Annotated in this window: 41 protein-coding genes and 1 pseudogene (1 of these 42 cut by a window edge); 8 read left to right on the forward strand and 34 right to left on the reverse strand. The window is 59.6% G+C overall.

Going from position 1 to position 57,671, the window contains the following annotated elements; translation table 11 throughout:
- Positions 1-421: 421 nt before the first annotated feature.
- The 3 genes from AOA62_RS20595 to AOA62_RS20605 form a co-directional block, all read right to left on the reverse strand.
- Positions 422-1,009: a hypothetical protein gene (locus AOA62_RS20595; protein WP_099549562.1), complete on the reverse strand. Its 588-nt coding sequence runs from the start codon at positions 1,007-1,009 to the stop codon at positions 422-424.
- Entirely contained in the window at positions 1,006-1,578 is a 573-nt protein-coding gene (locus AOA62_RS20600; RefSeq protein WP_017136679.1) for an RNA polymerase sigma factor, read from the reverse strand. Before AOA62_RS20600 ends, AOA62_RS20595 begins: the two co-directional genes overlap by 4 nt.
- Before the next feature lie 92 nt (positions 1,579-1,670).
- Positions 1,671-3,293 (reverse strand): VWA domain-containing protein, encoded by a 1,623-nt coding sequence (locus AOA62_RS20605; RefSeq protein ID WP_099549563.1) that lies wholly within the window; start codon positions 3,291-3,293, stop codon positions 1,671-1,673.
- A 516-nt stretch (positions 3,294-3,809) separates the two neighbouring features.
- Here AOA62_RS20605 and AOA62_RS20610 point away from each other — a divergent pair.
- From AOA62_RS20610 to AOA62_RS32595, 3 genes are all read left to right on the forward strand, one after another.
- Positions 3,810-5,726, forward strand: a complete 1,917-nt coding sequence (locus tag AOA62_RS20610) for a M10 family metallopeptidase C-terminal domain-containing protein (RefSeq protein WP_256592447.1) — start codon at positions 3,810-3,812, stop codon at positions 5,724-5,726.
- Between the two features lie 101 nt (positions 5,727-5,827).
- Positions 5,828-7,213: a M10 family metallopeptidase C-terminal domain-containing protein gene (locus tag AOA62_RS20615; RefSeq protein ID WP_256592448.1), complete on the forward strand. Its 1,386-nt coding sequence runs from the start codon at positions 5,828-5,830 to the stop codon at positions 7,211-7,213.
- A 506-nt stretch (positions 7,214-7,719) separates the two neighbouring features.
- Entirely contained in the window at positions 7,720-8,868 is a 1,149-nt protein-coding gene (locus AOA62_RS32595) for a M10 family metallopeptidase C-terminal domain-containing protein (protein WP_099549564.1), read from the forward strand.
- A gap of 80 nt (positions 8,869-8,948) precedes the next feature.
- On the opposite strand, the gene AOA62_RS20625 is transcribed toward AOA62_RS32595, so the two are convergent.
- The 3 genes from AOA62_RS20625 to AOA62_RS20635 are packed head-to-tail and all read right to left on the reverse strand — an operon-like array spanning position 8,949 to position 10,668.
- A complete protein-coding gene (locus AOA62_RS20625) occupies positions 8,949-9,599 on the reverse strand; it encodes a DUF799 domain-containing protein (RefSeq protein WP_017136674.1) in 651 nt (216 codons plus the stop codon).
- Positions 9,596-9,958: a DUF4810 domain-containing protein gene (locus AOA62_RS20630; RefSeq protein ID WP_017136673.1), complete on the reverse strand. Its 363-nt coding sequence runs from the start codon at positions 9,956-9,958 to the stop codon at positions 9,596-9,598. Before AOA62_RS20630 ends, AOA62_RS20625 begins: the two co-directional genes overlap by 4 nt.
- A 29-nt stretch (positions 9,959-9,987) precedes the next feature.
- Positions 9,988-10,668 (reverse strand): CsgG/HfaB family protein, encoded by a 681-nt coding sequence (locus AOA62_RS20635; protein WP_099549565.1) that lies wholly within the window; start codon positions 10,666-10,668, stop codon positions 9,988-9,990.
- A 429-nt stretch (positions 10,669-11,097) separates the two neighbouring features.
- On the opposite strand from AOA62_RS20635, the gene AOA62_RS20640 reads away from it, so the two are divergent.
- Both AOA62_RS20640 and AOA62_RS20645 read left to right on the forward strand, forming a co-directional pair.
- Positions 11,098-11,709, forward strand: a complete 612-nt coding sequence (locus AOA62_RS20640) for a hypothetical protein (RefSeq protein WP_017136670.1) — start codon at positions 11,098-11,100, stop codon at positions 11,707-11,709.
- A 16-nt stretch (positions 11,710-11,725) separates the two neighbouring features.
- Positions 11,726-12,313: a hypothetical protein gene (locus AOA62_RS20645; protein ID WP_099549566.1), complete on the forward strand. Its 588-nt coding sequence runs from the start codon at positions 11,726-11,728 to the stop codon at positions 12,311-12,313.
- A gap of 249 nt (positions 12,314-12,562) precedes the next feature.
- Here AOA62_RS20645 and AOA62_RS20655 read toward each other — a convergent pair whose 3' ends face one another.
- Entirely contained in the window at positions 12,563-15,127 is a 2,565-nt protein-coding gene (locus AOA62_RS20655; RefSeq protein ID WP_099549567.1) for an autotransporter outer membrane beta-barrel domain-containing protein, read from the reverse strand.
- A 682-nt stretch (positions 15,128-15,809) separates the two neighbouring features.
- On the opposite strand from AOA62_RS20655, the gene AOA62_RS20660 reads away from it, so the two are divergent.
- The gene (locus AOA62_RS20660) at positions 15,810-16,064 is read left to right on the forward strand and encodes a hypothetical protein (RefSeq protein ID WP_017136667.1); all 255 of its coding nucleotides are present in this window, start codon (positions 15,810-15,812) and stop codon (positions 16,062-16,064) included.
- 127 nt (positions 16,065-16,191) lie between these two features.
- On the opposite strand, the gene AOA62_RS20665 is transcribed toward AOA62_RS20660, so the two are convergent.
- The 24 genes and pseudogenes from AOA62_RS20665 to AOA62_RS20785 all read right to left on the reverse strand — a co-directional run bounded on the left by AOA62_RS20665 (position 16,192) and on the right by AOA62_RS20785 (position 51,214).
- Positions 16,192-16,590: a hypothetical protein gene (locus AOA62_RS20665; RefSeq protein ID WP_143521891.1), complete on the reverse strand. Its 399-nt coding sequence runs from the start codon at positions 16,588-16,590 to the stop codon at positions 16,192-16,194.
- Between the two features lie 220 nt (positions 16,591-16,810).
- Entirely contained in the window at positions 16,811-17,260 is a 450-nt protein-coding gene (locus AOA62_RS20670) for a hypothetical protein (protein ID WP_017136663.1), read from the reverse strand.
- 413 nt (positions 17,261-17,673) lie between these two features.
- The gene (locus AOA62_RS20675) at positions 17,674-17,958 is read right to left on the reverse strand and encodes a hypothetical protein (RefSeq protein WP_099549568.1); all 285 of its coding nucleotides are present in this window, start codon (positions 17,956-17,958) and stop codon (positions 17,674-17,676) included.
- 299 nt (positions 17,959-18,257) lie between these two features.
- Positions 18,258-18,482 (reverse strand): annotated as a pseudogene (locus AOA62_RS20680) (IS4 family transposase); the annotation flags it as partial.
- 197 nt (positions 18,483-18,679) lie between these two features.
- On the reverse strand, positions 18,680-18,964 hold the full coding sequence (locus AOA62_RS20685) for a hypothetical protein (RefSeq protein WP_099549569.1): 285 nt from the start codon (positions 18,962-18,964) through the stop codon (positions 18,680-18,682).
- 419 nt (positions 18,965-19,383) lie between these two features.
- Positions 19,384-19,842: an SMI1/KNR4 family protein gene (locus AOA62_RS20690; protein ID WP_057405972.1), complete on the reverse strand. Its 459-nt coding sequence runs from the start codon at positions 19,840-19,842 to the stop codon at positions 19,384-19,386.
- Positions 19,843-19,848: 6 nt separating this feature from the next.
- Positions 19,849-30,951: a hemagglutinin repeat-containing protein gene (locus tag AOA62_RS20695; protein WP_099549570.1), complete on the reverse strand. Its 11,103-nt coding sequence runs from the start codon at positions 30,949-30,951 to the stop codon at positions 19,849-19,851.
- Between the two features lie 31 nt (positions 30,952-30,982).
- The gene (locus AOA62_RS20700; protein WP_099549571.1) at positions 30,983-32,707 is read right to left on the reverse strand and encodes a ShlB/FhaC/HecB family hemolysin secretion/activation protein; all 1,725 of its coding nucleotides are present in this window, start codon (positions 32,705-32,707) and stop codon (positions 30,983-30,985) included.
- Positions 32,708-33,156: 449 nt separating this feature from the next.
- Positions 33,157-33,639, reverse strand: coding sequence for a poly-beta-1,6-N-acetyl-D-glucosamine biosynthesis protein PgaD (pgaD, locus tag AOA62_RS20705; RefSeq protein WP_099549572.1), 483 nt, complete (start codon positions 33,637-33,639; stop codon positions 33,157-33,159).
- A gap of 2 nt (positions 33,640-33,641) precedes the next feature.
- The gene (gene pgaC / locus AOA62_RS20710) at positions 33,642-34,982 is read right to left on the reverse strand and encodes a poly-beta-1,6-N-acetyl-D-glucosamine synthase (RefSeq protein ID WP_017136591.1); all 1,341 of its coding nucleotides are present in this window, start codon (positions 34,980-34,982) and stop codon (positions 33,642-33,644) included.
- A gap of 2 nt (positions 34,983-34,984) precedes the next feature.
- Positions 34,985-36,982, reverse strand: coding sequence for a poly-beta-1,6-N-acetyl-D-glucosamine N-deacetylase PgaB (gene pgaB / locus AOA62_RS20715; RefSeq protein ID WP_099549573.1), 1,998 nt, complete (start codon positions 36,980-36,982; stop codon positions 34,985-34,987).
- Positions 36,983-36,994: 12 nt separating this feature from the next.
- Complete coding sequence (pgaA, locus tag AOA62_RS20720) at positions 36,995-39,475, reverse strand: poly-beta-1,6 N-acetyl-D-glucosamine export porin PgaA (RefSeq protein WP_099549574.1); 2,481 nt, start codon at positions 39,473-39,475, stop codon at positions 36,995-36,997.
- Positions 39,476-39,772: 297 nt separating this feature from the next.
- Positions 39,773-41,269 carry a YdgA family protein gene (locus AOA62_RS20725; RefSeq protein ID WP_017136594.1) on the reverse strand — a complete coding sequence of 499 codons (1,497 nt, stop codon included), beginning with the start codon at positions 41,267-41,269 and terminating at the stop codon, positions 39,773-39,775.
- A gap of 147 nt (positions 41,270-41,416) precedes the next feature.
- On the reverse strand, positions 41,417-42,049 hold the full coding sequence (locus AOA62_RS20730) for a hypothetical protein (protein WP_026013660.1): 633 nt from the start codon (positions 42,047-42,049) through the stop codon (positions 41,417-41,419).
- A gap of 80 nt (positions 42,050-42,129) precedes the next feature.
- Complete coding sequence (locus AOA62_RS20735) at positions 42,130-43,572, reverse strand: efflux transporter outer membrane subunit (RefSeq protein ID WP_099549575.1); 1,443 nt, start codon at positions 43,570-43,572, stop codon at positions 42,130-42,132.
- The gene (locus tag AOA62_RS20740) at positions 43,569-44,459 is read right to left on the reverse strand and encodes an efflux RND transporter periplasmic adaptor subunit (protein ID WP_017136597.1); all 891 of its coding nucleotides are present in this window, start codon (positions 44,457-44,459) and stop codon (positions 43,569-43,571) included. The genes AOA62_RS20735 and AOA62_RS20740 overlap by 4 nt, the downstream gene beginning before the upstream one ends.
- Entirely contained in the window at positions 44,456-44,665 is a 210-nt protein-coding gene (locus AOA62_RS20745; protein WP_016969155.1) for a DUF1656 domain-containing protein, read from the reverse strand. Before AOA62_RS20745 ends, AOA62_RS20740 begins: the two co-directional genes overlap by 4 nt.
- Entirely contained in the window at positions 44,662-46,740 is a 2,079-nt protein-coding gene (locus AOA62_RS20750) for an FUSC family protein (RefSeq protein ID WP_099549576.1), read from the reverse strand. The genes AOA62_RS20745 and AOA62_RS20750 overlap by 4 nt, the downstream gene beginning before the upstream one ends.
- Entirely contained in the window at positions 46,737-47,153 is a 417-nt protein-coding gene (locus AOA62_RS20755; RefSeq protein ID WP_017136599.1) for a MarR family winged helix-turn-helix transcriptional regulator, read from the reverse strand. Before AOA62_RS20755 ends, AOA62_RS20750 begins: the two co-directional genes overlap by 4 nt.
- Before the next feature lie 292 nt (positions 47,154-47,445).
- The gene (locus AOA62_RS31515; RefSeq protein ID WP_143521893.1) at positions 47,446-47,859 is read right to left on the reverse strand and encodes a hypothetical protein; all 414 of its coding nucleotides are present in this window, start codon (positions 47,857-47,859) and stop codon (positions 47,446-47,448) included.
- 138 nt (positions 47,860-47,997) lie between these two features.
- Positions 47,998-48,435, reverse strand: coding sequence for a hypothetical protein (locus AOA62_RS20770; protein ID WP_099549579.1), 438 nt, complete (start codon positions 48,433-48,435; stop codon positions 47,998-48,000).
- Positions 48,432-49,085: a hypothetical protein gene (locus tag AOA62_RS20775; RefSeq protein WP_099549580.1), complete on the reverse strand. Its 654-nt coding sequence runs from the start codon at positions 49,083-49,085 to the stop codon at positions 48,432-48,434. Before AOA62_RS20775 ends, AOA62_RS20770 begins: the two co-directional genes overlap by 4 nt.
- 239 nt (positions 49,086-49,324) lie before the next feature.
- Positions 49,325-49,570, reverse strand: a complete 246-nt coding sequence (locus AOA62_RS20780) for a DUF2789 domain-containing protein (protein ID WP_099549581.1) — start codon at positions 49,568-49,570, stop codon at positions 49,325-49,327.
- 33 nt (positions 49,571-49,603) lie between these two features.
- Positions 49,604-51,214, reverse strand: a complete 1,611-nt coding sequence (locus AOA62_RS20785) for a glycosyltransferase family 39 protein (protein ID WP_099549582.1) — start codon at positions 51,212-51,214, stop codon at positions 49,604-49,606.
- A 194-nt stretch (positions 51,215-51,408) separates the two neighbouring features.
- Between AOA62_RS20785 and AOA62_RS20790 the strand changes: the two genes are divergently transcribed.
- A complete protein-coding gene (locus tag AOA62_RS20790) occupies positions 51,409-53,565 on the forward strand; it encodes an outer membrane assembly lipoprotein YfiO (RefSeq protein WP_099549583.1) in 2,157 nt (718 codons plus the stop codon).
- On the forward strand, positions 53,562-54,266 hold the full coding sequence (locus AOA62_RS20795; protein ID WP_099549584.1) for a DUF3142 domain-containing protein: 705 nt from the start codon (positions 53,562-53,564) through the stop codon (positions 54,264-54,266). The genes AOA62_RS20790 and AOA62_RS20795 overlap by 4 nt, the downstream gene beginning before the upstream one ends.
- A 116-nt stretch (positions 54,267-54,382) precedes the next feature.
- On the opposite strand, the gene AOA62_RS20800 is transcribed toward AOA62_RS20795, so the two are convergent.
- The 3 genes in view from AOA62_RS20800 to AOA62_RS20810 are tightly spaced (at most 14 nt apart) and all read right to left on the reverse strand, a layout consistent with a single transcriptional unit that may run on beyond the window.
- Complete coding sequence (locus AOA62_RS20800; RefSeq protein WP_099549585.1) at positions 54,383-55,834, reverse strand: efflux transporter outer membrane subunit; 1,452 nt, start codon at positions 55,832-55,834, stop codon at positions 54,383-54,385.
- On the reverse strand, positions 55,831-56,889 hold the full coding sequence (locus tag AOA62_RS20805) for an HlyD family secretion protein (protein ID WP_099549586.1): 1,059 nt from the start codon (positions 56,887-56,889) through the stop codon (positions 55,831-55,833). Before AOA62_RS20805 ends, AOA62_RS20800 begins: the two co-directional genes overlap by 4 nt.
- A 14-nt stretch (positions 56,890-56,903) precedes the next feature.
- Positions 56,904-57,671: the final stretch of an MFS transporter gene (locus AOA62_RS20810; protein WP_017136614.1), read on the reverse strand. Its footprint extends 768 nt past the window's final position; 768 of the gene's 1,536 nt are visible here — the last part of the coding sequence; its start codon lies beyond the right edge, outside the window; its stop codon occupies positions 56,904-56,906.

Here is a 57,671-nt window from a genome sequence, read left to right on the forward strand (position 1 = left end):
CTGGTGTATCCCTTGGAAAGCCGAAGAAGACCAAGCCCTTTGAAAACGGGAACATTATCTCCAGGTTCAAACGGCGCCGGGCACCAGATACACACAAAAAAGCCACAGGTCGAAAGACCTAGGACTTTTTTATAGGCAATTTTTTGCATGCCTCGCGTTTCAAGTATCCACAACCTCCAAATAATTGACCTGCGGTGTAAATAAATCTCTGCCCATTTCCCCCAGCGCCTTTCCAGGCAAACGATGCTCAAAATGTAGGAGCGGGCTTGCTCGCAAAGACGGGGTGTCAGCCAATACATGTATGACTGATACACCGCCTTCGCGAGCAAGCCCGCTCCCACATTTTTGGCCAAGTTGCTTTCAAGATTCCATTAAAAAGCCCACCACCGAGTAGTCGGTGGCGGGCTTTCTTTGAAGGCATTTATCGCTTCTGCAAGGCCTCCAACCGCGCCGGCAAGTCTTCCTCGGGGAAGCGCTCATGCAGCGTCAACAGCTTTTCATCCGCCGCTTTGGCTTGCCCCGCCATGCGCAGGTTCACAATCTCCTGCAGCCCTTCCTCCAACGAAGGCAACGCCAGCGGCGCGCGCTTACTGAGTTTTTCTGCCGGCTGATCGGCAAACGCACCGAGGGCTTCAGCCTGAACCAGCGCATGCTCAACTTTCGGCGCTGCTGCCATCCGCGCCATGGGCGCAGGCGCAGGTGCGGCATACATATGTGGGGCTGGCGCCGCGGAAAATGTCGCGGGGGATATCTCCGGTTGCGACATGGGCACGCGCATCACTACGCCGATCATCAGTGCTACACCGGCGACGGTGGCGAATGCCATTTGCCAGCGCGGTTGGCGGCAGGCTTGCAGCCAGCGTTGCCACAGGCTGGGTTGCGGCGCCGGGGCTTCGCGGCGGGCGGTGGCGAGGATGAAGGCGTCGAGGGACGCTGGCGGTTCGCCGGTGCTGTGTTGACGAAAATGCTGGATCAGCTCGTCGTCAGGTGTGTGTGGGGAGTGGTTCATACGAGTATCTCCTCGGCCAGCAGGCGGCGCAGTTTCTGCTGGGCGTAACGCAGGCGGCTTTTTACGGTTTCCAGCGGGGCGCCGGTGAGGGCGGCGATTTGCGGCACTTCGAGGTCGCCGTGCAGGCGTAGCAGGAAGACTTCGCGCTGGTCTTCGGGCAGGTCTTGCAAAGCGGCGTCGAGGCGCGCCTGGTCGCGGCTCAGGCTCAGTTGCTGCTCAGGGCCGGCGCTGTCGTCGGCCTGGGCGTGCAGTTGTTCGTCGTAGCTGTCGTGCAGCGGGTTGTGGATGCCGTGCTTGCGCCAGTGGTCGATCAGGCGGTTGCGGGCAATCTGGAACAGCCATGTACGAAAACTCGCCCGGCCCTGTGGCTGGGTGGTGCTGCGGATCAGGCTGAGCCAGGTTTCCTGGTACACCTCTTCGGCCAGTTCGGCCTTGTTGCTCAGTGACACCAAAAACCGGTAAAGGCCTTGGCGGTGCCGCGCGTACAACACTTCGAACGCGGCAGCGTCGCCGGTTCGGTAGCGGGCCAGCAGCGATTCGTCGCTGGGTGAGTCATCGGGAACGGCCATGTAGGTAGCGAACTCCTTTTTATGGATCGATGCACATTGACTGTGGGAGCTGGCTTGCCAGCTCCCACTGTTGGTTGTTGCCATGTTCGGGATCAGTGTTTGAGGCTCTGCGCCATTTCCACCAGTTGCACGAACTCGTTGCGCAACCCGAACGGGTCATCGCCGCGAGCCGAGCGGGCCAGTGCGGCGGTGTCTTTTAAGCTCATGCTGCCAGTGTAGCGGCCATCGCCCTTGAGCTGTTGGGCGAAGGCGGCCACCGCTGCCGCGAAGCGCAGGTCGGCGCTGGCTGGGGTGGTTTCGTTGCGGATGGGCCGTTCAATCAGTTGGCTGGCACCGCCCGCCGCCGGTTTGTAGCGTACGCGCAGCATGGCCAACTCAGCGGATGTGCTCTGAGCCACAGGTGCAGTGGCGTAACGCAACGGCTCCAACCAGCCCTTCTCGCCTTTGGGCACAATTTCGTACAGCGCGGTCACGGTGTGCCCGGCGCCAATTTCACCGGCGTCGACCTTGTCGTTGTTGAAATCCTCACGTTTGAGTGCACGGTTTTCATAACCCAACAAGCGGTATTCGCTGACCTGGGCGGGGTTGAATTCCACCTGCAACTTTACATCCCGCGCCACCACCGCCAGGGTCGAGCTGAGCTGGTCTACCAGCACTTTGCGGGCTTCGCGCAGGTTGTCGATGTAGGCGTAGTTGCCGTCGCCGGCGTCGGCAAGCTGCTCCATCAGGTGCTCGTTGTAGTTGTCCACACCGAAACCCAGGGTGGTCAAGGACACGCCGCTTTTGCGCTGGTCGACGGCCATCTGCTTGAGGCTGTCGAAGTCGCTGATGCCCACATTGAAGTCACCGTCGGTGGCCAGCAGGATGCGGTTGATGCCCTTCTCTATAAAGCCGGCACGGGCCATCTGGTAAGCCAGCTCGATGCCGGAGGCGCCTGCCGTTGAGCCGCCGGCGGTGAGTTGGTCGATGGCGTTGCGGATCCTGGTTTTGTCGCGCCCGCTGGTGGGTTCAAGCACCACACGCGACTCACCGGCGTAGACCACCAGCGACACACGGTCTTGATCACGCAACTGGTCCACCAGCAATTTCAGCGTGCTTTTCACCAGCGGCAAGCCTTCACGGCGGTCCATGGAGCCCGACACATCCACCAGAAACACCAGGTTGGCCGGCGCAAGGTCTGCCACCGCACGGTCGGACGCTTTGATGCCGATGCGCAGCAATCGCGTGTGCGGGTTCCACGGTGTGGCGGCGACTTCGGTGGTCACGCCAAAGGGCGAGCCATCAGTGGGCAGCGCGTAGCCATAGGGGAAATAATTGAGCATTTCCTCCAGTCGAACGGCGCCGTCAGGTGGCAGCCGCCCTTGGTTGAGGAAACGTCTCACGTTGGCGTAACTGCCGGTGTCGACGTCGGCGCTGAAGGTCGAGACCGGGGTTTGTGCAACGCTGTAGACCGGGTTGTCGGGCAGGTTCTGGTAGCGTTCGTGAGGCTCGGCCCGATAGGCCAAGGCCGCGGCGTCGCGCATGGCCATTGGCGCGGCCATCAGCACAGGCATCGCTGCCTGCTTGCTCAAGGCACCCTCAGCCTGAGGCTCGGCGGGCGCGGGAGGCTTGGCCACCTCTCTGGACGATGAAAGCCCACAGCCGGCCAGCGAAGCCAGTACGGCAACCGCAACGCTGCAGACAAGGGGACGCAGCACTAAACGAGCATGTGACATGGCGCAGAACCTCAACAGTAAATAATCCGTTCATAGGCTCAGACGCAAAACACTTCGGGTTCGGGTTAAATCCCGGAATTTACGCATACAACACGCTTACCCTACAGAGTACCAAGCCATCGGGCGTCAGCTGGAAGCATCGAGCCCTGTAGGTCACTCAACGATGCCGAGCCCGAAACAACTTACGATTACAGAGAAACTCCAGAATGCTCTTAACGAAAATACTCACACTGTAAGCAATTCTATATTTCCAAAAAAAACACGTTAAACACAAACGACATATCAGCTTTCAACAAGACGCGTAATGCTTGGGGAACCCGACTCTTTGACACGAAATTTAAAAACCGAATAAACATAAGAGCCGTTGCAAACCATGTCATACCGGCCTGTTGACACACACTAGAAATAAATACTCTATTGGAAATTAACTTATAGGGTGCGAAGGTATTTCCAGCACACGGACATGCACTTCCCTACACAAGGAATAGGCCAACAACAAGAACATGGATTACTCTTATGAGAATCGACTTGCGCCCGTCTGTTTTCCAGCAACCCAACTACAGCCAACATTTTCTGCGCCCGCTTATTCAGCCTTTTGCCCAACCCTATCTCAACCACCCGGTCTTCAGACCTTTCGTGCAGCCATTTCTCAAACACCCCTTCGTGCGTAAGTTCGTACAGCCCTTTACTCAGCCACCCACTCGGCGGCCATTTAATCCAACCACAACAACCAACCCGACGACATTCGACACCGCCACCAAACGCTACTGGGACGGCAAAGATCCAACTCTGCGCGCCAACGACCCCTACGCGGCTAACCTCAATGTGCGCTCTTTCGATGAGCGCCAGGCAACCAACAATCTCACTCGGGAAAACCTTAAGTGGCATGACAAAAATGCCGACGGCAAGGTCTCTGTTTCCTACTCGTTCAACAGCGCCGCCTGGCAATTCGATGGTCGCCAGAGAGAAATGGCACGACGTGCCATGCAGTCATGGAGCGATGTGTCCAATCTCTCCTTTGAAGAGAATGGGCCACGCACAGAGGGCAAAATGTCATTTGGCATATCGAACGCCGTCGGCACCGCCGTAGGCTATTACCCAAGCAACCATTACCAAGGAGGCAACACCCTGTATAACCCCACCAGGGTCACGCGCCACGACTTGATTCATGAAACGGGTCACGCCCTGGGGTTGTCGCATACCGGCAACTACGATGGCGGCTATGACGAGAACCGAAGGAGTCACGTACAGGATTCCCAGGCTCATAGCGTCATGAGCTATTTCGGGGCGGCACTCAGCGGCAAAAGCCATGGCGGCGCCCAACCAGCGTCAGCCATGATGGATGATATTTCCGCCATCCAGGCGCTCTATGGCGTCAACCGCCAGATCCGTCAGGACAACACCACCTACGGGTTCAACTCCAATAGCCAGCGCGACTACTACACCCTCAATTCCAACCGGGACACTGCCGTGTTCTGCATATGGGACGGCGGTGGCAACGATACCCTGGACGTTTCCGGCTACCGTTCCAACCAGACCATTAATCTCAAGGCCGGCTCGTACTCCGATGTCGGCGGGCTCAGGGGCAATGTTTCCATCGCTCGCGGTGTGGTCATGGAAAACGCCATCGGCGGCTCAGGCGATGACGCGCTGATCGGCAACGATGCCGATAACCGGCTCACCGGCGGCGCGGGTGGCGACCGGCTGCGCGGAGGCGGCGGCGCGGATACGTTTGACTACAACAGTGCCAGTGACTCCACGCCCGACAACCCCGATACAATTATGGATTTTGTCAGCGGCACCGACAAAATCAATGTAGCCGTGGCCATGAAAAACGCCAATGTCGCCGCCCTGGCCTTCGTCAGCGAGATGACAGGCAAGGCAGGTGAGACGGTGCTCACCTACGATGAACAAAGCGGCAAGGGCAACGTGGCGATTGACCTGACGGGCGACGGCAAAGCCGACTTGCTGATCCGCACCTATGGACGCGTCACAGCAGAAGACATTGTCGCCTCAAAAAACACCCCATCCCACCATCAACCGCCTGACGCCCCAACCACTCGATCCGCAATCACGCCACCCCGCCAATCCCATCGTTCAGTCACACACACTTACGAAAAGGCCAGTGATTCGAGCTATCACAACGCCGACTTAATCGAAGACTTTGTCAGCGGCAAAGACAAGATCAACCTCACCGACCTGGTAAAGAACACCGGCACACCGCTGCGGCTTGTCGATGCCTATACAGGCCGCATTGGCGATACCGTGGTTAAGCTCAACTCCCGCAGTGGCCGATATTTTGTGGGCGTGGACTTTACGGGTAATCGCCAGACCGACTTTCTGGTCAAAAGCACTCAACTAATAAAACCCGAGGACATTATGGGTTTGACTGCAAACTTCCAAAGCCAAGCCAGGGTATTTTCTCGCAGGTAGTCACCTCGAAGGTTTAACCCTATCAACCCCTGACACCATCGTGTTTTCCCATGAGCGTTAACGTTCACACCTCCGCTCGCCTATTAAAAGGATTCAAGTAGATGCTCTCTGTTGATAACAAGCCTTATACGGCGCTTGCATTATTTGAGCCTGCCCATCAACAACCGGGTGCTGTAAAGGACCAGCCATTGGCCTCCTACACCACCGACCGCGCCGCCAGGCACCTGCTGCGCACCAGCCGGGAAATGGGATTGAAGTGGCAAGACCATAACCGCGACGGCGTCATTGATATTGCCTACGAGTTCTTCACGCCGGATGAGCCACACCGGGTCAGTCATGTACCCAAGGGTGCCAATGAATTAAATGAACAACAAAAGAAACGGGCGCTTATATCGATGCAAGCCTGGGCGGATGTCACCCGTATAAAGTTCTCACATAAAGGCGCGAGTACCGAGGGGCGACTGACCCTGGGTCTTTACGAGGGTAACGAGGAATCCTATGCGACCCTGCCCTTTCCCAAGAGCTTCAAAAAAGGAGGCGAGGCATGGCTGGACTCAGGGCATGCACAACCCAGGACTGACCGTTACGACCAACATGTCATGGCTCACGAAATTGGGCATACCCTGGGCCTTGACCATACCGGTGACTATACCCAGCAACCCGCCACGCGCGACTACTTGGAGGACACTCAAGCCTACAGCGTGATGAGTTACAACCCCGAGATCAGAAGTGGTCAGAACTTCTCAAAAAACGCACAGTGGACCCATTACTCGGTGGCGCCCCTGATGCATGACATTGCAGCTATACAGGCCGCCTACGGCGCCAACTACCAGACCCGTCGCGGCGATACCGTTTACGGTTTCAACTCCAATACCGAGCGTGATTATTTCAGCCTGAAGTCCGCGCGGGACGCACCGGTTTTTTGCATATGGGATGGTGGTGGCAACGATACGTTGGACTGTTCCGGTTTCAATCAGAAACAAACCATCAACTTGAACGCCGAAGCCTTCTCTGATGTGGGCGGTATGAAAGGCAACGTTTCCATTGCCAAGGGCGTGACCGTGGAAAATGCCATTGGCGGCAGCCATGACGATACGTTGATCGGCAACAACGCCAACAACCGCCTCAAGGGCGGGGGCGGCGCAGACACGTTGAGGGGCGGCGGCGGCGCGGATGTTTTTGTCTACGACAAGGCCAGCGATTCAACCGCTGCGGGTGCTGACCTGATCACCGATTTTGTCAGCGGCCGAGACAGGATCGACCTTACCGGGCTGAGCCAGAGCACCCGCACTCAGCTGCGACTGGTCCACACCTACTCCGGCCGCGCGGGCGACACGATGGTGAGGTTCAACGCCTACAGTAATCGGTACTTTGTCGCCATTGACCTGACCGGAAACGGCCAGACGGACTTCCTGCTGAAAAGCACGCGGTTGATAAGGCCCCAGGATATCAGTGGGCTGATGACCTCACGGCCTATCTTCGGATAAACGCACTGTCGCACCAGGGTTCAAAGTCGTCCCTGAACACGTGTGAAAAACGGTCATTCGCGGTGGCCGTTTTTTCTGATGCAGGGCGAAAATTCAGCCCTGGACTGGGCATTGGCTTAACCCTGTGTAGGAACACTTTACCTGCAAGAAAAACGACTTACTCGGACACACATCGGGCTTTGGAAAGTGACGCCAACACTGGCAACTTCACACTTAGCAAAAGGGAACCTGCCTGCCTCACCAAGAAGGAAAAGTGCCAATACCCCGTGAGAATAACGACCTTGAGAATTAATCCTGTAACGCCGATGTACAAGCCTTATTCGAGCAGCGCTCAGTCAGCCCAAAGCCCTGCACACCGCCGCTGGGACGCCCCGGTAGCCCGTTCTCTCAGCGGCCATGGGGGCAACTATGACCCGACTCAACGCTCGGATGATCCCTACACAAGTAGAGCTGACAGGCCGTCATTTAATCAGCGTCAGGCCGTTGAGCAACTGACGGGGGGCAGGTTGAAATGGCAGGACCGAAACCAAAACAACAGGACCGAGATTTCCTACAACTTCACTTATGAACAGGGTCTTGGATTCAACGACTACGAGAAACAAGAAGCACGGCGCGCCATCCAGTCCTGGGGCGATGTGGCGAACCTGACGTTCACTGAAAACGGCGGCCCGGCAGAAGGACGGCTGGCCTTCCGTATTTCCAGTAATGTGATAGTTGCCGACGGCTACTACCCCTATAGCAACGACAAAAACGGCATCGCTGGCGATACCCGCTATCAACCGGGCTTTGTGACACGCCCCACCGTAACCCACGAAATCGGTCACACGCTCGGCCTGAATCACCCCGGTACTTACAACGGCCAAAAAGACGACGCCAAACGGTTTTATGCCCAAGACTCTAAAGCCCATACCGTCATGAGCTATTACCCTGCCCAAAGCAGTGGCAAACACTTCGAGGGCAGGCCGCTGGCTCCCATGATGGATGACATCAGCGCTATCCAGCACCAGTACGGCGCCAACTATCAAACCCGCCGAGAAAACAACATCTACGGTTTCAACTCCAACACCGGCAGGGACCACTACTCCCTGAAAAGCCATCAGGACGCCGCTATTTTTTGCGTATGGGATGGCGCCGGCAATGACACGCTGGACTTCTCGGGTTACGGCAATAACCAAACGATCAATCTGAGAGATGGCTCGTTTTCCGACGTAGGTGGTTATCAGGGCAACGTCTCTATCGCCCGCAACTGCCTCATCGAAAACGCTATCGGTGGCTCAGGCCACGATGTGCTGATCGGCAACGCCGCCGATAACCGGCTCACCGGTGGGGCGGGTGCGGACCGCATGCGCGGCGGCGGCGGCGCCGACAGTTTCGTCTATAACCACGCCAGCGACTCCACGCCTGCAAACCCCGATGTCATCATGGATTTCACCAGCGGCACCGACAAGATTGACCTGCGCGGGCTGGAGCGAAGGTCCAACACGCGATTCAAGCCCGTCCAGGCGTTCAGCGGGCGTATCGGCGACGCGATCGTGGGCTTCAACCCGCAGACCCAGCGCCACTTCATCGCCATCGACTTGACCGGCAACCGCACAGCAGACTTCGTGGTGACCAGTACGCAAGTGATCAGGCCACCGGATGTGCTTGTAAACTGACGACAACGCGTGACACCCAACCCGCGAAGCCTTTGCAGACCCGAGCGGTCAGCAAAGGCTGTTCACGGTTGAACAGGCACTTAGTCGGTGCCGTATTTCGGGTTACGCGGGCCATACAAAATGCCGGTGCGCTGCCCGGCCGACAGCAGGCGGACACTGGCAATACCGGCAATCGGGTGCGCCGCATCGGTGGAGCTGTTGATCACCTGCTTGACCGCTGCCGAGACCAGCATGCCCACCAGGCCGCCGCCATTGTTGTTGCCTTCCTCGCTGGAAGCGCGTGCCGAGCCGGTCCACAACGTGGTGCCGGTGCGCAGGTCCACCAGCTTGGCCGAGGCCGTCACGGAGGTGTCGCTGGAGATCAGCATGTACTTGGTGCCGTAGTCGCTGATGGTGATGTACAGCGCCGCGTCCGCACCAAAAATGTCATGCAGCTTGCCCGGCGCCACGCCCTGGATATCGTTGGCGGTGGTCAGGCCGTTCTGGCGGAAAGTTTCGTCCACCAGGGCAATCGGCAACACGTAGTAACCGGCTTCGGCCAACGGGTAGGTGACCTGCGAAACCAGGCTGTAGGAGGCCTGCACTTCCGGCGACTCATTGATGGGTGGCAGTACCAGGATCGACTTCGGCCGAGCCTGTTTGAACGCTGTGTAATCAATGGTCTTGGGCGCCGCGCAGCCGCCGAGCAATGCCAGGGCCAGCAAGGCGCCGGTGAGTTTTAACAGGTTCATTTAGTGGCAACTCCAGCCTTGGCGTTTTTCAGCAAAAAGTCCATGTACGCAGCGGACTCAGGGAACAATGCCTTCTCGGTGCGGAACTCCTGCACCATCTGGTCATCCTTGCCCATGCTCAGGTACAGCATGCCCAGGTGCGCGTGGTAACCCGGCGGGGCCTTGCGGCCGCTGGCGTTGATCTTTTGCAGATCGCGTTCCAGGGCTTCCACCTGCGCTTCCTTGGGCTCGCCCTTGAAGTACTCGTAAACCTGCGGCTGGTAGCTTTCCCATTGATACAGGGGTTGGGGCGCCGTGTGGCACCCGGCGACCGTCGCGATTGCTGTCAGCATCAGCGCCAACTTAACTGCCTTGCTCATCCGTGTAGTGCTCCTTGGCGTTGTTGTGATTAGTTGCGCGGGTTCCAGGCGCCGGCGTTGATGCCGTCTACCAGGCGGTTGATCGCTTCGCGCATGGCCAGGTCCAGAACCTTGCCATTGAGCGTGGAGTCGTAGCTGGCAGTGCCGCCAAAACCGATGACTTCACGGTTGGAGAGCGCGTACTCACCAGCGCCCTGGGTGGAATACACCACTTCGGAGGTGCTGATGTTGACGATATTCAGCGCAACTTTGGCGTAAGCCACTTGGGTTTTGCCACGGCCGAGAATGCCGAACAACTGGCGGTCGCCGGTCTCTTTGCGGCCGAACTCGGTCACGTCGCCCGTCACCACGTAGTCAGCACCTTTAAGCTTTTGCACGGTGCCTTTGATCGCGGCTTCCTGGGAGATTTCGCCCATGTTGTCGCGGTCCAGCACACTGAAGCGGTTGGTCTGCTGCAGGTGGGTGATCAGGATGGTCTTGGCCTGGCCGCCAAGGCGGTCAACGCCATCGGAGAAGATCCCGCGCATGTAGCTGGAGCGGTTATCGAACTTGCCTACGGCAATCGGTACACGTACGCCGGAATAGGCCACGCTGGCGCTGGCAACTTGCACCACCGGCATCGCTCGGTTGCTCTCGGTGGCGCAACCGGCCACGCTCAGCAGCGCTGCGGCGGTGAGGCCCGACAGCAGGATTTTGGACAGTGTTTTCACAGAGTGCTCCTAGAGGTGAAACCAGCGCAAAGGGCTGTTATGTAAGTTATCAACGAAGTCGCGGCAATCAGATTTTGCTGAAAACGCGCGCGCGTTTGCACGCAGCCTCAACATGGAAAGTGTCGAGCCCGCCAATAGCGGTATCAGGAAGGGTGACTGCCTCGCAGCAGTGCGGTTGAAACGTGCGGCCCGCGGTGAGGCGGGTGGCAGGGAGAAAAGCAGAGAGGCGCATTGCTTGATTCATCCTTGAAAAATGCCTTGTATCCAGTGCGCGGCATTTTACGGGGTTGCCCTGTGTACTCAAGCGGTTTCGCTGCTGCGGGGGCGTTCGCCGCTCAACGGCATTCTGTTACGCTGCGCGCCCGCCTCAAGTTACACAGCCATCGGTCGAGACATTGGCTTGGCTTGTTCATTAAATAGGGATATTGCGTGTTGAAAACCCTCCTTGGGGCTGCGGCCCTGCTCGCGACGCTGTCGATGACCGGCTGCGTCTCTTACACCGTCACCGGCCCCATCGGCGCCCCGCTCCACCCGGCACCCGTCAGCAGCCCGCGCAGTGCGCAAGTCGCTGATGTGACAGTGAGCGCCGCCGACGTCAACGACGCCAATAAAACTGCGATCAGCCGTTCGCTCACGGCCCAACTCAACCAGTACGTGCGCACGGCGGGTTACTTCAAGCAGGTCACTGAGTACCCGGTGCGCCTTGGCGAAAACGATGTCGCGCTGAAATTCAATATGACCTCCCTCAAAGGCCACCGTGGCGTTCACCCCGCCTACGTGCCTGGCGCGCTGTTGACGCTGACGATCTGGATCTGGGTCAACGGCCCGATTTTCGTCGACACCTTCGACGTGGCCGGCGACCTGGTGATTGTCGACCGCGACGGCAAGGAACTGGCGAGCGCCAAGCAAGAGGTCAAGTTTGAACGCAACGTGGGCCTCTACGGCCGCGAATACTGGGCCCCGACCATGGGCGCCAAACAGTTGAACGAACTGGTCGCGCAACTGCTCGATACCGCCACTGCCAAACTGGCCAAACCGTAATTTCAGGGAGCAACACATGAAAGGGTTGATCAAACACAGCCTGGTCCTCGCCGCCGTCTTGTTGACCGGTTGCGTGTCCTACTCGCAACACGAATTGCCGGCCGTGCAAACCTGGCCGCCGACCGCCAGCACACCGGCACAGAAACCCACCGCCTACGTGCGCACCACGGCGCTGAGCCAAGTCAACGGCGGCCCCGGCAATACCACGGCCGGCGCACCGGCGGCGCTGTGGGAAAAAACCGTGGCCGATGGGTTCCGCCAGTCCAACCGCTTTGCACGGGTGAGCACCGACAAGGTCGACTCGGACATCTACGCCGACGCCACGCTGTACAACAACGAACAGTTCAGCATGGCCTCGGCGATCATCACTGGCGTTACGTTCTTCATCATCCCGTCCACCGCGAAGAACACCTTCACCCTGGAAACCGTGTTCAAGGACAAGGACGGCAAAGAGTTGGGCCGGGTCAAGAAAAGCGAATCGGTGCGCACGTGGATGCACCTGGTGCTGATCGTAGGCATCCCGTTCCAGGCCAATACTGGAGAAGTGGTTGAAGCACTGACCCGCAGCACGCTGGATGAAGCTGTGCAGCGCAAGTTGTTCTGACAAACACAACACCAAATGTGGGAGCGGGCTTGCCCGCGATAGCAGTGTGTCAGTCACTGGATTTATTCACTGACCCACCGCCATCGCGGGCAAGCCCGCTCCCACAGGGGTTTGGTGGTGTTACCGATCGTTCCCACGCTCCGCGTGGGAATGCATCCGGTGACGCTCTGCGTCACGGCCTCAAAAGCAGACGCAGAGCGTCCAGGGCGGCATTCCCACGCAGAGCGTGGGAACGATCAGCGCTGGGGCTTAGAACGCGTAACGCGCTTTGAGTATCACGCCATCGGCGTCGAAGCCACTGCGCGCTTGGCGGGTGTAGCTGGCGCCCACGGTGAAGTCCGACACCTGGTAATTCACGCCCACACTCGCCTCGTAGCTGTCACGCGCCACCGACGCGCCGGTGGTGGTGAACGCCGCACCACCCGCCACAAAGTTGGAGGTTTGCGCGACGCGATCACCCATCAGGTCGTGATACGCCATCAAGGTCGCTTCCGGTTGCAGGCTGCCTGCGCCCATCGGCAAGTTGCCGGCCAAACGCACACCGGCACCCAACTCACCCACTTCATAACGCTGCGAACGCGTGCTCAGCGCCGCCGAAGAACCCTTCTCGTCGTAGCCGTCCATGCGCACGTTGGCATAACGCGCCGCCACACGCGGTTCGATCACCACCGCCTGCGATGGCTTGAAGCTGTAGCCGCCGATTACGCTGGCTGCCAACACGTTGCTGTCGTAACTGCCCTTGGCCGTGGTGCCCGCCACATGGCGCTTGCTGTCGTTGTCGTTATGACCGTAGCTGAGGCTGCCATCCACAAACCAGTTTTGCAGCGCCCAGTTGCCATACAGCGACAGCGCGTGGCCCTCCACATCGGTCTTGTTGCCCAGGTCCGAATGGATGTTGGAATTAAGGTAGCTGTAAGCCACGCCCAGGGTGGTGGTGTCGTTCAAACGCCCGTCCACACCCACGGCCATGCCGCTGCTGTTGGCCGAGTAACCGTTGTTACCGCCGCGCCCATCCTGGTCCATGTTGCTGCTCAAACCCTGCACCCACACGCCGCCGGTTTGATGGCCTTCGCGCTGGTCGGTAAGGCGGTTGAAGATTGCGCCATTGATAACAGTCTGCCCCGACAACGCCACATCCAGCGCGCCACGGTTGACGTCCGGCTTGAGCTGCTCGCTCACTTGAGCAAGCTGTTGCGCAGTCCCGGCGTTGGCGAGGGACTGGAACACTGGGTCGTTCTGGTTGAGCCCGCCGAGCACATCGTTCTTGAACGTATTCACCGCCGTGGCCGCTGCGGCGCTGGCACCTGCACCGGCAAGTTCCTGCTGCACTTGCTGGTTGTCTTTAACCGCGACGACAGCCTTGACCGTTTGCGCATCCGCCGAGTAGCTCAGCACGTTGAGCAGCGATGACGAACTGGCAACCGACAGGCCGTTGTTCTGCACACTGGTGGCCTGCAACAGGGTGTATTGAGTGCCGTTATTGGTGCGCGCAAAGTCGCCTGGCTGCGCACTCACCGTGAGCTTCGACGCCTGGGCGAAATTAGCCGTACCGTTGACCGACAGATACGGCGTGGTCGGCACCACGCTGTCGGCCAGGTGCATATCAATGCCCGCACCGCTGGCGACGTTAAGGTTGCCGCTGATCGTGGTACCGGGCGCGGCCAGGTTCAACGAGCCGGAATTAATCGAGACCGGCGCGATGATGTGCTGGCCGCCGAAATCTGCTTGGCCGGCGACATTAACCGCACTCAGGTTGAGCAAGTCACCGGTGATTTTGCCGCCCGTCCAGTTCAGCGTGGCAAGGTTGGCAGCGTCGATGGCCGTGCCGGATTTGCTACGGATCTCGCCTGCTTGCTGGTTGATCTCGAAGGGCGAAGTCTGGTCGCGGGCATTGACCAGGATCGCGGTGCTGTCGGCACTGATCAGGCCACGGTTGATAACGCCGCGCGCGCCCGACTGCGGGTTCTGGGTAAAGGTCGCCCCAGTCAGATGCACAGCCACCGCATTGGCGCCGTTGGCTTCAATCGTGCCGGTGTTGAGCAAGTAATCGAAGGTGCCGGAGTTGAACTGTACGGCCCTGGCCATACCACCGTTGACCGTCACCACACCGCTGTTTTCTATACGCAGGTCACTGGTGTCGGTTTCAACTTCAATGCCCAACGCCTCTTCACCCGTGACGCGGATGGTGCCGGAGTTGAGGATTTTGCCGCCGACGGTCACCGGCATGTTGTTATGGGTGTCCAGGATCAGGCCGTAGCCGTAGATGGAAGTGACATCAATCAGGCCGGAGTTGATCACGTCACCACCGACGGTCGTGCCATTGAGGTACATGCCCTCGCCGTCACTGTCCGACCCCGGCACGTCAACGGTGACGATAGTTCCGGAGTTGACCACGCTGCCGCCGATGTTCGCGGCGCCCACCTCAAAACCTTCGGCCCAGGTCTGGTTGGTGAGCCTGATCGTACCGGCCTGGATGACATCACCGGTGATCGTGCCGCCACGGGCACGCAGATCAGAGTCCAGTGCGCCATCCACCACAAAACCACGGATGTTGAGGCCACTGCCATCGATGTTGTAGTCGGCGCGGTTGATCAGCGAACCCTGAACATTGGTCTCGGCAACACTGGCCCCATCGACATTACGCTGGGTGGCCACCACATTGCGCGACCCGACCAAGGTGACAGGCTCGTTGAACACCTGGCCTTTCCACTTGTTCTGGCCGCTGCTCACGTCGAATTCCACCGCAGCAACATGCGCGGCGCCTGCGCTGACCATCAGGGCCAGCAGGGTTTTCTGGAACGGCTTGCGCTTCATTTCAAACTCCATGAACTACAGTCAAAGCCGCCAATACGCCCGGCGGCTGTAGGTGTGCTGAGCGAGGGATCAGATGATCCGAATGTATTCCCCCAAGGCGCCCTGCTGAACCCCAGGCGCGAGCAATCGCACCGCAGCCGGTGGTGGCAGACAAGGGATTGGGGAGGCGAAGTTCACATTAATCCTTAATGTCGTTTTAAAAACGCTGCAGTCCATGCAGCCCGACCGGTTGCGGGTGGGCGGGGTAAAGACCCGGACTTGAGGGAAATGGTTCCTTTTGCGGTAGGACGCTTCCCCAAACTACCGAGGATTTGCCTGATATCCGTGAGCGGACGGCGGAATGCGTTGGGGGTGGTGGGGTTGGGGATAGACAAAAGAGGGTTGAGTCAGGGCGTTGGTGCCTTGCGTGGGTTTGGGTGGGGGGCTTATAGTCCGGCCCGTCGCCCATATGGCGATCAGGTTTGGCGACCTGACAACAGAGTGCAAAAGCAACCCGCTTCTATGCAGGTGTTTTTGCACCCGCAAAGCTGTGCATGTTATGGCGGCTGTGCGCGGGAGACCCTCGGGTCTGCCGGTTACTCTGTTCCGGTTCGCCAACCTGCGTACAGCTGCCACCCATTCGTTTGGCGACGAATGCGTGGTGGCTTAATCCACCAACAGAGTACTGAAAATGAACCAATACATGCCCCTAACGGGCCACGACTGCACCGTCCCCGCTCTGCTTATCGACACCAGCGCACCCCTCGACGTACTCCACGACGCCGCCGCGTACCGGATTCGCGCCGTCACGCAACTGTTGGAAAACCTGGCCTTCCGCGAACAGCTCAGCAGCGATGCTGTGGTGCTTCAAGACTTCGCCCAACTACTGGCTATACCGCTGCGGGATGGGTGTGATTTGCTGGATGTCATTATTCGCAGGCTTAACAGCGTCAACTGACCGCGACAGGGCGGCTGACGAGTTGCCCTGTTAACGGTGAGGCAGTGAGTAGGGGCAAACTACACTTGAATATTAAAGGTGGCTTGTCACTACTCCTTTACACCATCAAACAGAAAATGGCCTGCCCCTATTTCACGCTCGATCTTATATACCTGTCACAGATTTCAGAGTACTTAATGGTCACAGAATTAACATCATCAACAACACAATTCCATTTTTTACCAAACTCGTACGCCAACCATAAATACATCTCTATCGACCCTTTTGAGTGTCCCAACTGTATTTCAATCATTGTCCTCGGCGTGGCACCCAACCAAGATTCCCAATCGAGAATATCTTGCGCATCATAAAAACCTATGAGCTTTTCGGAGGTAAGTAATGACACATACAAAGTGGCCTCATCCCAGCTCAATACTCCACGACTACGTTTACCCGCGCTGACGATTCCACCTACAGCGTGGAGAAAATCAGCGAAAGTGTCTTCGTCAATTGCCACATCCGATATAATTGATGCTGAGTTGCTCACAACCATAACCCCGCTTTTTTGGTTCCATACTCGAATAACTCTTCGACGCGAATGAAAAGGGCGGAAAAGTGGACAGATTTATTTAAGTAAAAAAGCACTCGAAAAATTAAATAAATCTGTCCCCTTTTTCCCTTAGTACCAGATCCGCCCCCTCAACCCTGAAGTAAGCGACAGCTTCTGAAGGACCGCCTTTTGTACCTCTTAAACCGCTAAATAAACATTAGCGTTCCGCACGTCGCTCAACCATAGATTTTATATATTTAAGCTGCTCTAAGATAAAGTCAGAAAAGTTTGATGCTAACACCTCGAACCCATCCAGCTCCGAACTAACCGCTACGACCTGCCAATTATTCTTTGCGTCAAAACCATATAGCACATCACTCGAATTCCCGCCAATTATGTAAATCCCTTCATAACCTTCAATTTGCCGACCGCATATAGTTGAATATTTTTCCGGACCATCATCAACATAAAATGCAGCGTCTAGCTCACCGAATCCAAAATCCGCAAGAAATTCAAGATAATCCGCAGGCACACTGTTTCGATCCGATTCTTCAACACCACTTAATATGGCATCAACATTAGAAATACAGTCACCATAATCCCCCTCAAAAAGCTCAGCGGATGTTATTTCGTCTATAAACTTTCGAATTTCTACTGAATTTTTCATAGTCACTTACCATTGAAAAGGGGACAGATTTATTTCCTTAACAACGGACTCGGAAAATCAAATAAATCTGCCCCCTTATTCCGGCCGTTATTTTATAATCAACTGCTCAACCACCTCAACAGCAGTCCGCTTGTTCCCATTATCAAACAGATGCCCGCCTGCAATATCCCTGATCATTGATCCAGCCTTATTATAAAAACCATCATAATTGGCAGCATTTGCAATGGCCGTATCGACTTCTCTGAATGAAACTGAACCGCCAAACTGTGAATTTATAGCAGTAATGTCGTCTACACTTAAGCCGACCTTGAAACCACCAAGACCTGTTCCACTTGGAAGGTTTGGCGCTGAACTTAAGCCACCAGTCGCTAGATCATCTACTTTTCCGACAGCGCCACCAGTTGTTTTTGCACCTAATCAGTATTTATGGCTACTTTAAATTTACACCACATTGGAAACTCGCCAGAAAACACAAAAAAATCATCAACGTATTGCAAGCCTACCGCCTCTAAGCGCCGAGTAAGTTCATCCGTCGCCTCTCCTCCAAAACAGGGCCCAAAGGAAACCAAATCAGCACTCATATCAAGTGGCGCATCAAACTCAAGCACCGCTGACAGCCTATCAATATCTATAAATTTAGATAACAACGCTTGCCGACGAATAACGATCCCATATTCAACAATATTAATAAAATTCATGGTGTCACCCCTGGAGTTTTTATGCCATCAGGCACATTAATCTTAACGTTATAAATAGGTGAACTCTGATTTGGCTGAAAAATTTGCCCCCACTCCGGCTTCCCACCCTGACTGATAGCCTTTTCTGGAACGGCAAAGTCTATGCGAATAGGACCTGTCCCGCCTGGCTTAGCCGCACCCGGAGTTGTTACGTAAACACGTCCACCAGCTCCAACGCCATTGGGAATCATTGAAAAGGGGACAGATTTATTTCCTTAACAACGGACTCGGAAAATCAAATAAATCTGTCCCCTTATTCCGGCCTTCTGACAAGAACGGTCGGCATTCATGGCCTGAGCCAGAAACATCGACAGTGTTTCAGTCGGCGGGAACAAGCGTTGACGATGCTTGGGAATCACTGACTCGGCACGCTGTAGCAGCGCCGGATCGGCTAACAGCTTAAAGAATGCATGGGCGTTGCTGTTTTTGGCGTGCTGCTGAATGCGCTGCTGTTGATGCCTGATGATTTGACGTCTACGATTCACGCGGGCTGTCCTTGTCTGAGTGGTGTGTGTTCGCAACTATCACCGTAGACCAAGGACGGCCTTTTTTCATTTTTCTGTAGTCATATCAGCTGGTTAGCCGTTAAGGAAGTGCCATTCGGGTCTGACCCCTATTCCCTCTTTCCTGCTGCCTCTTTTCTTTTCCTTTTCTGACACCACCACTCTTCGTAAATGTCACGTTATGGATATATGCCGCCCCGCTCAAGTTCAGCGAAAAAATACTCCATACCTTCCCGAATGCTGTCTGTGTCTTTTCTTATTACGACATTGTTACCTGTGGACATGTTTAAAATAAAAGTATAAATGTTACGTTCTCTTTCACCATCAACCTTAAAGATGAAAAAACCCTTATTCTTCATCGCCACCAACTCTAGTATTTGAACAAACTCCTCTAGCCCGACGCTATTCATACCTGACGAACCAAAACGAGCCGCATACTTTTCAGAAAGCTCATTGAAAGACATTAATCCAACCCTCTTAAAGCAAAAAGGGGACAGATTTATTTAAGTAAAAAAGCACTCGAAAAATTAAATAAATCTGTCCCCTTTTTCCAATAACCGCAAACAGCCCGCCCCTCAACTTTGAGAGTCATAGCCGCCCCTTGGGTTTTTCCAGTATTATAAGCTTGCTGTATAACTCCAACTTCAGCATGTGCAGTTGCCATATTTGCATTTGGCAAAGGTTTACCAGATGACTCTATTTTTGTATTTACACGATCAGCTATGAGTGTCGGCTGATCAGCTTTTGCTTGAGAGCCGGGCCTCGCCGTCTGGTTAACATCAGTGAACGCCTGACCACCAATCTTACCTTCCGCCGTTACTTTCGGAGCAGTAGCTTTTGGACCTAGCCTTTCTCAACCTTTATTTAAACGCAGAATCATTATTCAACTGAAAGAAATTATTCTTTTTTCTAAGAAATCGATAAAGTTCTTCGCATACAAACTAGAAGTTTTATCAGAAAGTTCAAGCCTATAAACAGGATACTCCCCATCATTAAGACCATCGTCCGTGGCAAAATAAAATGATTCCCCTGCACCCGGCGGTTCGCAGATAAATAGCCTCTCCTTCCCACACAACCCATTTCGACCGTTAACGATTGACATATAAACGATATCCCCCCCCCTTACACTATCAAAATCCATTTCGTAGATACTATAAATCTCCTCCCCAGATATTTCCCCGCCAGAATAACACTTCAGCCACCATTTATAGCTATCAGGCAACTTCAACCCAAGACGAGCTTCAGCTTTATAAATCCACTCATCAGCAATCCCGTCACCATATTCAGCAAACTCAACGAAATCCGACTCTTTAATAAGATTAATGATTCTCGAATAATCCACGCCTAATTACTCCCCGCTCCGAGCCCGCAACTTCCAATATTCCGACTGATAAGAATTAAACTCTTTAGCCTGCTTTGTCAATGTTTTTGCATTCAAATCCGTAGGAACTGAAACATAATCAGTCGTAGGGTTTCTGTATTCTGCAGAGTCTTTGTAACGAGTATACCTAAAGCTTTGAGCGGCATTGGATGGGACATGAAGAACACTGCTATTCTGGCTATGGAAAACAGAACCAACTTCTGCAAGTGAACCACGAGTACCAGCGAATCCATTAATTTCAGTTTGCGAGAGATGATGTAACTCAACTGATTTCCCATCATACCCAATTGGTGCTCGACCCGAGGCCATCCTCTCAAGGTTTGAGCCTTCAACAGTTTTACCTCGTACTCTCCAGGTCGATAGGGCCTCTGGGTCAAAGAGGTCGTTACGTTGATAAACAGTCCTATCTAGAACTGTTGTTTTATTCCAAAAAATATCAGCTTTAGGCGTTGTACTTGCAACACTACTACCCGCCATCGTGCCCGTACCAGCAGAACCTGGCCCTTTTGCACCGCCAGACAGTAACCCCGCCGCAGCTCCTCCCCCCGCCGCAATCTCCCCTACTTTGGCCACCGCACCCGCTCGGCCCGCAGGAATCATCGCCAACGCGAACTCAGTAGCACTCTTGGCTGCCAGCCGGACACTGGCAATTTCGTTCCCTTGCAAAAAGTACAGAAAACTCTGCGCTTGTTGCTCGGTATCTGGCTCCTGCCCACGCCCTGATAGCAGCGCAACCACTCCATTCGCCATCTGCGAGCTTACACCTGGGAAATCGGTGGCCAAGCCTTTGCCGAGTGCCCAGATACCCTGGCCAGTACTGACAGCCCCGTCAGCCAATCCCAGGGGAATTCCCGTCCCTACGCCTTCTATCGTCTCTCCCAGCGACGCACCATAATAGAGGTTGTTCCGGTAGAAATCGTGTTGACTCCCAACAGGATCCAATTTCCCGATCAGGTACTCCTCGTTGATGCTCCGATTGTTGTATTCGCTAGGAAGATTGAGTCGATAGTCCTGAAGCAAGCGAATAGTTTCGTCGGGTGTATAAGTCCTTCCGGCGTCAGCAATAACCGGTATATCGCCCATCTCAGCGCGACGGGTGTAGTTGTCCCCCAAAGGTGCTAGCGCAATACCCAGGTATTTAAGTGTCAGTGCATCCGGCTGGTCCTGATGCGCACCTACCAACTTGTTCCAGTCAGCATCAACGTAGTAAACGAGCCCCCTGGCCAGACGCTTCTCGGCCTCGGCCGTGGTGATCTTGGCCTCGGCCGCCAATGCGCTGACTTGCTGTTTCAGCGCCATGACTTCCGCAGGGTGCATCTGACGGTTGAACATATCGACGTTCGCCGCACTTTTCCCACCGGCCACAGCTCCGGCCACGCCGGTAGCGGAGCCAACACCCGCGCCCACGCCTGTTGCGATCAGCGCGGAGATGGCGTCCAGATTGTGGGGGTCGTTAACGCTGTTTTTCAGTGCATTCTCGACGATAGGCATCAAGGCGGCAGAAGCGCCCGCGCCAAGCGCAGAACTCTGCACGCTACCACTCGACAGCCCTATAGCAGCGCCTGCCAGGGTGTGAAGCAAGACTCGCGCAGCGCCCCCCTCGGCCCAGGCCGCCTTTTCCGAAGGGCTAGTGGCTGCAACCTCTCTTTGGTTGGCGTAATCACCAATCTTGTAGAACGTATCGCTGGCCGTCGTATTCGCAACAATGCCGACGGTGGTGCCTGCACCCGCACCGCCCAAGCCAGCTGCGATCAAGCCTGTAGCGATGTCCGCCATGATCCGTTTATCGCCACCCACACGCCAACTGGCTGCATCGTCCAAGGCCAGGTTGGCGGCGGCTACCTGCTCAGGGGTACCACCTTCAGCTTTCTTCGCTTGAGCCTTGGCCGCGTCAGACTTCGCTTTGGCGACCGTGTTGATCACGCTGCTGGCCAATTGCGCCGAGCTTTGGATCAGGTCGATCCGCTCCTGCATGGCCTTTTCATCCGGACGGTCCAGATGCTGGTTGGCGTTTGCGGTATCACGATTGAGCCCGACGACGTCATAGGCCCCTGCGGCATCGCGAACGATGATGGTGCCAGGGCTGACCGCACTTCGGGTTTTGCTGCTGTCGGACTCTTTGAGCAGCAGCGGTATCGCCCCGCCGGTGTCGGTGTGTGCCCACTTGCGCTCCTCGGGTGGCGTGACCGGGCTACCCGGCTTGTCCCCTTTGGTGCTGGTGTAGGACAAGCTCAGGCTGGCGGCCTGGCTCTTGATATCACTTTTGTTTTTGATATCGCTGACCAGCAGCCGCTCAGTGCTGAGGATGTTTTTATCCGCACTGGCTTCGCTGGCAATTACGGCACCTTGCAGTGTGGTGTTTTTGCCGACATAGATGTCGTAGCCACCGCTGCCGGCAAACAGCCCGGTCTGATCAGTCACAGCGTTGTAATCGCTGTTCATCTTGCTGCCGCCGATCGTGCCGGAGGCGGTTACCATCGAGCCCCAGCAGAAGGGCGGTACGCAAATACTGGCGCCCACACCGGCGCTGGTCTGCTTGTTTTTCTGGCTTGCCTCGTCCTGTCGAGAGGCGATATTCAGGTTGCCACCGATGTTGGCATTGATGACATCGGCCCGTACCTGGGCGCCGGCCAGCGTAGTGTCCTGCCCGCTTTTGAGCACCAACGAACCGGTGTCGAGCGTCGTGTTGACCTGGGTCAACTCATGCCCGGTACCCATGCCCTTGGCCATTTTTGCGCCAAGGTCGAGGGTGAAACCGTTCTGGTCACCAATGTTGAAACTGGCGCCGATGCTGGTTTTGTTATTGCTGTTCTTGTTATCCCAGTTTTTTCGGTCCTGCGCGCTCTCCAGCGTGATGTTGTTTTTCGCCAACAACAGCGTGTCGCCAGCTTTGATACTGCTGCCAATGACATGGAGGTTGCCTTCAGTATTAGCCGCGTCCCCTGTAGCAATGATCGACAAGCCGCCGCCGCTGTTAAGCGTGGATTGCTTGGCAGTTTCAGCATGGTATTCACTGGTGCTTTTCTTGCGAGTCGAGGCTAACTCGGTGCCGATTTTGATGACCGAACCCGAGCTATTCGCGGGTTTGCCGTCTGACTCGTTGGCAGCGCTGTCATCGCCACCCATGGCGTTATAAGCCGACAGCAACGCTTGAGCGCCTTTGACCGCTTTCAACCGGCTGTCATCGGCATTTTTTGCAGCCCGGACATCGTCGCGAATGCTGTTGACCGTATCGACCAGCGTGCCACCGATCACACGGCCAACCGCCAGGCTTTTGGAGCTGTCCTTGCTGGTCTGGTTCGACGTTTCCATGCCGGAGGTGATAGTGACGTTGGCCCCCGTGAGCGCCATGCTCTTGGTACTCACCAAATCACTCGCCACCACCGTCAACTCTCGGCCAGCCGTCAGTGACACATTGCCCGCACTCGAACCCACCGTGCTGCCGGTCAAGGTCATCTCATCGGCAGTACCGTTGTGTTTCTGGCTGCCAATGGAAAGGTGTTGGTTGCCGGTGATGTCATCGAGCCCCAGCTTGTTGCCGGTGAGCACGCCGGTGAGGTCGCGGCTCTTTTCCTTGTGCATATCGACACGGGAAAAGGTGTTCTTCGCCGCATCAATGGTCAAGTCGCGCCCGGCCTCTACGGCAAGGTTGCCAGTGCTTACCAGGGACGACCCCGTAACTGTGGCGTCACGCTTGGCAGCGACGGTGACCGTATCGCCGGACACCATACTGCCCACGGCGGTAGTGCGTTTCTCGTCGACTTTGTCTTCAACCTTGCTCGACTTGAACCCGCCCCAACTGCTTTTGCTTTCTTTGCGTTCGTGACGGGCGCTGTCGGAGTTAGTGACCGCAAGAATGCTGACGTCCTGGCCTGCGACCAGTTGCGCAGCGCCTTTGTCGGCAGTGACGGCGCTGCCGGCCAGCAACAGGTTTGCACCCGCCACGACGGTGCTGTTGGTGCCCGCGCTGACCAGGCTGCCGACATTGTTGATGGCGGATGTCTCATCCAGACGGAATTTCTTCCCGGACGAGGTCTTCTTGGTTTTGCTGTAGAAGCTGTAGTCCTGATTTTCGGCCGCCTTGAGGGCAAGGTCGTTACCCGCAACCAGGTACGCTTCTTTGCCCGCATCCACTTGGCTGGCCACCAGTTGCAGGTTCTGCCCGGCGCTCAGGGTGGCGTCACCGCCAGCCTTGAGCACGGTCGATACCTGCTGAACATGGTCTTCAACACTGGTGACCTTCTTGGAATTAAACGCCGAATGCTGTTCATTCGCCGCCGACGCCAGGTTCACATTGCCCTTGGCCACCAGCGCCAGATCACGCGTGGCATTCAACTGGCTGCCGATGGCGCTGATGTCCCGCGCAGCCACCACCTGGAAGTCGCGACCGGCCTCGATCACGGTGCCGTACTGGTTTGCGCTGCTGCTGCGCATGTAGGTGCTGACGGCATTGGCGTTGCGTTGTTCGGCGGTGGCCAGGTTTACATCGCGCCCGGCTTGAACGCCCAGGTCGGCGCCGCTTTTGAAGGCGCCGCCGGTGCTGTTGACGTCGCGCCCGGCTTGCAGGGTGAGGGTGTTGGCGGCTTCGATGCGGGCGGCGTTGTCGACGAAGTCGGTGCGTTCGGTGCGGTAGCCGCTGCTGCTTTGGTGGCTGGTGACGGTGCGTTCGTTGAGCACATCGCCATTTACTGCGCTCACGCTGACGTCGCGCCCGGCGATGATGCCGCCGGCGCGGTTGGTGAGGGTGTTGCCGGCGAGCAGGTCGAGGCGGTTGCCCGCTTGCACGAGGCCGCTGTTGACCATGTTGCGCCCGGCGCTGGCGGCGAGGTTGTTGGTGGCGCGCAGGGTGCCGACGTTGTTGAGGTCGGTGCCGCTGACCAGGTTCAGGTCGCTGCCGGTGATGAGTGCGCCGTTGGGCGCCAGGCGGTTGTTGGCCTGGGCCAGGTAGAGCACGGGCACCAGCACTTGCTGGCCGGCGACGGTGGCGTTTTCCATCCACACGATGTCGTGGGTCAGGGCCGCGACTTGCTCGGCGGTGAGGCTCACGCCTACGGCCAGGTTTAGCGCCTGTTTGGTGCCGATGGCGTTGTCCATCAGGTACTTGAACATCGCTGTGTCGCTGGTCTGGCCATCGATGAAGCGCTGGCCGGTACGGGCGATCACGGCTTGCTGGATCAGGCGCTGTTCATACAGGCCATCACCCAGGCGCTTTTGTGCCTGGTCCGGGTCGTAGCCCAGTTTGGACAGCATGTAATCGGAGCTTAAGAACTGGCTGAGGTTGGTCAGCAGCGGGTTGGTTTCGATCAGGTATTTCTGTGGGTTGGAGACGAACTGGCTGTCTGGCAGGCCTTGCACGCGGTTAATCACCACGCCGTCGGCCGAGGTGCCGCTGCCGGGCACGACCGGGCCGGTAACCGGCGTGCGGTCGACGCTGCCGCCGCCCAAGGTCCAGCCTTGCGGGCCGGTGCTGGCAGGCGCGCTGGCGCTCTGGCCACTGAGGCGGAACAGCCCGCCCTGGCCGGTGGGCAAGGTGAAGCCGGGCAGGCTCAGCGGGTTGATCTGCTGTTGGGCCAGGTCCGGCGGCAGTTGCTGGTTGAGGGTCACGCGGGTGGAGTAACCGGCTGCGCCACTGGCACCGGTGGCGTCGGTGGTGGTTTTGGCACCTGCGCCGATGTAGCTATAGCCCAGGCGTACCACGCTGTTGTCGATGCCGGCTTGCGCTTTGACGTCTACCGCGCCGCCTGCCTGAATCACGGCGGCGTAACGTTGGTCATCGCTGGCAATTTTGGTGACTTTGCCGAACTGGGTGCGCTCGATCTCCATCATGCCGATGAAGTTGGCCACGGTAGCTTCAAGGCCGCCGAGGTCATTGGGATTGTAACCGGCGCTTTTGTACCAGTATTTGTTGGTGAGTGCGGCGGCGGCACTGAACCAGCCTTCAGGGTGCTTGGTGCGCTTTGACGTGAAAAGACGATAGGTCTCGGTCTCGCCGGTTTCGATGCCGGTGTTGACCAGGTTGTTCAGGCGCGCGGTGAAGTTACCGCCGGCCGCGATCGAGCTGCTGCTGTTGAGCAGGTCGCCGCCCGCCAGGGTCATGTTACCGCCCGAGGTGATGCTCGAACCGGCACTGGCGGCGGTCACTTCCAGTTTGTCGCGTGTCACCAGTTCCCACACGTAGTTGCGCGGTGTGCCACCGGCGTGGCAGTCACCGGCGTTGACGTACTCGATGCACGTGCCTTGGGTGGCCGAGGCTGTGTAGACACCCGCATCGTTGACGTCGAGTACCGCCCGTTCGTTTTTGATCGAGTTGGCGGACAAGCTGAGGTTGCCGTCACTCTGGATCGTGGATGAGCTGTTGAGGATGCTGCTTGCCAGGCCGCCCTTGCCGTCGCGGTCGACGCTGAGGTTGCCCAGGCTGTAGACGTCGGCGTAGCTGTTGTTCAACGCGTCCACACGCAGGCTCATGTCGCCGCCGCTGAAGATCAGGCCGTGGTCATTGAGCAAGGCGCCGGTGGTGGCGACCAGTCGCTGGCCGCTGCCCAGGGTCGCGTAGTTGTTGAGTGTGCCCGCGTTGACCACCAGGTCGGTAGCGGCGGTGAGGCGCCCGCGGTTGTTGAGCGTGCCGGCGATGTTGGCGGTGGTGACGCCGCCGCCGGCAATGCTGGCCGTGTCGCTCAGGCTGGCTTGTGCGGCATTGAGGTTGAGGTTGCCCAGGCTGCTGATGCGCCCGCTGCTGTTGAGCGCGCCGCTCAAGGTCAGGTCGAGCGCGCCGTCGCTGGCGATCAGGCCGTGGGTGGTCCAGTTGGCGCCATTGCCGATAAAGCGTCGCGCGCCGAGCAGTTGGCCGGTGGCGGTCTGGTCGAGGCTGTCGACGTTAACGGTGAGTTGCCCGGCCTGGATCACGCTGCTGTTGGTCCAGTTGCCCTGGGTGATGGTCAGGTCGCCACGGGTGACCAGGCTGCCGCCCACGTCGTTGAGGTTGGCCGGGGCAATGCCGAAGTTGCCGGTGCCCACGTGCAGTACGTTGCCGCCCAGGTTCTGGAAGCTACCGGCGTTGAGGGTCAGGTCGTTGTTGGCGGTTTCCAGCACGCCGTTGCGGTTGTCGAACAGGCCACCGATGGCGAATTCGGTGGTGCCCGCCGTGCCCAGCGCACGCAGGCGCCCGGTCTGGTTATCGAGGCTCGCGGCACGCACCTTGAGGGTGCTTTCGCTTTCGATGATGCCCAGGCGGTTGTTGAGCGCGCCGCTGAGGTCCAGGTCGATCTGTTGGCCAGCAATCTGGCCGTCGTTGTCGCCGCTGTTATCGAAGTCATGCCCGACCACGCGCATCAGGCCTTTGGCATACAGCCCGCCGTTGCGGTTGTCGAAATTGCCGGTGGTGACCAGTGCGTTGCCGCCCTGCGCCGCGATGCGCCCGCCATAGTTGTCTACGCTGCCGGCTTGCAGGTTGAGGCTTTGCCCCTGCATCACGCCGCCCTGGCGGTTGTTGTTGAGGTCGTAACCGTTGCGCAGCACGCCGACCACTTGGGTTTGCAGCGCGGCCTTGAGGCTGGCGAGGGTGCCGCCACGGTTGTCGAGGCTGGCGGCGTTGACGCTGAGGTCACCGGCCTGGGCGATCAGTTTGCCGCTCTGGTTATCCAGCGTGTCGGCCACGTTGGCGGTCATGCCGCCCTGGCTTTGCACGGTGCCTTGGCCATTGTCCAAGCGGTTGGCGGTGAGCAGGAGGTCGGCGTTCTGACTGTAGATCAAGCCGTCGTTGCCGTTCTGCACCAGGCCGCTGGCGGTGAGGCTCAAGCGGTCGTTGGCAGCCAGGGTGCCACGGTTGCGGTTATCCAGGCCGACAGTCAGCAGGGTCAACAAACCTTGGCTGGCGATCTGGCCGCCCTGGTTGTTGATCTGCGCCGCGCGGCTGATCAGCAGCGGGCCGCCGCTGGCCAGTTTGCCGTTGGTGTTGGTCAGGGTCGCGAGCAGGTCAAGGGTGGTGGCGGTGCCGCCACTGATGCTGCCGGCGCTGTTGTCCAGGTTTTGCGTAGCCAGGCTCAGGGCCGCGCCGCTGTCGATCACGCCGCCCTGGGCGTTGTTCAGCAAGCCGCCGACGGTCAGCGTCTGCCCGGCCGCGCTGGAGAGTACGCCTTTGTTGCTGTTATCCAGTTCGCCGGCATTAACGGTCAGCGCTTTCTGGCTCACCAGTGCCCCGCCTGCGCTGTTGAGCAGGTTGGCGGTCAGCGTGGCGTTAAGGTCGCCGTATCGGCTGGACAAGGTGCCGCCGTTGCGGTTGTCGAGGTTCGCACCGCTGACGGTGAGGCCCTGCCAGCCGGACATCAGGCCATTCTGATTGATCAGGTTTTCGGCATTGAGCACCAGCAGGTTATTGCTGATCAGCTTGCCGTTGCTGTTGTTCAACGTGCGGCCGTTGAGGTTCAGGGTTTGCGCGCTGGAGAGTTCGCCACCCTGGTTGCTGAGGTCACGCAGGTGGTTGATGGAGAGGTTGCCGGCGGTGGTGATCAGGCCACCCGCGTTGTTCAGGTCGCCAGTGGCGGTGCCGAAGTCCAGGGCAATCGCGCTGCCCAGCAGCGAGCCGTTCTGGTTGTCCAGCGCGGCGCTGTTGAGCGTCAGCGTATTGCTGGCGTTGAGCAGGCCCTGGTCGCGGTTGGTGAGGCGGCCAGCCACGTTGAGCAGCGTGTCGCCACGGCTGGTGAGGGTGCCGCCGCTGTTGTCGAGGTCGGTGGCGTGGGCGTCAACCGAGGCGGCGGCAATCATGCCTTTGACGTTGGCCAGGGCCTGGCCGATGCGCAGGGTCAGCGCGGCGTTGCTCAGCAGTTTGCCGCTGCTGTTGTCGAGGTTGTCGGCGGTGAGTGTGAACGCCTGGCTGCCGGAGATTTCGCCGCCCTGGTTATGCACGTTCTTGAGGTTGTTGAGCATCAACAGCGGCGCGTTGATCAGCCCGCCCTGGTTATTGAACTCGCCACGGTGCAGGTCCAGCGTCAGCGCCTCGGCGCTGGTGATCTGGCCGCCTTGCTGGTTGTTGAGGTCGGCAGTGCCAAGGGACAGGGCCTGGCGCGCGCTGAGGGTGCCGTTCTGGCTGTTGTCGACGCTTGCGGCGTTGAGTATCAGGCTGCCATCGGTGACCAGCCGCCCGCCTCGGTTGTCCACCGCGCCGAGTGCGCTGAGGGTCAGCGGGCCGGCGCTGGAGAGCGTGCCGCCGCCGTTGGCCAGCGTGCGCGCGGTGATGCTCAGCAGCCCTTCGCTGCTGATCAAACCCTGGTTGCGGTTGAGCAGTTGGTCGACATTCAAACCTGCGCCGCCGCCGGCAATCAGCAGCCCGCCGTCGCTGTTATCCAGTTGCGTAGCGGTTACCTGCACGCCCGCACGGCTGGACAGCTCGCCGTTGCGATTGTCGATGTTGGCGACATTGACCTGCACACCACCCACGCCTGCGACCAAGCCTTTTTGGCGGTTGTCGAGGCTATTACCGGCCACGCTTACCGTGCCTTGGCTGGTGACCAGCCCGGCTTGGTTATTGAGGCTGCCGACGTTGAGGCTGAGCGTATTGCCCGCTGTGATAAGGCCCGCGACGTTATCGAGGGTCGCGACCGTCAGCGCTGCAGTGTCGAGGCTTGAGAGCTCACCGCCCTGGTTATGCAGCTCACCGACGACGACGGTCAGCGGCCCGTTGCTGGTGACCAACCCAGCTTGGGTGTTCTGCAGGCGATCAGCGGTGATGGCCAGGCCGCCGTTGCTGAGAATGCGGCCTTTGTTCTGGTTGTCGACTGTGGCAGCGGTAATTTGGGTGTGTTGTTTGGCACCCAGTGTGCCGCCCTGGTTGTTCAACGCTTGGGCATCCACGCTCAACGCGCGGCTGGCAATCACACTGGCGCCGGTGTTGGTGACGGCCTTGCCGCGCAGGCTCACATCGCCTGTGGCGTTGCGAGTGTTGTCGGCGTTGACGCCGGCTTCGATGATGTCGCCATTGGTCAGCGTGCCGCCGCTGGACAGCGCAATGCGGTCACGGGCGGCCAGGCTCTGGCGGTTAGTGAGGTCGCCCTGGGTGTTCACGTTAAGGGCTGTACCGGCATACACCGGCCCTTTGGCGTCCAGGCTTGCGGCGTTGATGTTGACCGCGCCGCTGGCGGCGGTTTGCGCCATGCTCAAATGCCCATTGGCATCGAGCTGGATATCACCACCACTGGCCGCCAACGTGCCGTCGAGCTTCACGCCCACACCGGCTTCGGTGCCCACCAGTTTGATCGCACCGGCGTACATGCCGCCCAAGGCACTGGAGTCGATGGCCAGCTCGGGTTTGGTGCTGCCGTCGTCGGCACGGGCGGTGGCTTTCAGGCTTTTGGCGTCGACGTCGTTGCGCCCGGCGACCACGGCCAGTTCACGGGCGTTGATCTGCGCGTTGATCTTGGCCGAGCGGGTAATGATTTCGAAGCGGTCGACGTTGCTGGCGTTCAGGCCTTCGCCGTCGATCGTCACGGCGCCGCCGTCCACCTGGTAATGGTCCAGACGACCGACGTTGTCCATCACCGGTTTGCCGGTGGTCAGGGTCACGTTGGGCGTGTTGATAAACCCGCAGCCGCTGCACGTGATGCCGTAAGGGTTGGCGACGATGACTTTGGCCGACTGCCCCGCTACTTCGGTGTAACCACGCAGCTGGCTCGGGCTGCCGCCGTTGACTTCGTTGAGGATAACGTTGGCCGCGCCGCCCTTGAGGTTGGGGTTGCCGACGATGTAACCGCCCAGCTGGGTGTTCTGCAGCGCGCCAGTGGCGTTGTTGAGGATCACGCCGTTGGGGCCGACGTTGTAGTCCTTGAACTGGTTGTGGGACAAGCCACTGCCATTGGGGGTGGCGATGTTCACCACCGGCACGCCATTGCCGGCCTGGCCGACGCTGGTGGCCGGGTTGCTCACCATAATGCCTTCGGCCTGGGCCAGCAACGGCTGCCAGAACAGCGCGTTGACCAGGATCAGCACCAGGCCGCGCTTGGGCAGGCCGAAGAACGCGTCGCGGCGCTTCAAGGCAGCAGAAGGTTGGCGGGCCAGAAAGGCAAAGTGGCGAACATCCATGGTCAAATTCTCGTTGCAGCGGGGCGTTGAATTACAGGAAGAAATCCATGCGGAAGTAGATCGGCGCTTCACGCTCCGTCACCACTCCAGGTCTTTCTAACGAGTGGGCAAACGTCACGCTGGTGCTGACGTATTTGCCCCGGGCGAACAGTTCCACGGAGTTGCTTGAAACGCGGCCGTGGTTGTCGCCGTTGTAACGGTCGTTGCGGATCACGCCCTGGTCGTAACCGAGGCTGGTGCCGTATTCGGCGAAGGCCGGGCGCAGCCATTCGAGGGTGACCGGGCGCGCCCAGCGCACTTCGTTGCGCCAGTAGCCGCCGCTGTCGCCGGACAGTTGCTGGTCCTTCAAACCGCGCACCGACGACGAGCCGCCGAGGCTGATGCGCTGCGGCGAGAACAGCACGTCTTCACTGCGTTGCCCGGTGGCCAGGCTGGTGAAGCTGAACGACTCACCCCACAGGCGAAACGGCTGCAAATAGCTGACGGTGGCGGTGTATTTGCGGTAATCCGGGGTGGGCGTGAGGTTGCCGAACTGGTCGCGGTGCTGGTCGTCGCGCTGGGCGTCAAAGGCGCCGATGCCGTTCTGTACGCCGAGGTCGATGTTGACGAAAGCATTGCCGATGCGCCGGCCGTGGTTGATACCAAACTGCAACTCACTGAGGCGGTTGCTGCTGATTTCGAGCTGGGCGTCGTTGACGTAGTTGTTGGTGCGCAGGTGAGCCACACCCACGTTGACCGAGGTTTTGCTCACGTCATCGCGGTGAATCACGCGCTCTGCGCGCAGTTGGTGGTTCTGGCTGTCGCCCGACTGCTTGAACTTGAAGGTGTCGGTGTAACCCAGCGCGCGGTAATCGCTCTCGCTGTAGGTGTAGGTGAAGTTCCACCAGCCCCACGGCACGTTGTAATAGAGCAGGGTGTTTTTCGAGGTTTTCTGGTGGTCGCTGATGGCGTCGTGGCCACCGCGCAGCACCAGTTGGTCAGCCAGGCCGAGCGGGCTGTCCCACTCCAGGCCCGCGCCCCATTGCTGTTCGCCGGTGCTGCGTTGCCCGTCGTTGTTGCGCGACAGGCTGGCGCGCCAGGGCTTTTGCGGGGTGTTCTTGACCACCACGTCGCTGCCGCCCACTTGCTTGCCGGGGGTCAGTTCCATTTGCGCCTGTTTGGACGGCAAACGGTTGAGCTGGTCCACCAGTTGCTCGACCTCGCGCAGGTTCAGCGCCTCACCGACCTTGCCGGGAAACGCCATGGCCAGTTCACGCTCGGTGACGTTGCTGCCTTCGGCGCTGCGCACCGCTTCAAGTTTGCCTTCGACCACCAACACCTGCAGATGGCCGCTGGAGAGGTCTTGTTGCGGCAAGTAGGCGCGGCTGGTGACGCGGCCTTTGGCGATGTAATAGTCGGTGATGACCTTGAGCAGCTCATTGAGCTGCGAGACGCCCAGGCATTGGCCTACATAGGGTTTGAGCAGCAGCGTGCGGTCGCCGGCAGGCAGGCTGTCGGCGCCTTTGAGTTCGATGTCTTTGATCGGGAAGCAGCGGGTGTCGGCAGGCGTAGCCGGTGCCTGTGGCTTGGCTTCTTTGCCGGGCAGGTCCTGAAGCTCTTGCAGGCGCCGGCTTTGCTCTTCCAGCAGGCGGTTCTGCCGATCGCGGATCAGGTCTTGATCCCCTGGCGTAGGGGCGGCGATGGCCGTATTCAGGCTCAGGCAGGTGAGCATGAAAGTGCACAGCAAGTACCGAGTCCGTGGCGATAAAAAAGACATGTTCGATCCATCGAAAATCAAGGGGCGGCAAACTACCATCGAACTAGCGCTGGCCCAAGAAACCGGGACAGTTGCACATTCGTGCTTATTACATCCGCAACACATTGATTGTTAACAATAAAGAGTTATCACAAAGAGATAATGGCGGCCGTTAGAAGTTTTATTCCGACCAGCGGCAACTCTTTTGATATTAATTCGGCAAACAATTTAGCAAATGCCATTATTTAGCCATCAACTACTTGCCGAGTTAGGTTAGTGCAGGGAAATAGCGAAAAGTTCGCGGTGTTTTTGTGAATTGGATCCCATTTATCGGAATTCCAAGCGACGCAGATGGAATGTGGGAGCTGGCTTGCCTGCGATGGCGGCGTGTCAGGTATTGATTGGTTGCTGGCCCACCGCTATCGCAGGCAAGCCAGCTCCCACAGGGGTCTTTGGGGTCTTTGGATTTTCTAGCCGGCGTCTTTGCCTTTTTCCGCGCCGGGCACCAGGGTCAGGCCGGGGCGCTCCACGTCGCGGGACACGTGGGACTTCACATCCTCGACACCGCCGTCTTCGTCGTTGTGGATCACCAGCACGCCCGGCTTGCGAAACTGCTCCAGGTGGCCGTCGCCCAAATTGAAACTCTCACTCAGGTTTTTGTCGCTCAGCGCATTGGCTTCGGCGCGGCGCTGGGCGAACTTGCGCCCACGGCGTTGCTGATAGCGCGCCCAACTGATCAGGATCACCGCGTTGAACAAGGCGATCCACAGGTAGATCTGCAAGGTGTTGAGCGCGGCGAAAATCGGCGCCTCAATACGTGGGCCGCCGTGGGTTTCCAGCATGGCGCCGATACCACGCGCGAGCAGCCAGATCAGGCCGCCCCACGCCAGCAGCGTCAGCAGCACGTCGATGATCCACATCACGGTGTTTTGGCGAGTTCTGACCAGCTTCATGGTCACGCCTCCTCTTCACTGGGTTTGATGCCGCGGTCCGGGCTGACCCAGCGCGCGCGTTTCTGGTGCTGGTTGAACAGCACCTTGGGAAAGCTGACCAGGGTGGTGAGCAGGCTGACCAGCCAGAACACCATCGGGTACCACACGGTCCAGAACAGGGTTTTCCACAGGTCCTTTTCATAGCGCCGGTCGATCAGGATACTCACCGCGAACTGCAGCAGGCACACCATCGCCAGCACCAGCCCGGTAAAGGCCGGTGGCACCAGGGAATCCACGGCAATCGCCTGCGGCAGTACCACGAACTTGCCCACGCCCCAGAAGATCACCGAGAGCAGGAAGGTGAAGGCCCAGCCGGTGGACAGGCAGTACTCGAACAGCAGTGGCCACAGGTAGCGATGGCGCCATTGCCAGATGCCTCGGATGTTCTTGAACAGCACCTCGGCGCCGCCCTGGGCCCAACGCAGGCGCTGTTTCCACAGGCCGCCTACGGTTTCGGGCATGAGGATCCAGCACAGGGCACGGGGCTCGTAGAAGATCGCCCAGTGGTCCAGTTGCAGCTTCCAACTCACGTCGATGTCTTCGGTGATCATGTCGGTGGACCAGTAGTCGATGCGGTCCAGCGCCTTCTTGCGAAACGCCACCACCACACCCGACACCGTGAAGATCCGCCCGAACACGCGCTGGGTGCGCTTGATCAAGCCGATAATCGAGGAGAACTCGCCCACCTGCACCCGGCCGATCAAGGTTGAACGCGTGCGGATGCGTGGGTTGCCGGTCACGGCGCCCAGGCGCGGGTTGTCGAGCATCGGCGCGACCATGTAGGCCGCTGCGTTTTTGTCGAGCAAGGCATCGCCGTCGATGCACACCAGGTACTCACTGCGCGCCGCCACGGCGCCCATGCGCAAGGCCACGGCCTTGCCCTGGTTTTGCGCCAGGTGCAGCACACGCAGGCGTGGGTGTTGCAAGGCCAGGGCGTCGAGCACGGCAGCGGTGTTGTCTTTGGAACCGTCGTTGACGGCGATGACTTCGATATTCGGGTACAGCTGGTTCAGGGCCGCATGAATGGTGTCGGCGGCGTTATCGCCCTCGTTGTAGCAAGGGATGATGATCGAGATCAGCGGGTTGCCGGCCAGGGTCGGCGCCGGCGTGTCTTCCTTCCACGGCCAATGCCGCTCCCAGTGCAGCCAGAAGTACAGCCCGCCGGCGATCCACAGCGCCGACATGAACAGCGGGTAGAAAAACACGAAGTCCATCAGGAACTGCCCGGTGACCAGGAAGATCAGGCCCAGGGGCACACCCAACACCAACGCCAACACGAATAAAGCCAGGATTCTGTCGAACATGATCAAGGGTTCCACTGGTTGGAAAGGGCCGGACGAACTGTCTTCAGGTCCGGCGAATTTTCCAGGAAGTTATCCGGGTAGTAGCCAAAGCTCTTGACCCCCTGGCGTTTGAGCACGCCCATCCATTCGGCCATCTGCGCGCCCTTGATATCCGGCGCTTCTTTGGTCCGCCAGTCTTTGGCTTGCAGCTCGAACACGGTTTTTTCCAGCGCGCCGGGGCGCGCCTTGACCGTGGCGACGAGTTTTTCCAGCCAGGCGTTGGAGGTTTTCAGCTCCTGGCCTTCCATCAATGGCATGGCCATGGGCGCAGTCCAGTCGTAGGCCTGGAGGAAGTCGTCGAGGTTCTGCGCGAACCAGGCTTCGCTGGCCGGGTTGAGCATCGGCTCGGCAAAGATATTGCGTGCGGTCGCCACTTGTGGACCACCGATGGCGCGAACCTTGGCGGTCAGCTCGTGGGTGAAGTCGATCAGGTAGCGGCTCTTGAAGCGCGTCCAGCGTTGCATCACTGCAGGGTCTGCACGCAGCGCGGCAATGCTGCCCGGCAGGCCGTTGGCGGCATAAGCCTTGAGCGCAGCGGGGCTGGCGTCTTCGAAGTCGGAAAGCACGGCGTCGTCGTGGTACAGCACACCGTCGATGGCATTGTTGCGCGCCAGGTCTTCATAGATCTCGCCGATGATCTTGCGCACCTGCGGGTCGAACGGCGACAAACGTTTGTATTGGTCCGGGTCGGTGCCGACCTGGCCGGTTTGCGGGTCCCAGCGGGTCACACGCGGCAGCTTGGGGTCGAGGGCGAAACTCAGCACCGGCATCCAGGCATACACAGCCGCGTGGGCACGGGTGTGCAACTGCCAGGAGACGCGGTTGAACAGGTCGGCGCGCACCGGCAAGTGGCGGTTAGGGAAGTACAGCGAGTGCACCAGGCCGTCGCCTTTGGGGTCGGCGAAGGCTTGCAGGAATACAGTGCCCGCGCCCATGTCCACCACACGCTGTACAAGCTGGTCGAGGTTGCGCGCTTGTTGGGCCGGGTCGGGGTCGTAAACGTTGTCGAGGTCCACGTGCAGCACCCGCAGCGGTGCCTGGGTTTGCACCGCCACCATGCTATTGGCGAAATGCTCGCCGTCCGGGTCCGAAGCCACCAGGAAGCGCGGGCTGTTCATCAGGTTGCCGAGGCTGTCGAGGCCGTCTTCCAGGGTCAGCGCCATCTGGTAGCCCTGCTCGCCGACAATCGCCAGTGAGGTGCCTTTGGCGGCGCCGTAAGGCCACACCCACACCCGAGGCGCCTTGCCGGTCACGCTGCGGATCTTGTTAGTGATCGCCGCGACATCAGCCCGCATGCGCGCATCGAATTTGGCCTGGTCTTCATAACGACCGGTGGCCGGATCAAAGCGCAGGCTGGTCGCCGCCGGCTCGAGGTTGCCCTGGGGGTTGGCCAAAATCCCTTTGTGGTTGTTGTCGGTGTGCGCGGCGATTTCCACCAGGCCCGACTGCGACACTTCACGAATCTGCTGCCAGGTGAGGAACTCCCCACGCGGGCGCGGCGAGCCGGCGAAGTCGACCGGTTGATTGAGCGGCGTATCGATCCAATACCCCACCGGCGCCAGCAAGGCTGGCCAGTGATAGGCGCGCAGAATCGGCATCACGCGGGTGTAGAAGCTGGAATAGCCGTCATCGAAACTGAGCATGATGGCTTTGGGCGGCAACTCGGGGCCGCCGTTGCGTGCCGCCAGGATCTGGTCGACGCTGACCGCCTGGTAGCCGTTCTCGCGCAACCACGCCAGTTGTTCGATCAAACGCTCGGTGCGCACCGCCACCACCGCCTGGTCGGGGTCGCGATCCTCGACATCGTGGTAGGCAATGCCCAGGAAATGGTTTTTCGGCCACGGCGCTTCGTTGGCCAGTATCGGCCGCTCGGCGGGTGGAGTGAAAGGCGCGGGTTGCTGGGCACAGGCACTGGCCAGCATTACACCCAGGACCAACAAGCAACGGCAAAGGACGGTCATGGTCAGGCTCTTTTAGAAACGGTAAGTGAGGTCGACGAGCAAGCGCAGATCGCGTTCGCGATCACCGTCATAAGGTCGGCTGATCAGGCTCAGGTTGGCGCCCACGTCCAGTACATCGTTCCAGCGAAAACGTTGGCCATAGCCGATCAAACCGACGCCACCGGTGGAATAATCCCGTTGGCTGTACGTACCTGCACCGAGCTGGAACTGCTGACTCCACTGAGTCTCGTAGCGGTGATAGAGCACATGATTGACCGTGACCGTGGGCAACACGGTGAAGTCGGATTTGGGGTTGAAGTACACCGTGTCTTCTTTGGTGTTGTGGCTGGTGCCGACTTCCAGGCCCAGGTCTACCTGCACGCCGGGCGCGCTGTAGATGCCCTCGCGGCCAGTCAGTACGGCTTCGAAGCGGTTGTTGCCATCGCTGAAGTGGGACGGGCTCAGGGCCAGTTTCCACTCGCGGCTTTCATTCGCGCGCCAGCGAATAAAGCCACTGCCGCCGTTGGCGGTGACATCGGCATTCAACGCTCGCAGCGGCGTGGTAGTCAGCAGGTAGCCGAGGCTGCCGCCGTACTGCCAGTTGTCGTTGATGTCGCGGGCAATCGACACGGCCGCACCCTGCTTGGAGCCATAGCCGTAGGAGTGGTTGGACACTTCGGCTTCCAGGGTCATGTCGCGGGTGCGACGCTCCACACCGACGCGCTGCCAACGGTGTTGGCCGGTGCCTTCACTGAAATCGGCGGTGGCGTAGCCGGCACCGGCGAACAGGCGCCAGTCTTCATCGATAGGCGGCGTGTAGAGCACGCTTTCGATGCCCCAGTCACGGCTGCCGGCCACTGCGCCGGCGTTGTTGTTATTGCCGCCGCCGTAGCTTTTTCCGGTGTAGGCCTCCACGCGCAGCTCGGCCATGTCGTGTACATCCCGCAGACGGCTCAGGCGCTGCACTTGGCGGCTGTCCGGGTTGCGGGCCAGCACGTCATCGGTGAGCACGTCCATTTGCCGCCATTCCTGCAGGTCCATGGCAGTGTAGGCCTGGCTGACTTCCAGGCCGATATCCCGCGGGGTCTGGGCTTCGGTTTCCTTGAGGATGCCCTCGGCGCGGCGTGGCAGGTCGCGGGCGCGGTACATGTCGGCCTGGGCCAGGCGCAAGCCGACATTGCCGGGAGCTTTGGCCACCAACGCGTCCAGGCCGGCTTCGCTGCCCGGCAGGTCACCGCCGTAGACGCCGGCCTGGGCCGACAGCTGTTGCGCGTCCATCCAGGCGTCGTTGGGGTTACCAATGGGCAAGCCCTTGAGTTCGACTCGAGGTTTCTGGCTGGTGGCGAGGCTGTTGGCGACTTCGCGCGCATCGGCGCCTTTGTCGCTTTCCTGCAAGGTGTAGAACAAGGCCGTGGTGTCTTCGACCCGATCATCGGGTTCGGCATCGGCAGCGCTGATCACCTCGCGGTACAACGGCTCGGCTTTTTCCGGCAAGCGCTGGTCGAGGTAAGACGCGGCGACCCAACGCAGGGCATAGGTCGGCAATTGCACGCCTTCGCCCTTGAGGGTTTCGTAGTCGCGGATCACATCGGCGGTGCGTGCCCGCGCCTTGAGGGCACCCAGGCGGTCGATGCGCCAGCGCACCACATCATCATGGGCACTTGGGTCCGGGGTCCAGCGCGCGAGCAGTTTGTCGTAGTCATTGAGGGCGCGGTCGGCAACCACGTAGCGTTCTTTTTCGGTGCGGGTGGCGAACTCGGCCATGCGTACGCGCTCGGCGGCGAGGTCACCTTCGAGGCGACGCTGGGTCACCGCGTCGAGCAGGCCCGGATGTTTGGCCGACAGGCGCAGCGCCGGCTCCGGCAGGCGGGCCTTTTGCAGGGCGACGATGTATTCGCGGACCACTTCAGGCTTGTCACCGGCGCGAGTAAAGGCTTGGTCGAACTCGAACAAGGCGTCGTAGTTCAAGCCTGCGCGGGTCAGCGCATAACCCAGGGCCATGCGGCGGTTGGGGTCATTGGGTTGCGCCGCCACCAGTGCGCGCAAGCGCTGCACGGCCGTCGTGGCCTGGCCGCCGTCGGCCTGGGTCAGCGCCTGGCCCAGCTGCAGGTCGACATTGCCCGGCTCACGCACCAGCGCTTGCTGATAAACCGCCAGAGCCTGCGGCCACTGCTTTTGGTTGCGATAAGTGCGCGCCACCGTGGCCAGCGCCTGGGTGGTGAGGTTACGATTTTTGCCTTGGGCCTCGTAGACCTTCAACACTTCGGCGTCTTGCCCTGCCCAACCGGCAATCACCAGGTGATCGCTGATCTGGCCAGGTGTCTGGCGTTCAGGCGGCAGTTGGCGCAATTGGGTCAGCGCGGGAGTGAAGTTGCCGTTACGCGCCTGGATAATCAGCGCGTCATAGGCTGGGTCGGCGAAGGCAAGGCTGGGCGTCAGCAATTGGCTGCATAAGGCGGCCCCAACGAGCAGGCGCAACCGGCCTGAAGCACTGGTGGGTAGTGTTCGCAGCATATCGTGAGCTTCCTTACACACGGAAAGCTATAACGATAGGTGGTCCTGAGCAAAACGCATCAGGGTGCCGGCGTCTCGTGACCCGGCCTAGCTTTCCTGTAGGAACTATCTCTTAGGAAAGTAGGGAAATGCCCAAATCAGAACAATTGTTCAGAATTATCCAACCGCAGAAAAACCAATGGAGGCCAAGGCTTGCCTGAGCTAAGCAGCCACAGCCGGCCTGTATGCCGGTTGTTTGACTGCCGCTTCAGGTAAACCCACGCCTCCAATATTTATTTCTTACCGATGTAAGAAATCTTACTGCGCGCCGCTGACCGCACCCGCTTTGGCCATCACAAAGCCAATGAATTGCTCCACGGTCATCTTCTGGCCATTAAACGTCACTTCGTTGTTGGCGTAGTGCAGCTTGGAAACCACGTCAGTACCCACCAGGGTTGCCAACTGAGTACCAACGGCCATGCCACTGACCATCTCGGCCGCCATCTGTGATTGCTGTTCGATGGCTTTAGGGTCGGTCACACCGCCCACTTCCGCTTGCAGGGCAGCGACGTCGCCGATCATCGGCTTGGACAGGGTCAGGTTGGCATCCAGCAGCGCGATAACCTGCTTGCCCAGCTCAACCGGTGGCAATTCCATCGAGGTGGGTTTGGTCAGGTCTACCACCAGGTTGAATTTGCTTTCACCGTGGGTGGTTTTCAGCGACAGGTTTTCCACTGCCACTTGCGGCTTGGCGGCCAGCACCTGGTTGACGTTGGCCTCGGCCAGGGTCTGCTCGGCTTCGGTCAGTTGCAGCTCAGGCACCGGTTGGCCGGCAGCCGCGGCGGCTTGCACCGGCTGCATCTTGTCCTGGTAGAGCTTGGTCAGCACCAGCATCGCCGGGATGTCGATGTTCTTCATGCTCAGGGCCATGGCGGCCGAACCTACAGGTTTACCCTGGTAGCCGATTTCGTCGATCTTGTAGTCAACGCGGCCTGCCAGGTTGTTGTCCTTGGTTTCGCTGGTGTCTTTTTGCTCGAAGCCCTTGAGGGTCAGCACGGCTTTCTGCGGGCCGAAGGTGACTTTTGTGTCGGTCAGCTCAACGGTGTTTTGCCCGGTGTAGAAACCGAAGGTGGATTTTTCCAGGTTGCTGGCCACGGTCAGGCCGGACAGTTCGGCTTCAAGCGGCTGGCCATTGGCGTCGATCACGGCAACCTTGAGGCTGTTCATGTAGCCGCTGGCCTTGACCTTCTGGCCTTCGGCGCTGCTGTCGAAGTCCAGGTTGGCGCCCGAGAAGCTCACCGAAGACTTGTCGTCCTTGATGTCCAGCGGCAGCAATTCGACGTTGCCGTCGACCGAGCGGTTGTAGCCGATATTGGCCACGCCCTTGAGCGGCGACACGTCTTTGCTGGCGGCGAACCATTTTTCGGTGGTGGCGTTCTTTTCCAGCGCATAGTGACTGGTGGCCATGACCGGCAGCCACTTCAGCGTCACCAGGCGCGAGAACGGCAGCGGGCCGTGTTCGATATGGTCGACGAACAACAGCTCAGGGTTCGGGTTTTCTTCACCGAACACGCTGCCTTGGCCTTTGAGGCGGTAGTGCGCGGTGCTGCTGAACAGGCCACGATCCAGGGACACCAGCTCCAGGTTCACCGTGCCATCGACGCCGGCCATAGAGGTCTGCAGTTCTTTGTTGGCGTTCTGGATGGCGGTTTGCAGCACCGGCTCCAGTTGCTTACCGGTGTACCAGGCGCCGCCTGCACTAATGGCGCCGACGGCGACAACGAAACCCAAGAAAACAACTGCTGGCTTATTCATGAAGTGACCTGATCAAATCCTGTGAGAAGTGGGCTGTCTTCCTTGAACCCCGAAGGGGTTGGCTCAAGCCCGCCGAAAACGGGGGAAGATTAGCACTGGCGGCCGATAACGGCCCAGCTTTTCAGAGGGGTCAGGTCAGCGGTTGGTTCACGAGTATTCCAATTCAACCTCATCGAGTTGGTGATCGAAACTCTTCAAGCGTGCGGTCCAGGTGTACACCAACACCTCAAACTCGCGGTGTATCACTGTGTTGCTGGGGGTATCGGCCTTGGGGTCGCAGAAGTCCAGCTGGTAGCGTTCCCGCGCCATTTGCGTAGCCACGTCGGACAATTCCCGGGCGTTATTGAGCCAATGCCTACCGTCGGCGACCTGTTGGTCGAGCAGCACACATTGTTTTTTCAGGGCCTCGAGGCTTTTTTCCAGCGGCGTGCCGGTGAGCTCGCCCATGACTTCCTGGAAAGTACGCCCGGGCTGCCAGTAGCTGCCCCAGAAATAGCGGTCGAACACGGTTTCGACGCGGCGCAGAGCAACCTTGGTGTCCCAGATCGCCACGCGGGTCTTGCCTTGTTGAAGCAGCTTTTTTTTCACCCGTTGATTTTGATAGGACGCCCAGGCCACCACGCCGATGGACAACGTGCCGATCACCAGACAGGCGCTATCGAGAAACACCATGGCCTTGTCGAGTTGGTGGGCAAGCATGACGCCGTAGAAATAGGCAGCCGATAGCAACACCAGTGCGAAAAGCACGCACCAGAAAGCGGGAGCATAAGGGTTTTTCATTATTGGAATCCCCATGAGCAAACGCGAACTTTGTCAGACGGGCCTCACGGTGGCCCGCCTGTCAAAGCATAGCTTTTCGCTCAGGGTTTGCCGGGTTGTGACGCCTGCGTTCGTCCGCTTTCCCAACCGCCGCCCAAGGCCAGGAACAGATCGATCTGGCTCATGGCAACTTGCGTGTTGGCCGCTGCCAGCTGTGCACGTACATCGGTGTAGGTGCGAGTGGCCTGCAGGTCGGCCAGGAACGAGGCACGGCCGGCCTGGAAGAAGCGGTGCGTCTGCTCCGAGGCTTCCTTGGCGGACGCACCGGCGTCGGCCAGGGCGTCGCGGCGTTGCAGTTGCGCGGTGTATTGCGCAAGGCCGGTCTGGGTTTCGCGGATGGCATTGAGCACCACGCCATCAAAGTGCGCCAGGGCGCCCTGGGTCGCGGCTTCGGCTTCGTGGATACGTGCACGCGCGCCGTTGGTCGGTACAGTCCAGCTGATCAGCGGGCCAAAGCCCCAGCGATTGGTCGCTGGTGTGCCGAGGTCGTCAAGAATGCCGACCGTGCCCACCGTGGCGCCGATGCTGATGTCCGGGTACAACGCGCCGGTGGCCACGCCGATACGGGCGGTGGCAGCCGCCAGTTGGCGTTCGGCCTGGCGCACGTCGGGGCGGCGCTTGAGCAGTGCTGCGCCGTCGCCCACGGGCAGCAATTGGGCGATATGCGGCAGCTCGGCGCAGGTGCCGGTGCCTGCGGGCAGTTGGTCCACCGGTTTGGCCAGCAGCATCGACAAGCGGAACAAACCCGCCTGACGCGATGCTTGATAGCGCGGGATCTCGGCGCGCAAGGATTTGTATTGGGTCTGCGAGCGGGTCACCTGGGTTTCGTCACCGCGCCCGGCGTCGCGCAGGCGCTGGGTGAGCTTGGTGCTCTGGCCTTGCAGGTCGAGGGACTCATTGGCAATCGCCAGCTCTTCATTGGCCGCACACACCTGGGTGTAGGAGCGCACCACATCTGCCACCAGGGTGATGCGCGCAATATCGGCGGCGGCCTGGGCCGCGTCGGTGCTGGCCTGGGCACTCTCGATGCCACGCTGCAAGGTGCCGAACAGGTCAAACTGGTAGGACGTGCTGATGCTGGCGCTGCCGATGTTGGCCACCGGGACTTTTTCCGTCAGCAAAAACGCTTCGCCCGATTCCTGCAGGCGCTGGGCTTCCGCCTTGGCGCCAGCACTCCAACCGCCTGCGGATTCAGCCTCTTGGGTCTGGAAACGCGCGCGTTGCAGGTTGGCGGCAGCCACGCGCAAATCGGTGTTGGAGGCCATGGCCTGGCGCACCAGCTCATCCAGGCGCGGGTCGTTGTACAGCTTCCACCAATCGGCCGGCACCGGCGCCGACACCACGTTGTTGCCCTCGCCCGCGAGCTGCCCTTGCAGGTCGCCACGGTTGATGGCGGACGTGTCCGGCAGCTTGTAATCCGGGCCTACCACTTGGCAGGCCGACAGCAGCAAACCCAGCGCAGCGGTTGCCAGCAGCTGCTTCATGGTTTTTCTCCGTCTTTGACCTTATCGCCGATGATCGACACCGTGGCCGTGCGTCCGGCGATCATACGAAAGTCCGCCGGCACATCATCAAAGGCAATACGCACCGGAATCCGCTGGGCCAGGCGCACCCAGCTGAACGCCGGGTTGACGTTAGGCAGCAGGTTGGAGCCGCTGGTGCGGTCGCGGTCTTCGATACCGGCGACGATGCTCTGCACATGGCCACGCAGACGGGCGTTGTCGCCGATCACGCGGATATCCACGGCCATGCCGACGTGGATACCGTCGAGCTTGGTCTCTTCGAAATAACCGTCGATGTGGAAGGAGTTGCTGTCCACCACCGACAGCACCGGGCGCCCGGCGGTGACGAATTCCTGGTTGCGCGGTGCACGGTCGTTGACGTAACCGTCCACGGGGCTGCGGATCACCGAGCGGTCAAGGTTGAGCTGGGCGGCGTCCACGGCCACTTGCGCCTCGGCCAGGGCCGATTGGGCACGGGCCACGCGCGACTGGCTTTCTTCCAGTTGTTCGCTCGGCACCAGGTTGCCCAAACCACGGTTGCGCTTGTACTCGCGGTTGGCCTGGGCCAGGGTTTCCTGGCGGTCGGCCACGGCGGCCTGGGCTTGACGCAGCGCCAGCTTAAAGCGGTCCTGGTCGACGGCGAACAGCACCTGGCCCTTGGTCACCAACTGGTTGTCGCGCACGTCGACTTGCTGGATCAGCCCGGACACGTCCGGGGCGATCTGCACGATGTCGGCACGGATATGCCCGTCACGGGTCCAGGGCGCAAACATGTAGTACATGACCATGCGCCACACAACGACGACAGCGAAGGTCACTATCAATAACGTCAGGACGACACGGCCGATGGTCAAAAAAGGTTTTTTCATGTCATGAGGTATCGACTGAGTGAGTCCACGGCGCCCAGTAACAGCGCGTAGAGCCCCACATTGAACAATGCCCGGTGCCAGACCAGGCGATAGAAGTGAATGCGCGTCAACAACCCGTGCACCACCAGAAACAACACATACGTAATGCCCATCAGCACCAGCAGCGTGGGCAGGAACACCCCGCTGATATCCAGATCACCGATCATAAAGGCGCTCCATCAGGCAGCGGCGCTTGCATTTCGGTGCCGCCAATAAATTCCACGCCGGGCAGCAACGACAGGCGCAGGCCGGCCAGTGCGTGCAGCAGATGCAGGCGGGTGTCATCTTCGTCTTGCAGGCCTTGCCCGTTGAGGGCGCGGCGCGTGCGGTCGAGGGTCATCAGCAGACCGCTGGGCGCGGGCAAGCGTTCACCGGCTTTAAGGCAGGCCTTGAAGTAACCGCCCACGCCTTCCACCACTTGGTTGAGCAGCACCCGTGGCACGCCGTAGATGCGTGGCGCGTAGGCCAACAGGTCAAGCAGGTTCAGCGCCACGCGCAAATCGCGCAGGGCGCTGCCGGTGTCCTGGCCGATCAGGCCCAGGCGCGGCAGGTGCTGCATCAGGCGGTCGAGCATTTGCACAGCCATGTGGCGGTGTTCGGCCAGGGTTGCAGGCTCGGTGAGCGTTACGATGTCGCGCCAGCTGAAACGCGTCAGGCGCTTGGCCGCCAGTTCGGCGCCGAACGGCCGTGCGACCAGCGTCCACACAAAGGCGAACAGCAAGCCCACCGGCCCGGCCAGGTTGACGTTGGCGAAGTTGAGGAAGTCCGCGTCGTAGGCGCCCTGGATGCTGATAAACGAGGAGGTGTTCACCAGCGTCAGCAGCATGCCCAGGTAAAAACGCGGCTGCACCGTGAGCGTGCCGATGCAGATAAACGGCACGGCAAACGCCAACACCAGCATGGGGAAATCATGCAGGTTGGGCAGCACCAGAAACAGATACAGGCTGGCAAACAGCACCGACATGGCAGTCCAGAAAAAGAACCGGTAGATCTGCGGCGCCGGGTCGTCCATGGAGGCAAAAAAGCTGCAGGCCACGGCAGCCAGAATCACTGCGCTGCCGCCGTCGGTCCAGCCCAGGAGAATCCACAGCACCGAGGCGACAATGATCGCGGTAACGGTGGAAAACGCCGAGTAGAACATCAGGCCACGGTCGAGGAACGGCGTGAGCCGGCCCAGGCGCCAATGGCGGTAGACGGCGCGCCAGGTGTCCTGGCTTTCGCACTGGATGGCGGCCTGCAGGCTGCGGCAGTCTTGCCACAGGTCGACCCATTCGCCGAGGCGATACAGGGCGTTGGAGAACAGCAGCGTGTGGCGGTCGTCCAGTGCTTCGCCCTGTGGCTGCGCGGCGTCGATCTTGTCGCGCAACACGCGCCAGCGTTCCAGCGGTGCTTGCTCGGTGGTGCTCTCCAGCCAGGCGTTGGCGTCTTGCAGCAACGGCGTGAACCGGTCGAGAAACTCGGGGGCGCGGTGTTCGATCGCGTAGACCGCATCGTCCAGCGCGTCGATCACCGGCAGCAGGTGAATCATGCGCCCGCGCAGTTCCTTGGTGTTGCGCACCGTCTGTGGCCGAGCGCCTTCGTGGGGCAACTGGCCGATCATCAGTTCCAGGGTGTTGAAGGTGGCGACCATGCCGCCGCGCAAGGTGCTGATTTCTTCGGGCGCAACGTTACGGGTCAGAAAGCGCTGGCTATAGACCTGGGCGTCGGCAAACCACTTGGCCACCGAGCCATCAAACACCGGCATCAGGCGCCGCGGCCAGAACATTGCGCCTACTACGGCGGCCACAGCAATGCCGAGGAAAATCTCTTCGGTACGCGCTTCGGCCACATCCCACACCGCCAGCGGGTTATCCACTACCGGCAAGGCGATCAGCGGCAAGGTGTAGCCGGCCAACATCAGCGCGTAGCTGTTGGCGGTACGCAGGTGCAAAGACAAAAACAACAAGGTGCCGGTCCACAGCGCAATGATCACCACCAGCAGGTACGGCATCTGAATAAACATCGGCACAAAAAACACCGCCGCCGCCGCGCCCATGAAGGTGCCGATGGCGCGGTACAACGCTTTGGAGCTGGTAGGGCCGACAAACGGGCTGGAGACGATATACACCGTGGCCATCGCCCAATACGGACGCGGCATTTGCATAAGCATGGCGATGTACAGGGCGATCATCGAAGCGGCGAAGGTGCGCACGCCGTAGAACCAGTCGCGGGCCGGCGGCATGCCGGTAAAAAATCCGTTCAAGAGGTCGCCTCAGCCGCCTCGAAGGCCTGCAGTACACGCAACGCCGCTTCAAGGTCGCCGTGGGCGATGTCCGCCAGCACTTCCTGGCGCAGGCGCACCAGTTGCACTTCCACCGCCTGCACCAACTCGCGGCCGCGCTCGGTGAGGCTCAAGGCCTTGGCGCGACGGTCATGGACGTCTTCGGTACGGCACACGTAACCGTCATGGCACAGACGATCAAGCAGGCGCACCAACGACGGGCTTTCCATGCCGGATGCCTGGGCTACTTTCACCTGGTGCACACCGTCGCCCAAGCGGCCGATCATCAACAGCGGCACGGCGCAGGCTTCGGAAATACCATAGCTCACCAGCGTGGTCTGGCAGATTTTGCGCCAGTTACGGGCGCCCACCACCATGCTGCTGCTGAGGTTCATATGGAGCTGTTCGAGGGTTTGGGACACTGGATTGTTCGCATACAGTTAGTTTGCTAACTATCAATATGGTGGATGGATCCAAAGCCGTCAAGTTTTGAAACACTTTTGTGATGGATGGTGGGTTTGTGGGTAAGTAAAGCGCGTTTGAGCGAGAACGTTAGATTTGCGGCAGAACAAAACACTTGTGGGAGCTGGCTTGCCTGCGATAGCGGTAGATCAGTCGAGGTCGATGTTGACTGAACCACCGCCATCGCAGGCAAGCCAGCTCCCACATTTTGGACCCGTGTTGGCCTCAGACTGGCTGTTCGGCCTGAGCATCCAAGCGGCGCTGGATTTCGCCCATCATGTCCAAGCCATCGCGCAACGAAACCAGTGCTGCGGTGACGAGGTGATGAAGGTTCTTGCTGTCCGTTTTGGCGCTGAGCGTTTCCAACAGCTCGGTGCCGATACGCACGCGGCTGCGGGCTGTTTCATGGAGCAGGTGCGAGGGCGCAAACGTGTTGAATGCCAGAACGGGAACGCCGGTGGGATTGGTTTGAAGCGGTTTGTATTGGTCCATCGATAAAGCCTCATAGATAAGATTTTGACCACCCGTCCCCGTCGCCAAACGAGTATGGGTGGCAGCTGTACGCAGGTTGGCGAACCGGTTATCTATGAAACCCGGCAGATCCGAAGATCTCCCGCGCACAGCCGCCATAGAACTCATGTATCCGCCAAGCGGAGAACACGGAGTTAGAGCGCTGTAACGCGTCATAGAATGCGGATCGCCAAATCCGATCGCCGATGTGCGGCGACGGGGCGAACTATAGGGGGGATGGTTGAAGCTGTGCAACTGGCTTATCGACTAACGCCGACTGCTGGAAACGTCAGATTTCTTGCCCCATCGCCAGACGCTCCAAACCTTCATGGCCTCGGACGCGACGACTAGCACCGCCATCACCACCACGCTGTAGCCTGGGACTAACTGAGCGCCTATAAGCAGAAGAGCAACTGAAGGGATGAAAAAAACTAACCGTAACGGGGTTTGAAGGTAAACAAGCCAGCGGACCTTTTGACTACTGAGAAGAAATAAAAAACAGGACGCTACTATCGAGATCTGCAGCAACATGACAAAGCCAAAGGTGTAAATCTGCAGCACGCTGTGGTCACGCAAAACCCATAATGCGCTCTCGATATCGCTCAAGTAAGGAACTCGCCCCTCCACCGCACTGGTGACCCAATAGCGAACCAGATAGATGGCATCCATCGCTCCCCAAAACCAAAAGACCTGCTTGCGCGTCACTGTTTGGCATCCTTGTATTCATACGCTGTGTCCGGTGTCACAGGCTGCCAATGCCAGGATTTCCCACCCTGTTGCCAATTGTCATCTCCCTCCAGATAGCGTTGCTTGATTTGCCGCAGCTCCCCGTATCGGCGCTCAACCGATCTGTGGGTGAGCTGGTCATCACGACTATCCAAGCGGACCCAGCGCTGCGTCATGACCCTGGTGGTGTTCGCAAGATCTTTCCCGTCGGATAAGAACATTCGTCCTTCGTCACCCATAGATGCCAGCCGGTTTGCGGCCAGGATTGCAGTATTTTTAACCCCATCGTAATCGATACTTACCTTTTCCCATTTACCAGGCCCGACATAAAGTCGGCGCCCCATCAAATGCCCATACTTAACACGGCATTCTCGACTTAAAGGAAGAAAAGGCCTGTCCATTACGAACAGCCAATCACCGGACGCCAACTTGTCCAAAACTCGGCGCTGATCGTTATCCCCTGAACACCGAACAGGAGAAACATTGCACTCGGCTAGCAGCTCGCACAGCCCCTGCAATGCATAAGGCGCGCGAAAGAACTCCCTTACCTTGATACCAGCAAAGTAGGGGGTTTCGATTTTGGTGAGATCATAGTTTTCAATTTCTTTGTGAGGGATCAGACGCTGCATGACGTGGCCATAAAAGGAAATCAGCGTCTGTAAATAGCGGGCTCCTCATTCTGGCGACTATCGTCCGCTTCTGTTTAACCAATAGGAAACTTCCCAAGCTGTCCCACTTCTCACGAGGAGCATGGGAACAATCAGACAAAACACCTGTGGGAGCTGGCTTGCCTGCGATAGCGGTAGATCAGTCGAGGTCGATGTTGACTGAACCACCGCCATCGCAGGCAAGCCAGCTCCCACATTTTTTACACGCCGCGCCCTTCCCGCAGTAACAGATTCAGCTCATCCACCACTTCAGCCCAATCCGCATCGTCGAGAATTTCTTCGCGTAAAAACGCCTTCTGGCCGGGCGTCCAAAAGAACGCATCCGCGAGATGTAATTCCGGCTTTAGCGGCGAATGCACTGCCACAAACTTCTCAATACTGGCCGGGTCATCCGGCAGCCCGAGCTGTTTGAACAGTGATGGCAAGCTGTGCACAGGCGATTCCATGGCGAACTCCAGGTCAAGAAGACTTAACTGAGTCTAGCGGCAACCTTCAGGTTGCGGCTGCGCCCCGTTGCACAGCACGAACAGTCGCGCCCTCGCACCACCGCCATCCTGACGGCTCAACTCACGCCAGCCTTCAGGTAAGGGCGCGAAATCATCCGGCGCTTCGTTGCTGCTGATCAGCCAGACGCGGTGGGTATCGGCAGGCAATGCCGACAGGCGGTCGAGGTAAATGCGCCCGCCGTCCTGGTCGACCAATGTGCCGAAACCGTAGGCGTTCGGGCGGGTCGGCGTGCCGTCGGGTTTGGGCGGCGTATAGAGCTGCAATTGGGCGTCGGTCTGGTCGTAATACACGTAGCTGAGGTACCACAGCATGTCGCTGAGAACGATGCGGTCGTCTTCCTGGTAATTACGATTGACGAATTCCACGGGCACGTTGAACTGGTCATGTTCATCGACGGTGAAGTTGTTTTTGAGCCCCATCAACTCGACACCGACAAACAGCGCGAACAACGCTACGCCCAGCCATGACCAGCGCGCCGGCAGGCGATCAATGGCCAGCGCCAACAGGATGGGCAAACCCAAGGCGTACACCGTAAGGTAACGCTCGATAAACACCGGCGAAACGAACGAAACCGCGTACACCAGCAGCAGCGGCAGCAGGAAAAACAGCGCCAGCAGGCTGGCCGGGCGATGGCGTTCGCGATCCTGCCAGGCGGTGATGCTCACCACAGCAATCAGCAACAATGGGACCAACCAGAACAACGGCGGCCAAAAGCCGGTGCCCTCGTCCTGGACAATGAATTGCCAGATCATCGACGGCAGTGAAAACAGGTTGACCGGGTCTTCCCAGCCGATGTCCCCGCCCACCTTCAGTTGCTCAACGTGTTGCACCAGGCCCAACACATTGGGTAACCACGGCAGGTACGCCACGACGATCGCGGCGTTGGCCACCCACCACGCCGGGCGCCTGAGCAGAGACTGGGCGGGCGCCTGGGCCGAGCTCAACAAGGCCAGGTAGGCCCAATGCACCAGCACACACAGAGCAGTGAAATAATGGGTGTAGAAACCGGCGCTCATCAGCACGATATACGCCGCCAGATAGCGCGTGCGCTCGGGCTGGCGCACCCAATACACCAGCGCCAGCGTGGCGCCCAGCAGCCATACGGCCAACAGCGAATACATGCGCACTTCCTGGCTATAACGCACCGCCGTGGGCAGCAGCGCAAGCAGGATCCCGGCGAGCACGGCGGCACGCCGGGTAGCCAATTGCCGCGTCAACCAGATGCCCAGGCCCACTGCAATCGCACCGGGAATCGCACTCATGCTGCGAATCGACCAGATACTGTCACCGAACAGCTCGATCCAGCCACGCAGCATGAAAAAGTACAACGGTGGGTGCACATCATGGGCGGCGTGAAACCACAGGTCACCGGCAGCGTATTCGCTGAGCAGCAGGCTGGAGCCTTCGTCACCCCAGATTGCGGCGGACGTCAGGTTGTAAAAACGCAGAGCGACGGCCAGTACCAGGATCGGTACCCACCACAGACGGCTCATCCAGCCGGCAACGTGCCAGCTACTCGCGACGCGATCAAATGCGGACAATGCCGCCACCTTTTCATCTTGCTCCACCACAGACCGTCGCACCTCGATTCCCCTACCATCGCCTTTTCCGGCCGGCCAAAAAGCCCTGCGCGTGAATGACCGCCACTCTAGGACAAAAACCCTTTATTCGCTGCTGGAATCGGACAAATCAGCGATTTGTGTAGACCTTCACCGAAGCATTTGTCAGATCACGCTATTATTGCGTCCTTCAAAGGACTCAGGATCAAGGACACGTCATGCGCATCGGTTTTCTGTCACCACTGACCCTGGCATTGCTCGCCAGCCTTTCCTTCCAGGCCCAGGCCAGCGGCGATGACTCGTGCTACCCCGACTGGCGGGTCTCACGCGACAGCCTTGAAGGCTGCAGCAACCTGCCCTTCTTGAGCCCGGGCAATGACAGCCGGGTCAACCTGCGCCTGTTGCTGGCGGATAAACAGGTGGCACCGCTGACGCCCAACGCATTGGGCGAGACGGACCTGGAAGAGGGCTTCGGCCCGGTGCCGTTCCCGGTGTACCGCCTGACCCCGGTAGCCGACGCCGCCGATGAAAAAGCCGACGTGGCACCTACGCCCAGCAAACTCGATGAGCTGCTTGCGCCGTTGGGCATTCAGCGTGAAGGCGACAAGGCGGCGGGTGACGCCTTCCTGACCGGCGAAGGCAGCCGTTGCCGCAGCAATGATGAAAGCAGTGCCACGGCGTTTATCAGCCAAGTGGTTAAAGCCGACGTGCCCGACGCGGAGCGCCAGCTGCTGGCCAAGGGACGTGTACAGATGCTCGGAGCCTGCACCTGGGACGGCGCAAGCCTGGGCGACCCGGAGCAGATCCAGTCCACCGCAGGCCGCGAGCTGCGCACTTACCTGCAAGCCGCCGGTGACTTCTACAGTGGCCGTTTCGCTGATGCGCAGCGCGGTTTTGTTGCCGCCGCCACCGGCAGCCTGCCGTGGGTCAAGGAAACGGCGTCCTACATGATCGCCCGCACCGAGTTGAACCAGGCCCAGGAAAACGCCTTCGACGAATACGGCATGCCGCAATTGGAGCATGTGGATAAATCGGTGCTGGCAAATGCCGACACCAGCTTCAACCTGTACCTGAAAACTTATCCACAGGGCGAATACGCTGTCTCTGCCCAGGGCCTGCTGCGCCGGGTGCATTGGCTGGCGGGCGATACCGACAAGCTGGCCAACGACCTGGCCGCGCAGTTGAGCGCCAAACAGCGCAATGTGTCGCTGGACGACCTGGTGCAGGAAGCCGACAACAAGCTGCTCAGTGCCACCCAAAAACCTTCGGCCAACCCACTGATGCTGGCCGTCAACGACTTGATGTGGATGCGCGCCGGCAACCCGCCGCAGCTGAGCCGCGCGGCCCTGGACGCGCAAAAGCCGGTGTTTGCCCAGGAGCCGGCGCTGTACGACTACGTGCAAGCGGCGTTTGCCTTGTACGTCGAACATCAGCCCGATAACACTTTGAAGTTGCTGCCTCAGGACGTGCCCGCCAGCCTCGACTACTTCGCCTTCAGCCAGCAAACCCTGCGCGGCCTTGCCCTGGAAGCCAAGAAGGATTGGCAAGGCGCGCAAGCGCTGTGGCTGAAGCTGCTGCCCCTGGCCAAGCAACCCTTGCAGCGCGACCAGTTGGAACTGGCGCTGGCGATGAACTACGAGCGCAACGACCAACTGGCTAGCGTGTTCGCCAGCGATTCGCCGATCAGCGCCAAGCAGGTGCGCTACATCTTGCTGCGCAACATCGCAGGCCAGGAACTGCTACGCCAACAGATCAGCCAGGCCAGCGACCCGATCGAACGTGCCACCGCCCAGTTTGTGTTGCTGTACAAAGACCTGATGCGCGGCCAGTACGCCACCTTCGCCGACGACCTCAAGCAACTGCCGGCATCGGCGCCCGCCGACAAGCTTGGCACCAGCCTGGGTTATGTCTATGGCGATGGCCGCTCGCTGCAGTTGTTCCAGTGGAACGGTGATAAGGCGGAGTCCGGCTACGCCTGCCCGAGCATTGCGCAAATCGCCAGCACCCTGCAGGCAGATGGTAAAAACCCCAAGGGCTTGAACTGCCTGGGTGAGTTCATCCTGCGCAATAACCTCGATGGCATGCCACTGGACCAAGTGCGCGCCGCCGGCAGCCTGGGCAGCACCGCCTCGCTGTTCAAGGGCGAGACCTTCTCGCGGCTCGACGGTTACCGCCAGGTCATCGCCAACCCCAAGGCGCCACACAACGACAAGGCCTACGCGTTGTTCCGTGCGATCAACTGCTATGCGCGGGCCGGCTATAACGGCTGCGGCGGTGTAGACGTGGATAAATCCGTGCGTAAAGGCTGGTTCCGCCAGCTCAAAACCGGGTTTGCCGACACCGAGTGGGCGCAGTCGCTGAAGTACTACTGGTGAAACACCTGTGGCTAGGCTTGCTGCTCCTGGCAAGCCCGGCCTTTGCCGGCGTTGACGCCCGCGACTACGATGCCTTCTGGCTGTGGAGCGGGGTCACGCCGCAGCCGGTGCTCAAACAGGCGAAAACCCTGTACATCCTCCAGGGCCAGATCAACTCCACGCGCCGTGCGCCGCAATTGGGTGTGCAGTTTATCGCCCAAGGCATCAGCGTACCGCGCATCACCCAAGGCGAAGTCTGGGTGGTGTACCGCGCCCACACCCTGCACTGGCCCGAGCGCGTCTACACCCAACTGCTCGGCCAGGTGCAACGCTGGCGCGACGCGGGCAACCCGGTGGTCGGCATCCAGATCGATTTCGACGCCCGCACCCAGTACCTGCACGAATACACAGGCTTCCTGCGCGACCTGCGCCAACGCCTGCCTGCTGACCTGCGGCTGAGCATTACCGGCCTGATGGACTGGAGCAGCAACGCCGACCCGCACGCCATCGCCCAGCTCAAAGGCGTGGTGGATGAAGTGGTGGTACAGACCTACCAAGGGCGCCACAGCATCCCGGATTACGCAGCGTATTTGCCACGCATGAACCGGCTGGGGCTGCCGTTCAAGGTGGGGCTGATTCAGGGTGGCGTATGGGAAGAGCCGGGGTATTTGAAGGGGAGTGAATGGTTTAGAGGGTATGTGGTGTTTTTGCAGAACCCTTAAATCACACAATATTCCATGTGGGAGCGGGCTTGCCCGCGATGAGGGTGCGTCAGTCAACATAACGTTGGCTGAACTACCGCTATCGCGGGCAAGCCCGCTCCCACAGTGGGTTATGTTCAGCCTGCGGGAATGGAGGCTGTCGCGGGGTAGACCGACTCCCAGCCACCGCCCAACGCCTTGTACAGCCCCACCATCGCCAGCGACACGCCGGTGGAGCTTTCTACCCACTGCTCCTGCGTGGCCAGCAGCGCGCTTTGCACGGTGAGCACGTTGACGAAATCCACCACGCCTTCGACGTACTGCTGTTGTGCGGTGCTCAACGCGATCTGGTTCTGGCGCACCGCTTCAGCGAGGCTGTCGCGGCGCAGTTGGCTGGCGTTGTAGCGGGTCAGTTGGTCATCGATCTCATGCCAGGCACGCAGTACGGTTTGCTGGTACGCCAGCGCCGCTTCCTGTTGCTGGGCTTCACGCAAATTCAACATGCCTTGCAGGCGCCCGCCATTGAACAGCGGCAGGCTGAACTGCGGGCCGAAGGCAAACGCGCGCGAGCCCCAGGAGCCGAAATCCGAGAGTTGCAGGGCCTGGGAGCCCAGGCTGCCGGACAAGGTGATACGCGGGTAAAAATCACCTTTTGCCACGCCGATACTGGCGGTGGCCGCATGCAGGCGCGCTTGCGCCTGGCGAATATCGGGCCGGCGTTCGGCCAGCTCCGAGGGCAAGCCGATGGCGACCTGGCGCGGGGTTTGCGGCACGGCGGCGTCCTTGGACAATTGCGCATGCAGCGCTTGCGGCGGCTCGCCCATCAGCAGGCTCAGGGCATTGATCAGTTGATCCTGACGCTGCTGCAAGTCGGGCAAACGCGCTTCGATGGCGGCGACCTGGGCGGCAGCTTCGGCCACATCCAGGTCGGTGGCCACGCCGTCGGCCAGGCGCAGTTGCGAGAGTTTGAGGCTGTGGCGAGCGACCTCGAGGTTTTGCTCGGTGACAGCGCGCGTATTCTGCACGCCGCGCAGCTGGATGTAGTCCTGGGCGGTTTCGGCGAGTACCGACAACAACACGGCGCGGCGGTCGTCTTCGGCGACTTGCAGGGTGGCGTCGGCGGCTTCGGTTTCGCGTTTGACGCGGCCCCAGAAGTCCAGCTCCCAGGCGGCGGAGAAGCCCATGTCCCATTGGTTGTAAGCAGATTGACCGTTGTTTTTGGACGGGTCGCTCAAGCCTTTGCCGCTGTTGCGCTGGCGCACGTAATCCCCGCTGGCGTTGACGTTGGGATAACGCTCGGCTGTGGTCACCTGACGCATGGCGCGGCTTTGTTGCAGACGGCTGCTGGCCAGTTTCAGGTCGAGGTTATCAGTGAGCGCACGACGCGTGAGGGCCGAGAGCTCTGCATCGTGGAACACGTCCCACCAACGCTCTTGCAAAGGGTCGGTCACCGCGTGGCTGGCCGCCTGACGGCCCTGGGGTTCGCGCCATTGGGTGACTTGCTGGCCTTGGGGCCGCTGGAAATCCGGGCCGACCGTGCAGGCGTTCAGGCTGATCAGGCTCAAGGTGAGCCAGGCAAATCGCTTCATTGCTGGGCCACCTCACGCGACTGCGCGACGGGCCGGGTGTCGACTGTGGCTTGCACCGACATGCCCACGCGCAGGCGTTCAATATGGGGCTGGTTCGGCTCCAGGATGATCTTCACCGGAATGCGCTGTACCACCTTGGTGAAGTTGCCGGTGGCGTTGTCCGGCCTGACCGACGCAAAGGTCACGCCGGTGGCAGGCGCCAGGCTCTCCAGATGGCCCTTGAGCAACTCGCCGTCGAGGCTGTCGACGCTGAGTTCTACGGCTTGGCCGGCATGCATATGCGACAGTTGCGTCTCCTGGTAATTGGCCACCACATAGGCCTGGGCCAACGGCACGACCGCGAGGATCTTGCTGCCCGGCGTCACATAGGCGCCGACCCGCACGGCACGTTCACCGACCATGCCGTCCACTGGCGCGACAATGCGCGTGTAGGACAGCTGATAACTGGCCATTTCCAACGCTGCCTGGGCGCGTTTTAGCCCACCTTCCGCTGCGTCTCGCTGGGCGGTGAGGATTTCCACTTGCTTGCGTTCGGCCGCCAGTACGGCCGTGGCCTTGGCCAGGTTTGCCGTTGCCTGGTCGATGCGCGTCTTGGCTTGCTGGGCGTTCTGCACCGTGCCTGCGCCCACGCCGGCGAGGTGGTTGTAGCGGTTCAGTTCGTGCTCGGCGAACGCCACTTCGGCACGGTCGGCCGCGACGGTGGCCTGAGCCTGGGCGATCACCGAGCTTTGGCGCTCCAGGGTCGCAGTGGCGTTCTTCAGCTGGGCCTGGGCGACCAAGGTGTCGGCGTCGGCGGCCTGGGCGGCAGCACGAAAATCGCGGTCGTCGATCAACGCCAATAGCTGGCCGGCCTTGACCCGCTGGTTGTCTTCCACCAGCACTTCCTTGATAAAACCGGCCACGCGCGGCGCCACCAGCGTGAAGTCGGCGGCGACGAAGGCGTCGTTGGTGGTCTGGCGCTTGTTGCCCAGCACGCCCGGCGCAACCAGATAAACCAGGACGCCGACGGCAAACACAGCGATAACGGAGACGGCAATTTTGTCTTTGCGTTTCATGAGAAGTCCTGAGGCTAGGTCGGTGCGCGAGGCGGAAAGATCCGCGTGGGCATCCAGAAAATCAGCAGGATTAACGCCACCGCGACACCGGCCATGACGTAATAGAGGTCCGAAGAAGTCAGCACCACGGCCTGCTGGTGCAGGCGCTGGGCAAGGCCCGGCGCGTCGCCGTCGGCCAGGGGCGAGTTGCCCAGGTGGTCCACCAGCATGGTCGAATGGAAGTGCTCACGCTGGGTGGTCAGCGTGTCCAGCACGGCCGTGGCGATGACCGCAGCGAGGCCTTTGACGGTGTTGAACCAGGCCGAGGCGAACGGCCCGTCCATCGGCTGGATGCTGCCGGTAGAGAGCATCAGCAACGGCAATACGGCCATGGGTTGCCCGAAAATCTGCAGCAGGTACCAGCCATAAAAATCGTCGCGTATCCACGCCGAGGTGAGGTGCGAGCTGCCGATGCAGCACAGCACCAGCATGCTCAAACCAATGCCCAGCACCCAGCGGCAGTCGACCCAACGCAGGTTGCACAGCGCCGCCACCAGCGGCAGCGCAATCAATTGCGGCAACGCCATCAACAGCATCACCGGCGCGGTTTGCAGTGGCCGGTAACCCTGCACCTGGGCGAGAAAACTCGAGGGGATGATGATCACCGAAGTCAGTACCATCAGCACGCCCGCCAGTACGATCAGGGCGAACGCCAGGTTGCGCAGGCCGAGCATCTGCAACTTGAAAAACGGCACGGGGTGCGACCATTCATTGAGCATGAACAGCACCAGCAATACGCCGCC

Origin of the sequence: Pseudomonas sp. 2995-3 (assembly GCF_002742565.1) — a bacterium.
In the GTDB taxonomy this organism is placed as follows: domain Bacteria; phylum Pseudomonadota; class Gammaproteobacteria; order Pseudomonadales; family Pseudomonadaceae; genus Aquipseudomonas; species Aquipseudomonas edaphica.

Excerpts from the sequence above, each read along its gene's own strand:
- AOA62_RS20700 (WP_099549571.1), bottom strand. The coding sequence starts at position 32,707 with ATGTCTTTTTTATCGCCACGGACTCGGTACTTGCTGTGCACTTTCATG.
- AOA62_RS20755 (WP_017136599.1), bottom strand. The coding sequence starts at position 47,153 with ATGAACCTCAGCAGCAGCATGGTGGTGGGCGCCCGTAACTGGCGCAAA.
- AOA62_RS20670 (WP_017136663.1), bottom strand. The coding sequence starts at position 17,260 with ATGAAAAATTCAGTAGAAATTCGAAAGTTTATAGACGAAATAACATCC.
- AOA62_RS20805 (WP_099549586.1), bottom strand. The coding sequence starts at position 56,889 with ATGAAACGCAAAGACAAAATTGCCGTCTCCGTTATCGCTGTGTTTGCC.
- AOA62_RS20790 (WP_099549583.1), top strand. The coding sequence starts at position 51,409 with ATGCGCATCGGTTTTCTGTCACCACTGACCCTGGCATTGCTCGCCAGC.
- AOA62_RS20745 (WP_016969155.1), bottom strand. The coding sequence starts at position 44,665 with ATGATCGGTGATCTGGATATCAGCGGGGTGTTCCTGCCCACGCTGCTG.
- AOA62_RS20615 (WP_256592448.1), top strand. The coding sequence starts at position 5,828 with ATGCTCTCTGTTGATAACAAGCCTTATACGGCGCTTGCATTATTTGAG.
- AOA62_RS20595 (WP_099549562.1), bottom strand. The coding sequence starts at position 1,009 with ATGAACCACTCCCCACACACACCTGACGACGAGCTGATCCAGCATTTT.
- AOA62_RS20800 (WP_099549585.1), bottom strand. The coding sequence starts at position 55,834 with ATGAAGCGATTTGCCTGGCTCACCTTGAGCCTGATCAGCCTGAACGCC.
- AOA62_RS20775 (WP_099549580.1), bottom strand. The coding sequence starts at position 49,085 with ATGCAGCGTCTGATCCCTCACAAAGAAATTGAAAACTATGATCTCACC.
- AOA62_RS31515 (WP_143521893.1), bottom strand. The coding sequence starts at position 47,859 with ATGAGTTCTATGGCGGCTGTGCGCGGGAGATCTTCGGATCTGCCGGGT.
- pgaD (WP_099549572.1), bottom strand. The coding sequence starts at position 33,639 with ATGAAGCTGGTCAGAACTCGCCAAAACACCGTGATGTGGATCATCGAC.
- AOA62_RS20730 (WP_026013660.1), bottom strand. The coding sequence starts at position 42,049 with ATGAAAAACCCTTATGCTCCCGCTTTCTGGTGCGTGCTTTTCGCACTG.
- AOA62_RS20725 (WP_017136594.1), bottom strand. The coding sequence starts at position 41,269 with ATGAATAAGCCAGCAGTTGTTTTCTTGGGTTTCGTTGTCGCCGTCGGC.
- AOA62_RS20735 (WP_099549575.1), bottom strand. The coding sequence starts at position 43,572 with ATGAAGCAGCTGCTGGCAACCGCTGCGCTGGGTTTGCTGCTGTCGGCC.
- AOA62_RS20780 (WP_099549581.1), bottom strand. The coding sequence starts at position 49,570 with ATGGAATCGCCTGTGCACAGCTTGCCATCACTGTTCAAACAGCTCGGG.
- AOA62_RS20685 (WP_099549569.1), bottom strand. The coding sequence starts at position 18,964 with ATGTCTTTCAATGAGCTTTCTGAAAAGTATGCGGCTCGTTTTGGTTCG.
- pgaC (WP_017136591.1), bottom strand. The coding sequence starts at position 34,982 with ATGTTCGACAGAATCCTGGCTTTATTCGTGTTGGCGTTGGTGTTGGGT.
- AOA62_RS20605 (WP_099549563.1), bottom strand. The coding sequence starts at position 3,293 with ATGTCACATGCTCGTTTAGTGCTGCGTCCCCTTGTCTGCAGCGTTGCG.
- AOA62_RS20645 (WP_099549566.1), top strand. The coding sequence starts at position 11,726 with ATGAAAGGGTTGATCAAACACAGCCTGGTCCTCGCCGCCGTCTTGTTG.
- pgaB (WP_099549573.1), bottom strand. The coding sequence starts at position 36,982 with ATGACCGTCCTTTGCCGTTGCTTGTTGGTCCTGGGTGTAATGCTGGCC.
- AOA62_RS20600 (WP_017136679.1), bottom strand. The coding sequence starts at position 1,578 with ATGGCCGTTCCCGATGACTCACCCAGCGACGAATCGCTGCTGGCCCGC.
- AOA62_RS20695 (WP_099549570.1), bottom strand. The coding sequence starts at position 30,951 with ATGGATGTTCGCCACTTTGCCTTTCTGGCCCGCCAACCTTCTGCTGCC.
- AOA62_RS20660 (WP_017136667.1), top strand. The coding sequence starts at position 15,810 with ATGCCCCTAACGGGCCACGACTGCACCGTCCCCGCTCTGCTTATCGAC.
- pgaA (WP_099549574.1), bottom strand. The coding sequence starts at position 39,475 with ATGCTGCGAACACTACCCACCAGTGCTTCAGGCCGGTTGCGCCTGCTC.
- AOA62_RS20740 (WP_017136597.1), bottom strand. The coding sequence starts at position 44,459 with ATGAAAAAACCTTTTTTGACCATCGGCCGTGTCGTCCTGACGTTATTG.
- AOA62_RS20630 (WP_017136673.1), bottom strand. The coding sequence starts at position 9,958 with ATGAGCAAGGCAGTTAAGTTGGCGCTGATGCTGACAGCAATCGCGACG.
- AOA62_RS20625 (WP_017136674.1), bottom strand. The coding sequence starts at position 9,599 with ATGAACCTGTTAAAACTCACCGGCGCCTTGCTGGCCCTGGCATTGCTC.
- AOA62_RS20610 (WP_256592447.1), top strand. The coding sequence starts at position 3,810 with ATGAGAATCGACTTGCGCCCGTCTGTTTTCCAGCAACCCAACTACAGC.
- AOA62_RS20675 (WP_099549568.1), bottom strand. The coding sequence starts at position 17,958 with ATGAATTTTATTAATATTGTTGAATATGGGATCGTTATTCGTCGGCAA.
- AOA62_RS20655 (WP_099549567.1), bottom strand. The coding sequence starts at position 15,127 with ATGAAGCGCAAGCCGTTCCAGAAAACCCTGCTGGCCCTGATGGTCAGC.